Annotated in this window: 52 protein-coding genes and 1 pseudogene (2 of these 53 cut by a window edge); 25 read left to right on the forward strand and 28 right to left on the reverse strand. The window is 47.0% G+C overall.

Annotated elements, in window-relative coordinates:
- Together rlmD and HWY38_RS18825 are read right to left on the reverse strand one after the other, a co-directional pair.
- Positions 1-508, reverse strand: partial view of a 23S rRNA (uracil(1939)-C(5))-methyltransferase RlmD gene (gene rlmD / locus HWY38_RS18820; protein ID WP_044801999.1) — the start only. The gene continues 893 nt to the left of window position 1, outside the view; 508 of the gene's 1,401 nt are visible here — the first part of the coding sequence; the start codon lies at positions 506-508; its stop codon lies beyond the left edge, outside the window.
- Between the two features lie 128 nt (positions 509-636).
- On the reverse strand, positions 637-1,500 hold the full coding sequence (locus HWY38_RS18825; protein ID WP_224182391.1) for a DNA-3-methyladenine glycosylase family protein: 864 nt from the start codon (positions 1,498-1,500) through the stop codon (positions 637-639).
- 106 nt (positions 1,501-1,606) lie between these two features.
- Between HWY38_RS18825 and corA the strand changes: the two genes are divergently transcribed.
- The 3 genes from corA (at position 1,607) to HWY38_RS18840 (ending at position 4,188) form a co-directional block, all read left to right on the forward strand.
- Positions 1,607-2,566: a magnesium/cobalt transporter CorA gene (gene corA, locus HWY38_RS18830; protein WP_115941310.1), complete on the forward strand. Its 960-nt coding sequence runs from the start codon at positions 1,607-1,609 to the stop codon at positions 2,564-2,566.
- Between the two features lie 63 nt (positions 2,567-2,629).
- Positions 2,630-3,277 (forward strand): hypothetical protein, encoded by a 648-nt coding sequence (locus HWY38_RS18835; protein ID WP_224182392.1) that lies wholly within the window; start codon positions 2,630-2,632, stop codon positions 3,275-3,277.
- Between the two features lie 50 nt (positions 3,278-3,327).
- Positions 3,328-4,188 (forward strand): NAD(P)-dependent oxidoreductase, encoded by an 861-nt coding sequence (locus HWY38_RS18840; protein WP_224182393.1) that lies wholly within the window; start codon positions 3,328-3,330, stop codon positions 4,186-4,188.
- A gap of 37 nt (positions 4,189-4,225) precedes the next feature.
- Here the strand turns inward: HWY38_RS18840 and pdaA are convergent, their stop codons facing one another.
- Together pdaA and HWY38_RS18850 are read right to left on the reverse strand one after the other, a co-directional pair.
- Positions 4,226-5,017, reverse strand: a complete 792-nt coding sequence (pdaA, locus tag HWY38_RS18845) for a delta-lactam-biosynthetic de-N-acetylase (RefSeq protein ID WP_003155556.1) — start codon at positions 5,015-5,017, stop codon at positions 4,226-4,228.
- 100 nt (positions 5,018-5,117) lie between these two features.
- Positions 5,118-5,303, reverse strand: a complete 186-nt coding sequence (locus HWY38_RS18850; protein ID WP_003155558.1) for an SE1561 family protein — start codon at positions 5,301-5,303, stop codon at positions 5,118-5,120.
- A 146-nt stretch (positions 5,304-5,449) separates the two neighbouring features.
- On the opposite strand from HWY38_RS18850, the gene yfkAB reads away from it, so the two are divergent.
- Positions 5,450-6,571 carry a radical SAM/CxCxxxxC motif protein YfkAB gene (yfkAB, locus tag HWY38_RS18855; protein WP_224182394.1) on the forward strand — a complete coding sequence of 374 codons (1,122 nt, stop codon included), beginning with the start codon at positions 5,450-5,452 and terminating at the stop codon, positions 6,569-6,571.
- Positions 6,572-6,577: 6 nt separating this feature from the next.
- Complete coding sequence (locus HWY38_RS18860) at positions 6,578-7,411, forward strand: mechanosensitive ion channel family protein (protein ID WP_007408513.1); 834 nt, start codon at positions 6,578-6,580, stop codon at positions 7,409-7,411.
- A gap of 28 nt (positions 7,412-7,439) precedes the next feature.
- On the opposite strand, the gene HWY38_RS18865 is transcribed toward HWY38_RS18860, so the two are convergent.
- Together HWY38_RS18865 and cax are read right to left on the reverse strand one after the other, a co-directional pair.
- Complete coding sequence (locus HWY38_RS18865) at positions 7,440-8,234, reverse strand: YfkD famly protein (RefSeq protein WP_087920754.1); 795 nt, start codon at positions 8,232-8,234, stop codon at positions 7,440-7,442.
- A gap of 70 nt (positions 8,235-8,304) precedes the next feature.
- The gene (gene cax / locus HWY38_RS18870; protein ID WP_224182395.1) at positions 8,305-9,360 is read right to left on the reverse strand and encodes a calcium/proton exchanger; all 1,056 of its coding nucleotides are present in this window, start codon (positions 9,358-9,360) and stop codon (positions 8,305-8,307) included.
- Positions 9,361-9,518: 158 nt separating this feature from the next.
- Here cax and HWY38_RS18875 point away from each other — a divergent pair, with 158 nt between their 5' ends.
- On the forward strand, positions 9,519-10,697 hold the full coding sequence (locus HWY38_RS18875) for an MFS transporter (protein WP_029326001.1): 1,179 nt from the start codon (positions 9,519-9,521) through the stop codon (positions 10,695-10,697).
- Between the two features lie 184 nt (positions 10,698-10,881).
- Here the strand turns inward: HWY38_RS18875 and HWY38_RS18880 are convergent, their stop codons facing one another.
- From HWY38_RS18880 to HWY38_RS18890, 3 genes are read right to left on the reverse strand one after another with little or no spacing between them, the layout of a single operon-like run.
- Positions 10,882-11,721 (reverse strand): YihY family inner membrane protein, encoded by an 840-nt coding sequence (locus HWY38_RS18880; protein ID WP_007408509.1) that lies wholly within the window; start codon positions 11,719-11,721, stop codon positions 10,882-10,884.
- An 11-nt stretch (positions 11,722-11,732) separates the two neighbouring features.
- Entirely contained in the window at positions 11,733-12,059 is a 327-nt protein-coding gene (locus tag HWY38_RS18885; RefSeq protein ID WP_224182396.1) for a hypothetical protein, read from the reverse strand.
- Positions 12,060-12,072: 13 nt separating this feature from the next.
- Positions 12,073-12,546, reverse strand: a complete 474-nt coding sequence (locus tag HWY38_RS18890) for a low molecular weight protein-tyrosine-phosphatase (protein ID WP_044802008.1) — start codon at positions 12,544-12,546, stop codon at positions 12,073-12,075.
- 155 nt (positions 12,547-12,701) lie between these two features.
- On the opposite strand from HWY38_RS18890, the gene HWY38_RS18895 reads away from it, so the two are divergent.
- The 5 genes from HWY38_RS18895 (at position 12,702) to HWY38_RS18915 (ending at position 17,352) form a co-directional block, all read left to right on the forward strand.
- A complete protein-coding gene (locus tag HWY38_RS18895) occupies positions 12,702-12,917 on the forward strand; it encodes a DUF1128 domain-containing protein (protein ID WP_003155571.1) in 216 nt (71 codons plus the stop codon).
- A 334-nt stretch (positions 12,918-13,251) separates the two neighbouring features.
- Positions 13,252-14,445, forward strand: coding sequence for an MFS transporter (locus HWY38_RS18900; protein ID WP_007408506.1), 1,194 nt, complete (start codon positions 13,252-13,254; stop codon positions 14,443-14,445).
- Between the two features lie 26 nt (positions 14,446-14,471).
- Positions 14,472-15,233, forward strand: a complete 762-nt coding sequence (gene aroD, locus HWY38_RS18905; protein ID WP_224182397.1) for a type I 3-dehydroquinate dehydratase — start codon at positions 14,472-14,474, stop codon at positions 15,231-15,233.
- Between the two features lie 65 nt (positions 15,234-15,298).
- Complete coding sequence (locus tag HWY38_RS18910) at positions 15,299-16,183, forward strand: shikimate dehydrogenase (RefSeq protein ID WP_108654888.1); 885 nt, start codon at positions 15,299-15,301, stop codon at positions 16,181-16,183.
- A gap of 137 nt (positions 16,184-16,320) precedes the next feature.
- Positions 16,321-17,352 carry a LacI family DNA-binding transcriptional regulator gene (locus tag HWY38_RS18915; RefSeq protein ID WP_012117072.1) on the forward strand — a complete coding sequence of 344 codons (1,032 nt, stop codon included), beginning with the start codon at positions 16,321-16,323 and terminating at the stop codon, positions 17,350-17,352.
- A gap of 20 nt (positions 17,353-17,372) precedes the next feature.
- Here the strand turns inward: HWY38_RS18915 and HWY38_RS18920 are convergent, their stop codons facing one another.
- On the reverse strand, positions 17,373-17,888 hold the full coding sequence (locus HWY38_RS18920) for a type 1 glutamine amidotransferase domain-containing protein (RefSeq protein WP_003155578.1): 516 nt from the start codon (positions 17,886-17,888) through the stop codon (positions 17,373-17,375).
- Positions 17,889-18,108: 220 nt separating this feature from the next.
- Between HWY38_RS18920 and HWY38_RS18925 the strand changes: the two genes are divergently transcribed.
- The 3 genes from HWY38_RS18925 (at position 18,109) to HWY38_RS18935 (ending at position 24,508) form a co-directional block, all read left to right on the forward strand.
- The gene (locus tag HWY38_RS18925) at positions 18,109-22,401 is read left to right on the forward strand and encodes a multifunctional 2',3'-cyclic-nucleotide 2'-phosphodiesterase/3'-nucleotidase/5'-nucleotidase (protein WP_224182398.1); all 4,293 of its coding nucleotides are present in this window, start codon (positions 18,109-18,111) and stop codon (positions 22,399-22,401) included.
- Positions 22,402-22,610: 209 nt separating this feature from the next.
- Positions 22,611-23,750 carry a YibE/F family protein gene (locus tag HWY38_RS18930; protein ID WP_224182399.1) on the forward strand — a complete coding sequence of 380 codons (1,140 nt, stop codon included), beginning with the start codon at positions 22,611-22,613 and terminating at the stop codon, positions 23,748-23,750.
- On the forward strand, positions 23,747-24,508 hold the full coding sequence (locus HWY38_RS18935; RefSeq protein ID WP_021493875.1) for a YibE/F family protein: 762 nt from the start codon (positions 23,747-23,749) through the stop codon (positions 24,506-24,508). The genes HWY38_RS18930 and HWY38_RS18935 overlap by 4 nt, the downstream gene beginning before the upstream one ends.
- A 35-nt stretch (positions 24,509-24,543) precedes the next feature.
- Here HWY38_RS18935 and HWY38_RS18940 read toward each other — a convergent pair whose 3' ends face one another.
- The 4 genes from HWY38_RS18940 to treP form a co-directional block, all read right to left on the reverse strand.
- Positions 24,544-25,209: an NAD(P)H-dependent oxidoreductase gene (locus tag HWY38_RS18940; RefSeq protein ID WP_029974056.1), complete on the reverse strand. Its 666-nt coding sequence runs from the start codon at positions 25,207-25,209 to the stop codon at positions 24,544-24,546.
- Between the two features lie 133 nt (positions 25,210-25,342).
- Positions 25,343-26,059, reverse strand: coding sequence for a trehalose operon repressor (gene treR / locus HWY38_RS18945; RefSeq protein ID WP_012117069.1), 717 nt, complete (start codon positions 26,057-26,059; stop codon positions 25,343-25,345).
- Between the two features lie 21 nt (positions 26,060-26,080).
- The gene (gene treC / locus HWY38_RS18950; RefSeq protein ID WP_224182400.1) at positions 26,081-27,766 is read right to left on the reverse strand and encodes an alpha,alpha-phosphotrehalase; all 1,686 of its coding nucleotides are present in this window, start codon (positions 27,764-27,766) and stop codon (positions 26,081-26,083) included.
- A 75-nt stretch (positions 27,767-27,841) separates the two neighbouring features.
- Positions 27,842-29,257 carry a PTS system trehalose-specific EIIBC component gene (gene treP, locus HWY38_RS18955; protein ID WP_224182401.1) on the reverse strand — a complete coding sequence of 472 codons (1,416 nt, stop codon included), beginning with the start codon at positions 29,255-29,257 and terminating at the stop codon, positions 27,842-27,844.
- A 270-nt stretch (positions 29,258-29,527) separates the two neighbouring features.
- On the opposite strand from treP, the gene HWY38_RS18960 reads away from it, so the two are divergent.
- From HWY38_RS18960 to HWY38_RS18970, 3 genes are read left to right on the forward strand one after another with little or no spacing between them, the layout of a single operon-like run.
- Positions 29,528-29,788, forward strand: coding sequence for a spore germination protein (locus tag HWY38_RS18960; RefSeq protein WP_007408496.1), 261 nt, complete (start codon positions 29,528-29,530; stop codon positions 29,786-29,788).
- A 14-nt stretch (positions 29,789-29,802) separates the two neighbouring features.
- Positions 29,803-30,045: a spore germination protein gene (locus HWY38_RS18965; RefSeq protein ID WP_003155595.1), complete on the forward strand. Its 243-nt coding sequence runs from the start codon at positions 29,803-29,805 to the stop codon at positions 30,043-30,045.
- 15 nt (positions 30,046-30,060) lie between these two features.
- The gene (locus HWY38_RS18970; RefSeq protein WP_003155596.1) at positions 30,061-30,492 is read left to right on the forward strand and encodes an Hsp20/alpha crystallin family protein; all 432 of its coding nucleotides are present in this window, start codon (positions 30,061-30,063) and stop codon (positions 30,490-30,492) included.
- 9 nt (positions 30,493-30,501) lie between these two features.
- On the opposite strand, the gene HWY38_RS18975 is transcribed toward HWY38_RS18970, so the two are convergent.
- Positions 30,502-30,879 (reverse strand): DUF1992 domain-containing protein, encoded by a 378-nt coding sequence (locus HWY38_RS18975; RefSeq protein ID WP_174738238.1) that lies wholly within the window; start codon positions 30,877-30,879, stop codon positions 30,502-30,504.
- A gap of 246 nt (positions 30,880-31,125) precedes the next feature.
- Here HWY38_RS18975 and HWY38_RS18980 point away from each other — a divergent pair, with 246 nt between their 5' ends.
- Positions 31,126-33,063, forward strand: a complete 1,938-nt coding sequence (locus tag HWY38_RS18980) for an LTA synthase family protein (RefSeq protein WP_032872293.1) — start codon at positions 31,126-31,128, stop codon at positions 33,061-33,063.
- 40 nt (positions 33,064-33,103) lie between these two features.
- On the opposite strand, the gene HWY38_RS18985 is transcribed toward HWY38_RS18980, so the two are convergent.
- Positions 33,104-33,544 carry a YfmQ family protein gene (locus HWY38_RS18985; protein ID WP_038457277.1) on the reverse strand — a complete coding sequence of 147 codons (441 nt, stop codon included), beginning with the start codon at positions 33,542-33,544 and terminating at the stop codon, positions 33,104-33,106.
- Positions 33,545-33,672: 128 nt separating this feature from the next.
- Positions 33,673-35,055, reverse strand: coding sequence for an N-acetylglucosamine-specific PTS transporter subunit IIBC (nagE, locus tag HWY38_RS18990; RefSeq protein ID WP_015239387.1), 1,383 nt, complete (start codon positions 35,053-35,055; stop codon positions 33,673-33,675).
- Positions 35,056-35,219: 164 nt separating this feature from the next.
- Between nagE and map the strand changes: the two genes are divergently transcribed.
- From map to HWY38_RS19010, 4 genes are all read left to right on the forward strand, one after another.
- A complete protein-coding gene (map, locus tag HWY38_RS18995; protein ID WP_014417181.1) occupies positions 35,220-35,969 on the forward strand; it encodes a type I methionyl aminopeptidase in 750 nt (249 codons plus the stop codon).
- A gap of 56 nt (positions 35,970-36,025) precedes the next feature.
- The gene (locus HWY38_RS19000) at positions 36,026-36,337 is read left to right on the forward strand and encodes a DUF3243 domain-containing protein (RefSeq protein ID WP_003155607.1); all 312 of its coding nucleotides are present in this window, start codon (positions 36,026-36,028) and stop codon (positions 36,335-36,337) included.
- Between the two features lie 82 nt (positions 36,338-36,419).
- Positions 36,420-36,575, forward strand: a complete 156-nt coding sequence (locus HWY38_RS19005) for a hypothetical protein (protein ID WP_007610027.1) — start codon at positions 36,420-36,422, stop codon at positions 36,573-36,575.
- Between the two features lie 178 nt (positions 36,576-36,753).
- Positions 36,754-36,888: a YflJ family protein gene (locus HWY38_RS19010; RefSeq protein WP_003155609.1), complete on the forward strand. Its 135-nt coding sequence runs from the start codon at positions 36,754-36,756 to the stop codon at positions 36,886-36,888.
- A 39-nt stretch (positions 36,889-36,927) separates the two neighbouring features.
- Here HWY38_RS19010 and HWY38_RS19015 read toward each other — a convergent pair whose 3' ends face one another.
- Positions 36,928-37,587: an MOSC domain-containing protein gene (locus tag HWY38_RS19015; RefSeq protein ID WP_224182402.1), complete on the reverse strand. Its 660-nt coding sequence runs from the start codon at positions 37,585-37,587 to the stop codon at positions 36,928-36,930.
- A 67-nt stretch (positions 37,588-37,654) separates the two neighbouring features.
- Here HWY38_RS19015 and HWY38_RS19020 point away from each other — a divergent pair, with 67 nt between their 5' ends.
- A complete protein-coding gene (locus tag HWY38_RS19020) occupies positions 37,655-37,927 on the forward strand; it encodes an acylphosphatase (RefSeq protein ID WP_224182403.1) in 273 nt (90 codons plus the stop codon).
- On the opposite strand, the gene nosA is transcribed toward HWY38_RS19020, so the two are convergent.
- The 9 genes from nosA to HWY38_RS19065 all read right to left on the reverse strand — a co-directional run bounded on the left by nosA (position 37,921) and on the right by HWY38_RS19065 (position 52,901).
- Positions 37,921-39,012, reverse strand: coding sequence for a nitric oxide synthase (gene nosA, locus HWY38_RS19025; RefSeq protein ID WP_224182404.1), 1,092 nt, complete (start codon positions 39,010-39,012; stop codon positions 37,921-37,923). The two genes, HWY38_RS19020 and nosA, sit on opposite strands and share 7 nt — an antisense overlap.
- A gap of 123 nt (positions 39,013-39,135) precedes the next feature.
- Positions 39,136-39,930, reverse strand: coding sequence for an MBL fold metallo-hydrolase (locus HWY38_RS19030; protein ID WP_014417176.1), 795 nt, complete (start codon positions 39,928-39,930; stop codon positions 39,136-39,138).
- A gap of 51 nt (positions 39,931-39,981) precedes the next feature.
- Positions 39,982-41,280, reverse strand: coding sequence for a citrate:proton symporter (locus HWY38_RS19035; protein ID WP_224182405.1), 1,299 nt, complete (start codon positions 41,278-41,280; stop codon positions 39,982-39,984).
- A 192-nt stretch (positions 41,281-41,472) separates the two neighbouring features.
- Positions 41,473-42,435, reverse strand: coding sequence for a tripartite tricarboxylate transporter substrate binding protein (locus HWY38_RS19040; RefSeq protein WP_012117061.1), 963 nt, complete (start codon positions 42,433-42,435; stop codon positions 41,473-41,475).
- Between the two features lie 12 nt (positions 42,436-42,447).
- On the reverse strand, positions 42,448-43,128 hold the full coding sequence (locus tag HWY38_RS19045; protein WP_007610021.1) for a response regulator: 681 nt from the start codon (positions 43,126-43,128) through the stop codon (positions 42,448-42,450).
- The gene (locus HWY38_RS19050; RefSeq protein WP_224182406.1) at positions 43,125-44,729 is read right to left on the reverse strand and encodes an ATP-binding protein; all 1,605 of its coding nucleotides are present in this window, start codon (positions 44,727-44,729) and stop codon (positions 43,125-43,127) included. Before HWY38_RS19050 ends, HWY38_RS19045 begins: the two co-directional genes overlap by 4 nt.
- 245 nt (positions 44,730-44,974) lie before the next feature.
- Complete coding sequence (locus HWY38_RS19055) at positions 44,975-45,628, reverse strand: class A sortase (protein ID WP_224182407.1); 654 nt, start codon at positions 45,626-45,628, stop codon at positions 44,975-44,977.
- 107 nt (positions 45,629-45,735) lie between these two features.
- Positions 45,736-51,645, reverse strand: a complete 5,910-nt coding sequence (locus HWY38_RS19060; protein WP_224182408.1) for a SpaA isopeptide-forming pilin-related protein — start codon at positions 51,643-51,645, stop codon at positions 45,736-45,738.
- Between the two features lie 179 nt (positions 51,646-51,824).
- Positions 51,825-52,901, reverse strand: coding sequence for a response regulator (locus HWY38_RS19065; protein WP_224182409.1), 1,077 nt, complete (start codon positions 52,899-52,901; stop codon positions 51,825-51,827).
- Positions 52,902-53,705: 804 nt separating this feature from the next.
- On the opposite strand from HWY38_RS19065, the pseudogene HWY38_RS19070 reads away from it, so the two are divergent.
- Positions 53,706-55,019 (forward strand): annotated as a pseudogene (locus HWY38_RS19070) (ATP-binding protein); the annotation flags it as partial.
- A 72-nt stretch (positions 55,020-55,091) separates the two neighbouring features.
- The gene (locus HWY38_RS19075; protein WP_224182411.1) at positions 55,092-56,171 is read left to right on the forward strand and encodes a response regulator; all 1,080 of its coding nucleotides are present in this window, start codon (positions 55,092-55,094) and stop codon (positions 56,169-56,171) included.
- 151 nt (positions 56,172-56,322) lie between these two features.
- Here the strand turns inward: HWY38_RS19075 and HWY38_RS19215 are convergent, their stop codons facing one another.
- On the reverse strand, positions 56,323-57,671 hold the 3' portion of the coding sequence (locus HWY38_RS19215) for an exosporium glycoprotein BclB-related protein (RefSeq protein ID WP_317986225.1). Its footprint extends 1,063 nt past the window's final position; 1,349 of the gene's 2,412 nt are visible here — the last part of the coding sequence; its start codon lies beyond the right edge, outside the window — the gene reads right to left on this strand; it ends in the stop codon at positions 56,323-56,325.

A 57,671-nucleotide genomic window follows, 5' to 3' on the forward strand; every position in this document is an offset into this window, starting at 1 on the left:
TAATCGGGACGATTTTATGGGAATCAAGTCCGTATAAGCCGGCAATGATGCTGCCGCTTTGCGAGCGTCCGACTTGGAACTGGCTTTTGTTCCGGTAATTCCAAGGGTTGTCCATTCCGATCGTATCTTTAATGTTCATTTCTTCGACATTGAATCTCGTATGACGTTCCAGAGACTGAATGACGATGTCGCGTTTTTCGCGAAGCTGCTGGGTGTATGCCAGATGCTGAAGCTGACAGCCGCCGCACTGGTCGTAGACCGGGCATGGCGGCGTGACGCGGTGTTCAGACGGCTTGCGGATTTTTTTGACGCGTGCTTCTGAAAATTTCGGCTGCACATTTGTCGCTTCGGCAACGACTTCTTCCCCGGGCAGAGCGCCGGGTACGAAGACAACTTTTTTCTTAAAATAGCCGACGCCCTCTCCGTTAATGCCGAGACGTTTGATGGTCAGCGGAAATGTCTGTCCGATTTTCAATTCGGCAGGCGCCTTTTTTTGATGTTGATTCACGTTTTTTTCTCTCCGTTTCTATATAAAGCCTTTCTCATGGGAAAACGGCTGATTTGAAATATCACATCTTTTCAGTATAACATGCAGCCGGCGGTTCCTTCATGTTTTTCACTGGAAGTTTCCTTTTTTCATTCAATGCTTCTCCACAAGTACAAGGACGCATAGCTTAAATACGGCGCCCATTCCCTGCTTACCTGGAGCATCATGTCTTTTGACGGTTTATCCTCTAGAGCGAAGCGGCGTTTGACGGCGTTTTGCAGGCCGATGTCCGCCAAAGGAAACAGATTCGGCCGGCCGAGGCCGAACATGAGGACGTTTTGGACGGTCCACGGGCCGATGCCTCTGATGGTGATCAGCTTTTTCATAATGTCTTCATCCGATAAATGAGAAAGTTCCGCCAGATTGAGCGCTCCGTCTGCAATCATCCGTGAAATGTCAATCGCATATTCCGCTTTTCTCATGCTGAACTGGAGCTCCCGCAAGTCCTGATAATCAAGCGCCGCGATCGTTTTCGGCTCGGGATAGCACCAGACGCCGTCTATTTGTTCACCGAAGGCATGGACGAACCGTTCCGTTAAAGTAAAAGCGAAGGAAAGGTTGAGCTGCTGGTGGATGATGCATTTCATGAGACAGTTGTAGACGTCATATTCCAAGACGAGCGGGGTTCCCGCATGCTCCTCAAAAAGCGCCGACAGATTTGTTTTTGAGAAATGATCAAGTACAGGCTGAAGCGGCTGCTCCCACTGAAAAATGTGTTTGATCCGTTCAATCATCTCTTCGCGGTCCGTTTCTCCGCTGACGAGGAAGACCGGGTCTGCGGCGGTGCCTTCCGCTTGAACCGTGATGACGGACAGTTTGCCATCCCGTGTTCTGAGCGGCACTTTGATTGATCTTGCTTTAAGATCGACCGCATTCAGCGGATCGAGCGACAGTCTTTCAAGGACTTTATCAAAATGATACGGCGGTGTGACTGAAACCATTTCCTTCCACATATGCTCCACCCCTTTTTGTCCAAGTATATCATGAAGCGGCCGAGCGGCAATTCGTATACTTTTCTTCATAACGCCGCATGATATAATGGCAGGCGGAGGGTTGTTTATGATACATATAACCGCAATCACAACACATAATGAGATATTAGATAATATCCCCCTATCACGTACAGAACAACCGGACATCGCATGGTACTGGATTGATTTTTTCGGCGCTGAGATGCATGAAACCGAGCTGCTGCGGGATTATTTTCATTTTCATCCGCTTGCGATCGAGGATTGCTTTCAGCACATGCAGCGGCCGAAAATCGACCACTATGACGGCTACCGTTTTTATGTGCTCCACGCCTTGAACCCGGACACACTGGAAATGGAAGAGGTGGACATTTTTCAGTCCGACCGTTTCATCGTCAGCTTCCATTTGCACGAATCGCCCGGCGTCTCAAAGGTGAGAGAACGTTTTTTCGCTTCTCCGGGATTAGCCAAAAAAGGGCCCGGGCACATCACTTATATGATTATGGATCAGCTTGTCGATGAATATTTCCCCGTGCTGTACAAAATTGAAGACCGGCTGAATGAAATTGAAGACAGCAGAACCCATAAATCTTACGGCACTTTAATGAATGAAGTGTTTGAATTGCGGACTGATCTTTTGAACCTGAGGCGGACGATCATTCCGATGCGCGATTTAATGTACCGGATTTTGAGCCTTGACCATGTAAGAGAAAGCCGTGAAACGAAAGCGTATTTCAGCGATATTTATGACCACCTGTTAAAACTGGCTGAGCTGATCGAGTCAAACCGTGATATGACGTCAGATTTGCGGGACAGCTATGTGACGCTGAATTCAAACCGGATGAACGCCATTATGATGACATTAACCATCGTCTCGACCATTTTTATCCCGCTGACGTTCATCGCGGGGGTTTACGGCATGAATTTCGATAACATGCCTGAGCTTCATTGGAAATACGGCTATTTTATCGTTTTGGGCGTAATGGCCGTCCTTGTGGGCGCCATGCTGTTTTGGTTCGCCCGCAAAGGCTGGTTTAATATTTTCAAGTAAGAACGGCTGCCGGCTGTTCTTTTTTTTGAGAAAACATGATAGTCTGGAAAAAAACGTAAAGAGGTGTGCGCCGTTACCATCCTTTCTCACAAAATCATTTCTTCTGTCCTCCTGGCTTTCAGTGTCATATTCATTGCCCCGCTGTATAACGGCCGTACGGTGTCTGATTACATCTTTGAGTTACTCGGCTTTTCCTCTTGGTCGGAAGATGGAGCCCATATCTCCGTCATTCCCGGGGTCGTGCTTTACTTTGCGGCGTTAATCTGGTGTGCCGCCGCGTTCAGGCGGACGCTTCCCGCGGCGGGGCTGTTTCTGATCTTTCTCAGTATGGGGGCCGCTTCCGGTATCAGTCCTGCCACCGAATATGCCGCTTTTTCCTTAAAACAGTTCGCGCCCGAAAAAGAGGCTGTCGAATATTTGAAGCACCGCAGCGAATGCAGTCATCTGGTTGAGCAAAAAAGAGCGGGCATGAGCTGCACGCTTTATATCAATCATTACGGAAAAGGGGAACAAACCATTTCTGTCACCCCGGATTTATCAGAAAACATAAAGGACGTCACATTCAAATCAAAAACATTCACTGTAAAACCCCGTTCAAAAACAATCATTAAAACGCGGTTTAGCGGATTTTATAAGGGGAAAGCCGCCTCAGACTCCGGATGGTCTTCAGAACCTGAACTGAAAGTGGCAATCCTGTACACAGCAGAATAACCATTTTGCATGTATAATGGTGGAAAACTTTTCATTGGAGGGACTGTGAAATGAAGATCGCCATCGTCGGACTCGGCAATATGGGCCGCCCCATCGCCGAAAATATAATAAAAGCCGGATACAGCCTGACTGTATATAACCGGACGAAAGAAAAAGCGGCTGACCTGCTGGAAAAAGGGGCTGAATATGCCGAAACGCCCAGCCAGGCAGCTGAACATGCAGATATCGTGCTATCCATGCTGTCAGACGATGAAGCCGTAACAGGCGTGACGTTCGGAGCTTGCGGCATTATTGCCGGGTTATCTGAAAACGGCATTCATATTTCAATGAGCACGATCAGTACGGCGCTGTCAGAACAGCTTTCCGCCGCACATTCGGGCAGAGGGCAGTCCTTTATTGCCGCTCCCGTCCTCGGCCGCCCCGATGCCGCCGAGAAGGCCGAGCTTCGCATCATCACAGCCGGACCGGCGGAAGCGAAGAAAAAGGCCGAACCGCTGCTTAACATCCTGAGTCAGCAAGTATTTGACACGGGTGAAGAAACAAAAACGGCCAATGCCGCGAAAATCAGCGTCAATTTCTTGCTCGTTTCTATGCTGGAGGCGTTATCTGAATCATTCTTAATGATGGAGAAGTTCGGGTTAGAACAAAAACAATTTTTAGAAATCGCCGGCGCGCTCTTTGGCTCTCCCGTCTATCAAAATTACGGAACCATGATGGCTGAGGAGAAATTTGAGCCGGCCGGTTTCAAATTGTCTTTAGGGCTGAAGGATACCAATCTGGCGCTCGCCGCCGCAGAACAGGTTTCTGCAAAACTCCCTCTTGCAGAACTGGCCAAGAGCCATTTTGAAAGCGGGATCGCACAAGGCTTCGGGGATCTGGATTGGGCTGCACTGATTAAAAGCTTAAAATAACAAAATAACACCTCTCCATTACCAGGAGAGGTGTTTTCTACAGGCGCGGCAGCTTCATTTCTTTCTCAAACATCAGGTCATCAATGCTTTTAAACGTGTAGCCTTCTTTTTTCAAATCGGTAATGGCATCGTCCAGAGCTTCTGAATTGTCCTTTGAAACGGTGTGAAGTAGGTAGATCGCGCCGGGATGCGCCTGCTTTATCATGTGATCATAGGCATATTGTTTCCCTTTTTGCTCGTTAACCTTCCAGTCGACAAATGCGACGGACCAGAAAACGGTTTGGTAGCCGAGGCGCTTCGTTTCTTTGAGGACATATTCGCTGAATACGCCGCGCGGCGGACGGAGATAGAGGTTGTCCCGCTTTCCGGTAATGTTGTACACAGCTTCCGTGACGGAATCGAGTTCGTCTTGAATCTGATCGCCCGTTTTTGTCGTCAGATCAGGATGATGAAAAGAATGATTGCCGATGATATGGCCTTCCTTTGACATCCGTTTAATCAAATCAGGCTGCTCTTTCACAAAATGACCCGTGACAAAAAAAGTGCCCGTGACGTGATGTTTTTTTAACACATCAAGCACTTTCGGGGTGTACCCATTTTCATATCCGTTATCAAACGTTAAATAGATGGTCTTTTCTTTCGTATTGCCCAAATAAAAGGCATCATATTTTTTGACCAGATTGTCCAGCTGTCTGCCGGCATCCGGCGGCTGATGATTGACGCTGCGTTTAAAGCCCCAGTTTATCCGTTCATTCGGCACGGCTTCTGCGCTGTTGATGCCTCCCGCAAGTAAAACGGCCATGCAGCAAATTGAACAAAACCATTTCATGACCAGCACTCCTTCTGCATTTTTCCTTATTTTGCAGTAGGCCCTGCCCTTTTATACAGCCGCATTATGGAAAAAGAAAAACCCCGGCATCCGCCGGGGTTTATTCCCAATCCTTTTTAAAGCGTTCGTATTTTGCTTCCAGATCATCAAGCATGCCGATGAGCCGGTCTATATCTTCAACATCCGTTGATTCAGGGTCTAATGAATCAATGACATTCATAAACATATCGAGTCTGTTCTTCAGGTAATCGAGCTGCTGATCTTTGCTGTTTACTGCATTCCCCATACTTCCACTCCATTCATTTTTTATAATGGTAGCGTATTTTTTGCCGTTTTTCAATGGTTCCGCTACTTGCGATCTTGGCAGATCAGGTCTAAAATTAACAGTTGGCAGACGTTAGTATGCCCCATTTATAAAGGAGTTAGATAGTCATGACACAAAACACAACACTGCGTCCGATCACACCGGAGTACGATCCTTGGGAAGCGTACATGGATGTCGACCAGTATGGAGATATGAAACTGACGAACGTTGAATTCACAACGACGACTTTGTGCAATATGAGATGCGAGCACTGCGCCGTCGGGTACACGCTCCAGCCAAAAGACCCGGATGCGCTGCCGATCGACCTTTTATTAAAGCGGCTTGATGAAATTCCTCTGTTACGCTCTATCAGCATTACGGGCGGCGAACCGATGCTTTCGCTGAAATCGGTAAAGGAATACGTCGTCCCGCTTTTAAAATATGCGCATGAACGCGGCGTCCGTACACAGATCAATTCAAACCTGACGCTTGATATCGGGCGCTACGAACGGATTATTCCTTATTTGGACGTTCTTCACATTTCCCACAACTGGGGAACGGTCGAGGACTTTGCCGACATCGGATTTGCGATGATGGAGAAGAAACCGACATTTGAACAGCGGGCGCGCTATTTTGACAAAATGATTGAAAACAGCCGCACGCTTGTCGAAGCAGGCGTAATGGTTTCAGCGGAAACGATGCTGAACAAACGGACGCTGCCGCATATTGAACATATTCACCGGCAGATTACGGAAGAAATGAAATGCCAGCGGCACGAAGTCCATCCGATGTATCCGAGTGATTTCGCCAGCGCGCTTGAATCACTCAGCCTGACGGACATGAGACAGGCCATTCATCATCTGCTCGACATTCGCGATGAAGAGACATGGATGCTGTTCGGCACGCTCCCGTTTTACGCATGCAGCCCTGATGAAGAAGACCAGAAGCTCCTCCGCCGCCTGCGGGAAGCGAAAAACGTTACGGTGCGAAACGACCCTGACGGCCGCTCCCGCCTGAATGTCAACATTTTTGACGGAAATATCATTGTCACGGATTTCGGCGATACACCGCCGCTCGGTAATATTAAAACAGACAGCCTTCCTGAAGCATATGACAAGTGGAGACAGACGAAGCTGAGCAAAGAGCTGAACTGCCGCTGCACAAACGTCCGGTGCCTCGGCCCGAACGTCCTTGTCAAAAACAGTTATTATCAGGACACGGATTTTTCATTACGAAAAGCCAGAGGTTAACAGAAGATGGAAACGACAATTACGGACATTTTGAAAAGCAAAGTGGTTGAGATCATCATCGTCGCTCTCGTGCTTTACGCCGGTGTTTTTCTGATCAACCGCTTTGTCCAGGTGTTATTTAAACGCACGGATTTCTTAGAGGAACGGAAAGGGAAAACGATTGAAAGCCTCGTCCGGTCCATCACCCAGTATACGGCGACGATCGGGTTTATCTTTTACGTCATTTCTTTATTCGTTCATGATTTCGGCCGAATTTTAGCGGGGGCGGGTGTTGCCGGTATCGTCATCGGTTTCGGCGCCCAGTCATTAATCAAGGACATATTGGCCGGTGTCTTTTTGATATACGAACGCCAGCTTCATAAAGGCGATTACGTGACGATTAACAATCTGTTCAACGGCACAGTCGAAGAAATCGGACTCCGTTCCCTCCAGATCCGTGAGTGGACCGGCAAGCTGCTTACCATTTCAAACGGTGAGGTCAGACAGCTTCAAAACTATAACATTGATTTTATGCGGATTACCGAATCCGTCGTGATCAGTTACAAGGAAGATCCCGAGCGGGTATATGCCGTCTTAGAAAAAGCCTGCGACATGCTCAATGATGAGCTTCGCGATTCACTGAAGCGGGATGAATTTCTCAATGCGACGGAGCCGTTTCAAGTGCATGGAATCATGAGCCTGAACAAATTGACAAGAGGCATAGAATTTACCGTCAAAGGCATGGTTCAAGACACAGAATACTTCTCGGCGAGCCTTGCGGTGAGACGCGTTCTTGCCCGGGAGCTGTACAACAACAATGTGCAATTGCTTGAGGAAATGTATCACACACAAAAAAGCTGATTCCCGAACCGGAATCAGCTTTTTTTATTTATCTCGGCTGCGCTGTCATTTGAAAACCGAATGTGACGTGATCCTGCACCGGAATCCAAGCCCCGATTCCTTGCGAAGTCACATTTTTGACGACAAGTTTCCGCTTGCTGCCTTTCAGCACCAAATACACTTCACCGTATGTTACTTTTCCTTTTTCATTAACGGCCGGAGCGTAGGCGTGCAGGTAGCCGAGCCGCTGCGGAGAAATTTTGTAGGTTTGATCGCGTTTTGTGCCTGCGCCGATAACCGTTTCAAACGCGAGGGGCAGTTTTGTTTTCTTCATCGCTTTTTGCATCATCATGCTTTTTACGTCTTCTGCGTTCGGCACCTTCGCAGTGAGCCCGCCTTTGATTTTGTATTGCTGTTCTTGGGCGTATGAGATAACCGCGGTTTGCTGCCCGCCCCGGTTATCCGCTCTGTTCGTATTGATTTTTTTATATTCCCAGTTGGCGACCGTTTCGTTCGATTGATAGCCGAGCGCCCATTTCCCGAGAAATATTGTCGCCCGGTAGCCGATGGCAAGCGGTGAACCGGAAACCGAGGATTCATTCAGCATCTTTATCAGATGCGGATTTTCGATGTTGATCTCGGATGTATCTAACAATTCCTTCGCCAGTTTGCTCGGCTGAAGCATCGGCTGATCCTGTGAAGCATTCGGATACGTATTTTCCTTTGAAATGCTTACGACAGAGTTGGGAACTTTAAACGGTTTTTTTGCATCGGCAGACGGCGTTGCGAAAAAACTAAAGGATAACAGCAGAATCAGTGTGGCATGAAACAGCTTTCTCATCATATCACTCTTTCTATAGCATTTTCCTTTAGTCTTTTCCTCCGCAATCGTTGTTATCCGCATTTTTTACAGGTTAAAGCAGGAAAAAACCGATCGCCATGATGACATAAGCGGCAAGGAGCGTAGCCCCCTCAAACCAGTTCGAATCACCGTCATTTGAAATCATCGTCATCAAAAGGACGGATGATATCATCGCGACAAGCTCGGGCAATGTGAATACAAGCGGCATATTGACCGGAAAAAAGATGGAACAGATCACAAGAACCGGAGCCACAAACATGGCGATCTGCAAAGTCGAGCCTACCGCGATTTCAACGGCGACATCCATCTTGTCTTTGTACGCCATAATAATCGCCGACGCATGCTCTGCGGCATTTCCGACGATTGCGACGATAATCACTCCGATAAACAGCTCGCTCCAGCCGAACTGTTCAGCCACCGCATGAAACGTATGGACAAGGTTTTCAGATATGTAGGCGACGATAATGGTTGAAATAAATAAGACGGCTGTCGCTCTTTTCCCCGACCACTCAGGCTGCTCCTTTTCTACCTTTGCCTCCGGCTGATTCGGCTGATAAACACCGCGATGGGTGACGAGCTTGAAATAAAGAGCCGCCACGTACAAAAGGATCATGATGATGCTGATGCCGACACTCAAATCAAGCTTGTTTTTTTCCCCCATATCCATGGAAAACACTTCGGGAATGACAAAAGCTACGATAATGGCAAAAATCAGCAGGCCGGAATTATGCCGGGCATCATGAATATTGAATTCCTGCCGCTTGTATTTCAAACCGCCGATAAAAAACGACAATCCCGCGACGAGCAGAAGATTGCCGAGCACCGAACCGGTCAGTGAAGCAAGCACGATGCCCGTCAGCCCTTCTTTTAAGGCAAAAAGCGATATAATAAGCTCTACCGCATTGCCGAACGTGGCATTCAGCAGACCGCCGATCCGCGGTCCCGCGATAATGGCAAGAGATTCAGTCGCTCTCCCCATATAACTTGCAAGCGCAATAATCGTCAAGCAATAAATAATAAACAAAACCGCTGACGGCCAGTGCATCAGGCCGCCGATGACTGAAAGCGGCACTCCCGCCGCAGCCGTAAAGAAAAAAATCCGATTCATATCTGCCTGGCTCCTTTTTTCGAATGAGTCTTTTTATATCCTTCTCAAAAACTCCCTCAATTACACTTCCGCGGCAGCCCGAATTGGCATTTTCAGGTTGCCGGACGCGACAAATCCGTGTACGATCAAGAAAGAGACTGAAGAAGGAGAAATACGCGATGTCACGACTGTACTTCTTTATTTTGGTTCTGCTTGTTTCCATCTCCGGATTTTCCCAAGGCATGCTTCTGCCGGTGATCTCCGTCATTTTTGAAACGAACGGAGAATCAGCCGCCATAAACGGACTTCACGCAACCGGCCTTTATATCGGCGTGCTTCTGGCGTCGCCGTTTATGGAGGCCCCGCTGCGCAAGCTCGGATTCAAACCTCTGATGGTCATGGGCGGATTTCTTGTTATCATCAGCTTATTCAGTTTTATTTGGCTTCAATCCATATGGTTATGGTTTTTTCTTCGGCTCTTTATCGGAATCGGGGATCATATGCTGCATTTTTCAACCCAAACGTGGGTGACGTCAAAATCAACGCCCCGAAACAGAGGAAGAAACATTTCGCTGTACGGACTGTCCTTCGGGCTTGGATTCGCTGTCGGCCCGTTCATGGTCCCTCTTGTGAAAACAAGTCCGTCCCTTCCGTTTATCGTATCCGGCTGTATCAGTCTTGCCGCCTGGCTGTTTGTGTTTGTCTTACGTAATGAGTACCCGGCGCAAGGTCCGGATGAAACATCCGGGGATAACAGCGCAAAACGGTTTTACCGCGCCCTTCTTTTCGGCTGGGTCGCTTTTCTCCCGGCTTTCGGGTACGGTTTTTTAGAAACGGCGCTGAACGGAAGCTTTCCCGTGTACGCCCTGCGCTTAGGCATATCCGTCGATGCCGTCGCGCTGATATTGCCCGCTTTTGCCATCGGAAGTATTGTATTCCAGTTCCCTCTCGGTTTATTAAGCGATCGATTCGGGAGAAAACGTGTCCTGCTCGTCATCTTATTAACGGGTGCCCTTTGCTTTTTGACGGCCGGACTGTTTCCGTCGCCTTCTGTCATCGGCTGCTGCTTTTTCACGGCGGGAATGGCGGTCGGCAGTATGTTTTCCCTCGGCATCAGCTATATGAGCGACCTGCTGCCGTCCCATCTGCTGCCGGCGGGCAATCTGCTCTGCGGCATTTCCTTCAGCCTTGGCAGCATGATCGGCCCGGTGGCGGGCGGCTGGTATATGCAGCGGTTTGAAAGCGCCAATTTGTTTTACTTTATTACGGTGATTCTGGTCTGTATTTGGCTTGCGCTCGTCTTCGGGAAAACAAAGCACAGTCCCGCATCCGAATCCCATTCTTTTCCGGCCTCATAAAAAGCCGCCTGATCTAAGTCAGGCGGCTTCTTTCTAGTGGTATCCGTTCTGCCCGTTAGCGCTTCCGCTTGTTTTATTCTTCGGGCCGTTTTTTGAGTTTTGTTTATTATGGCTTCCGCCTTTTTTCGTATGCTTGGTCATAGCCGATTCCCTCCGTTTTTCAGCTTGAACGTCATCCGTTCCTCTATAGCTTGCTCCCGCGGTACGGATTTTCATCAGGAAGCTTTTTACGTTTATGTAAAAGCGCGTTGATTTCTCCTCCTAAAATCAGCAGTGTTCCCGTAAGATAAAACCAGATCATAAGGACGATAATTCCCCCGATGCTCCCGTATGTGGCGCTGTAGTTGGCAAAGGTGCCGACGTAAAATGAGAACAGCATACTGACGATAATCCAGCCGGCTGCCGCAAATACGGCTCCCGGCAGGACAAAACGGAGGGAAAGCCTTTTATTCGGCGCGAAAATGTAAAGCGCGGTAAACACGATTAACAGGATAAGCGGACTGATACCCCAGCGGACAACCGACCACACCTGCAAAAACAGGCCGGAGGCGCCGATGAAATCTGCGGCCAGCATTCCGATTTCTCTGCCGAACACCGGCAGAAGCAGTGCGATTAAAATCGTAACCACCATCGCGATGGTTAAAAAAATTGAGGTCAGGCGAATGATGATAAATGAGCGGTTTTCCTCGACTTCGTAGGCATGGTTAAATGCTCTGACAATCGCGTTCATACCATTCGAAGCCGACCAGATGACGGCGATAATCCCGAATGACAAAAGCCCGCCGCTGCGCTTGTTCAGCGTTTGCTCCGTTATGGATTTCACCATAGACATGGCGCTGTCGGGCGCGTATTGATCGACCGCCCCGAGCACGTCTTCTGCCGATATGGGAAGATAGGCGGTGAGCGTCAGCATGAAAATCATCAACGGAAACAATGACAGCAGGAAAAAATACGCCAGCTCCGCCGATTTACTTTGTCCTTCATGCAGTGAAAACCTTGCAAACAGCTCCTTTATAAAACTCATGACATCCCACCTCAATGATCGTTTTTCGAAAAATGCTCCTTCGTTTCTTTTAACAAGTCAATGACCTGCGGCGTCGTCTGCTTCAGCTTGGTGATCTGCCTGTTTAAAAAACTCAGATCTTCCGATACGGTATTGGCGATGATTTTCACTTGATCCAGTTTTGCGGAAGCCTGCTGTTTCAGGGCTTCAGGATGTTTTCGGTAAAATGCCGCACGGCGCCTGCACGCGTCCATGTTCCGGAAACATCCCTCTCTCGTCGGCTTATGTAATAAGGACAGTGCTCCGCCGGCGGCAGCGCCGATCAGAATCGCTTTTGTCATGATGCGTGTCTGCTTCATCGGTCAATCCCCCTTATAAGTGATGGTCTTTCTTTATTGTCTCCAGCAAATGACGGCACCCGGACTCGACCAAAGCGTACACCTCGCTGAAATTCCCGGTATAATACGGATCGGGCACGTCCGCAAGGTCCGACTCCGGTACATAATCAAGCAGCCTTGCAATACGCGGCGCCGCTTTTTTATAACCGGCCATGCTGCGCAGATGTCCGATATTTTCTGCATCCATCGCGATGACGTAATCAAAATCGGTCAGATCAGACTCACGGACCTGCCTCGCCGTGATGCCGCTTGAGCTGATCCCTTTCTTCTTTAGGATCTCCTTTGTCCCTTCATGCGGCGGATTTCCCGCATGCCAGGCGCCGATTCCCGCTGAATCAATGTTAATCTGCCCGTTCAGCCCGTTTTTCTTCACCATATCAGAAAATACCGCCTCTGCCATAGGCGACCGGCAAATATTTCCCAGACAGACAAACAGCACATGTATCATATCAATAACCTCCCTATTCTTTCCCCGCATTTTGAGGATCAAAAACCTTATCATCATATTAGCAACTTTTCTGCGGCTGTGGAAATAAGCTTTTATTCTAAATGAATTCTGTTAGAATAAAGGGTACGAAAACGGTCATGAAAGGATGCATGAATTTGCCGAGCCAACAAACAGAAACGTTAAACAAAATGATTGAAGACATTTCGCAAAAGCTCAACATGCTCAATGTCGGTGTCATCAGAGCGGAAGATTTCAGTGATGAAAAAATAGAAGATCTTACATACCTTCATCAAATGGTCATGAAAAAAGCATCATTCAGCCCGAGTGAAATGCAGGCCATTGCCGAGGAGCTCGCCTCTCTCAGAAAATAAACCCATGTCAGACCTGCCAAAAAACGGCGGGTCTTTTTTTGATTTAAAAAAGCAAAAAATAAAAGTTCATCGGTTTGACACATATAAAAAGAAGGAGTATAGTAACTGTGAACTTGGTAGAACGATATACTAAATGAGCGGGCCGCTTATCTTTTTTTATTTAGTAGAACGATATACTTGATGTGATATCAGCGTTATTCAAGTTTGTCTCTGCAGCCGTTTTATCAAACCAGTTTTCAAAGAAAGGCAGTGGTTCAATAAAGGGGAATGGATCTGCGCTTATCAATTAAAAAAATAATTTAATTCTTTATTAACCGCATTAGGGGATGTCATCATGAAAAACATATACACCAAAATGGCAGCGGGTCTTTATATTAACTATTTCCTGCTGGGCATGATCAATATTATTATCGCATCCAATATGGAGGCATTATCAAAACAGCTTCATACATCCGCAGCCGGGGTCAGCTATTTGGTCTCCGCCATCGGGATCGGGAAGCTGATTTCGCTTCTGTTTGCCGGGAAGCTTTCGGATACATTCGGGAGACGGCCGTTTATCGTGTCGGGCGCCTTTCTGTATCTGATTTTCCTAATCGGAATTCCGCTTTCGACAAACTACACGGCCGCGTTTATCTTCGCCATTTTCGCCGGGATCGCCAATTCCTTTTTGGATTCCGGGACATATCCGGCGCTTATTGAAGGATTTCCGAAAAACGCAAGCTCTGCAACCGTGTTAATCAAAGCGTTTGTATCCATCGGCGCGACGGTGCTTCCGTTTTTTATCGCGTTTATTGCGGACAGGCATTTGTTTTACGGCTGGACGTTTTTCGTACCGGGCATTATTTTCTTCCTGAACGGCTTTTTCCTGTTAAAAGTTCCGTTTCCGAATCATAAGCAAAAAGAAGACGGCGGCCGGACGGAAGCCTCCCCGTCTGATGACGCGTTCACATCACAGCCGTCGATATGGCGCGAAGGCCTTGCGATCATTCTGTTAGGCTTTTCATCTACGGCGCTGTTTATGCTCGTTCAAGTATGGCTTCCTAAGTTCGGGCAAACCGTTTTGGGCATGCCTGAGGTGCAGGCCGTCAAATTGTTGAGCTATTACAGCATCGGGGCGCTTGTGTCCGTATTATTGCTGGCCGTGCTGTTAAACAGAGTGATTCAGCCGATTACGGTAATGGTGCTGTACCCTGTGATCGCGGCAATCGCGCTGCTTGCTCTGATTTTCATTCATCAGCCGGCCGTATCAGTCATCAGCTCCTTTGTCATCGGACTTTCAACTGCGGGCATTCTGCAATTGGCGATGACGGTTATGGCTGTTTTATTCCCTAAAAATAAAGGTACGATCACATCTTTTGTTAATATAGCATCAAGCTTATCTTTTATTGTCATTCCGCTTGTAACGGGAGCGATATCCAAAGCGGCCGGCCTGACGCCTGTTTTTCTGCTTGATATCGGAATTGCGGCCGTCAGCGCCCTTCTCGCATTGTTTATCGGAATCCGCTTTAAGCAAGTGATGAAAGCCTGACTATTTTTTAAGGGAGAGGATTTATCATGCAATCTATCACGATCAGAAACACGGTCATCGGCGAAGGGCTTCCGAAGATCATTGTGCCGCTGATGGCGGCCGGAGAGAAAGAACTGCTTGAAGAAATTGAAGCCGTCAATAGGCTTCGCCCGGATATCATTGAGTGGCGGGCAGATGTATACGAGCATGTTGACAGCCTGGACGCCGTAAAAAGCATGCTTGAAAAGCTGCGGAAAGCCGCAGGCGCAACACCGCTGCTTTTCACATTCAGAACTCATAAAGAAGGCGGAAATAAAGTTATTGATGACCGCTTTTACATTGAATTGCTTAAAACCGCCATCGAAACAAAACACATTGACCTTGCAGACGTTGAGTTGTTTACGGGAGAAGCGGAAGTCAAATCAATTGTGAAAACCGCTGAAGACAACGGCGTATATGTCGTCATGTCCAATCATGATTTTCATCAAACACCGAAAAAAGAAGAAATCATTTCCCGGCTGCGGAACATGCAGGCGTACGGCGCGCACATTCCGAAAATCGCGGTGATGCCGCAAAGCACTGAAGATGTTTTGGTCTTATTGGATGCCACTCACACGATGAAAACACAATACGCAGACCGGCCGATCATCACAATGTCAATGGCGGGGACAGGCCTGATCAGCCGCCTGGCCGGCGAAGTCTTCGGCTCAGCGTGCACGTTCGGAGCGGGCAAAGAAGCATCAGCGCCCGGACAGATTCCCGTTGAGGAATTGCGCAGCGTACTCAGCATTTTAAATAAACATATGTAATCAGCGTTTTTCTGCCCTCAAAGCGGGATGAAAAACAAATGAATGGACTAACGGAGGAATACATCATGAAGAAAGAATTAGGACGGATTAACGGAAAAACTCAGCTTATCGGATTATTCGCGACACCGATCGGACACTCTTTATCTCCGGCGATGCACAACCTGGCGTTTAAAAAATTAGGATTGAACTACGCTTACCTCGCGTTTGAAGTCGGCAATGAACAGCTGGAAGATGTGGTAACGGGAATGCGCGCCTTAAACGTCAGAGGATTCAATGTCTCGATGCCGAACAAGATGAACATTCTCCCTTACCTCGATGAACTCGCGGATTCAGCGAAATTCACCGGCGCGGTGAATACAGTCGTTAATGAAAATGGCAGACTGATCGGACACTCCACTGACGGTATGGGATACGTCCGCAACTTAAAAGAACACGGCATCAATATCACAGGCAAAAAAATGACGCTGGTCGGTTCCGGCGGGGCCGCCACTCCGATAGCGATTCAATCCGCATTGGAAGGCCTCGGAGAAATCTCTATTTTCGCCCGCAATGACGCGTTTTTCGAAAAAGCGGAAGAAAACGTCCGCATCATCAATGAAGAAATGAAGGGATCTTCTTGCAAAGCGAAAGTCTTCCCGCTCGAAGATCAAGATGCGCTGCGTGCTGAAATCGCTTCAAGCGATATTTTCACAAACGGAACGGGTGTCGGTATGAAACCGCTTGAAGGCTTGAGCGTCATTGAAGATACATCCATGCTCCGTCCTGATTTGATTGTGACAGACGTCGTTTACAACCCCGTGACGTCGAAATTGCTTGAACAAGCTCAAGCGGCCGGCTGCAACACCATTAACGGCCTCGGCATGATGCTTTGGCAGGGCGCCATGGCGTTTGAATATTGGACAGGCCGTGAAATGCCGGTTCAGTATATTAAAGAGCAAATGTTTGAATAACCTATTGTGACAGAAGCGCCGAAGGACAATCCGTCTTCCGGCGCTTTATCTTTTTCTCCCTCCTCTCTCTTTCTTCTCAGCCGCCAAAACGCTTATAATGGATGTAACGAATAAAAACCAAGTGAGGAATGCGACGTATGAAACAGCAAAAAAAACGCCGGGTGACATTGCAGCAGGTCGCTGAGCATGCCGGCGTCTCAACATCCACCGCTTCATTAATCGTTCGCAATAATCCGCGAATTTCCGAAGCGACCCGTGAGAAAGTGCTGCAATCCATGCGGGAGCTGGGATACGTATATGATCGGGTTGCCGCGAATTTACGATCACAGACGTCTACAACTGTAGGTTTGATTATTACTGACATTTCCAATACGTTTTTCTCAGAGTTTCTGATCGGCGTTCAGAATACGCTTGAGGAAGTCGGATTAACGGTGCTGTTAGGCACGACATTTGATTCCGTCGCCAAGCAGGAGCAGCTGATCTCGACCATGCTCGAGCACAGGGTCGGCGGATTGATTTTGTGTCCGGTTTCAGGTACAGCTGAGGAAACCCTTTCCCGCCTTGAGCAGCTTGACATTCCGGTCGTGCTCGCCGTCAGGGAGATTGCCGATGCAGATTGTGATTTTGTCGGAGCCGATTATGAGGAAGGCACCTATAAGGCAGTGCGTCATTTCATTGAGAAAGGCCATCAGGAGATTGCGTTTTTGGGCGGCGTGAAGCACTCATCAACATGGACGAAACGTATGAAAGGGTTTAAAAAAGCGCTCCGTGAAGCGGATCTGGAAGTAAAAAATGACTATGTCATTGACAGCGCCCCGACCCGCGAAGCAGGCTGTGAAGCCGTGACGGAGCTCCTCCGCCGGTCTGAGCGCCCGACCGCGATTTTCTGCTTCAGTGATTTGGTCGCGTTCGGCGTCATGCAAGGGATCAGAAAAGCCGGGCTCATTCCGGGCGAAGATATTGACATTGTCGGCTTTGATAACGTGCCGGAAGCTGAAATTTCTTATCCCCCGCTTACAACCGTTTCTTCCTTTCCGCGGCAGTCGGGAAAAGAAGCGGCTCAATTGCTGCATCATAAAATCACCAATTCCCAGCACAAAAAACAACGCATTATTCTGGCGCCTGAGCTGGTCATCCGGGAATCTTCACAAAAAAAGCGGAACGCCTGATACGGCGCTCCGCTTTTATATTACGCAAGCAGTTTTAATGATTCGCGGTTGAATGCCGGAATGTCATCCGGTGTGCGGCTTGTGACCAGCTGATTCTGACAGACGACAACTTCTTCATCCACAACATTCGCGCCCGCGTTTTCCATGTCGATTCGGATTGAAGTAAACCCTGTCGCTTTGCGCCCGTCCAATGCTTTCGCGTTGATGAGAAGCTGAGGTCCGTGGCAGATGGCGAACACCGGTTTTTTATCATCCATAAACGCTTTGGCAAATTGGACGAAACGGTCATCCGCACGCAGCATGTCAGGAGAGAATCCGCCCGGGATCAGCAATGCGTCAAAGTCTTTCGGATTCACATCATCGATGGACGCGTCCACTTTCACTTCCGCTTCCCCTTGTTTGCCTTTGACTGTTTTTCCTTTTTCCTGTTCAATTACGGTTAATTCATGACCCGCATCTTTAAAAGCTTTCGCAGGTTCAGTATACTCGACATCCTCAAAATAATCCGTTAATACAACTGCAATTTTTTTACCCATAGTTACTACCTCCTGCTTGATGAAGTCTACATAAATCTATGTACCCCAGCCACACTAACATCAAACATAGGTAACGCGTTTGCCGCTCATCCGTTTTACATAGGTCATTATCCTCATTTTTCATCTTTTTACAAGAATCATCATGAAATCTATATGAACTTTCACAAAATATTCTTACAATGGTACTGCATGACAAAATTTGTTGAAAGGTGGAGAACAGGTGAGAATACAGAAAAGACGATGCAGCGTCAATATGACACTCCGTATTCTGCTGCCCCTAGTTATGATACTTAGTCTAATCCTCCCAACATCACCCATTAAAGCAGAAGAAAACAAATCCTCCAGTGTGAATCTCAGCATTTTAGCCACAACTGACGTTCACGCTAACATGATGGACTACGATTACTACAGTGACAAACCGACAACGGAATTTGGGCTGGCCAGAACGGCTCAGCTTATTGAGAAGCACAGGCGCGAAAACCCGAATACGCTGCTTGTCGATAACGGAGACCTGATTCAGGGGAATCCCCTCGGAGAATACGCCGTAAAATATGAGAAAAATGATATCATTTCAGGCGCAAAGACCCATCCGATCATTGAAGTGATGAACAGTCTGCATTATGACGCAGGAACACTCGGCAATCATGAATTTAATTACGGGCTTGAATTTCTGGACGGAACAATCAAAGGCGCTGATTATCCGATCGTCAACGCCAATGTGAAAACATTAAGCGGCGAAAACCGTTATACGCCTTATGTCATAAAAGACAAAACCGTCACGGATGAAAACGGCGGCAAGCATCAGATAAAAGTCGGCTACATCGGTTTTGTTCCTCCCCAAATCATGACGTGGGATAAGAAAAATCTCGAAGGCCGCGTTCAGGTCGAAGACATTGTAGAATCCGCAAAGAAAACCGTTCCGAAAATGAAAGCTGAAGGAGCCGATATCGTCATCGCCCTCGCCCACAGCGGCATCGAAAAAAAAGCGCAGTCTTCCGGAGCGGAAAACGCCGTTTTTGACCTGGCAACGAAAGTCGGCGGAATTGACGCGATCGTATCCGGCCATCAGCACGGGCTTTTCCCTGATGCCGAATACAAAGGCGCTGATCAATTCGACGTCGATAAAGGCACGATTAACGGCATCCCCGTTGTTATGTCAAGCAGCTGGGGCAAATATGCGGGCGTCATCGACCTCCGGCTTGAAAAAACAGACAGCGCGTGGCATGTGGAAGATGCAAAAGGAAGCATCGAGCCGATTGCCGGCAATGTGACGTCGGAAAACGAAACCGTCGTCAATACCGTCAAAAAAGCGCACGAAGGCACTTTAAAATACATCAGAGAACCCGTCGGCCAGACAAAAGCCGATATCAACAGTTTCTTCGCCCAAGTCAAAGATGATCCGTCCATTCAAATCGTAACGGATGCGCAAAAGTGGTACGCCGAAAATAAGATGAAGGATACGGCATACAAAGATCTGCCTATCCTCTCGGCGGGCGCCCCGTTTAAGGCCGGCGGGCGGAACGGCTCAAACTACTATACAAACATTTCCGCTGGCGGCCTCGCCATCAAAAATATCGGCGATTTGTACCTGTATGACAACACGGTTCAGATCGTCAAGCTGAACGGAAGCGAAGTGAAAGACTGGCTCGAAATGTCCGCGGGGCAATTTAATCAGATCGATCAGGCTAAAGGCGGCAGCCAAGCGCTTTTAAATGACGCCTACCGCTCATACAATTTTGATGTCATTGACGGTGTCACCTATCAGGTCGATGTCACAAAACCGGCGAAATACAACGAAAACGGAACAGTCATTCATCCCGATGCAAGCCGGATCGTCAACCTTTCTTATCAAGGAAAGCCCGTCAGCGCCAAGCAGGAATTTCTGATCGTCACAAATAATTACCGCGCTTCAGGCGGCGGAGGATTCCCTCACTTAAGCAATGATAAAATCGTATACTCTTCAGCCGATGAGAACAGGCAGGTCTTAATGGATTACATCATCCAGCAGAAAACGATTAATCCGCAGGCTGATCATAACTGGTCCATCCTTCCGGTCAAAGGGACAAACCTGACATTTGAATCTTCCTTGGCCGCAAAGCCGTTTGCCGACCGCGCAGATGACGTCGCCTATATCGGTGAATCACAAAACGCGGGCTACGGACAGTACAAGCTCCAATTCAAAGATGATGAACCGGGCACAGATCCGCCGAAAGATGATGCATGGAAACTCACCGTTATGCATACAAACGACACGCACGCCCACCTTGATAACGCGGCGAGGCGGATGACGAAAATCAAGGAAATCAGAAGCGAAACCGACCGCAGCATTTTACTGGATGCGGGAGACGTCTTCTCAGGCGATCTCTATTTCACAAAGTGGCAGGGGCTGGCTGATTTAAAATTGATGAACAGCATGGGCTACGACGCCATGACCTTCGGAAATCATGAATTTGATAAAGGACCGGGTGCTCTCGCCAGCTTCCTGAGCGGTAACGGAAGCGCGGCTGACCCGTCCGGAAAATACAATTTCCAAGCGCCTGACTTTCCGCTCGTCAGCTCAAATGTCGATGTGTCCAAAGAGTCAAAACTCAGACCATTCATGAAAAAAGCAGACACATTTACGGCAGGGAAAAAGAAAAAAGCAGGCATCTATCCATACATTCTGCTTGATGTAAACGGAGAAAAAGTCGCCGTATTCGGCTTAACGACAGAAGATACGTCCGTCACATCAAGCCCGGGAAAAAGCATTGTCTTTCATGATGCCTTCCAATCCGCACAAGATACGGTAAAAGAAATACAGAACAAGGAACATGTCAATAAAATTATCGCCCTGACCCATATCGGGCATCAGCGTGATCTCGATCTTGCCAAAAAAGTAAAAGGCATCGACTTAATCGTCGGCGGACATACGCATACGCTTGTAGATAAAATGGAAATTGTTAAAAACGAAGAGCCGACCATCGTCGCCCAGGCAAAAGAATACGGCGAATATTTAGGCCGTGTCGATGTCGCATTTGACAAAAACGGCGTCGTTCTGCCGGAACAATCCTCTCTTCAAGCGCTGCCAGTGAACGAGCAGACGAAAGAAGACCCGGCTCTGAAAAAAGAGCTTGATCCGTTTAAAAAAGAGCTCGTCTCAGTCAAAAATGAAAAAGTCGGCTCAACGAAGGTCGCACTTGATGGCCAGCGTGAGCATGTCCGCTCCAAAGAAACCAATCTCGGAAACTTCATCGCGGACGGCATGCTGCAAAAAGCGAAGGAAGCGGCCGGCGCCCAAATCGCGATCACAAACGGGGGCGGCATCCGCGCGGGTATTGATAAAGGAGACATCACACTCGGCGATGTGCTGAATGTAATGCCGTTCGGCAACACGCTTTACGTCGCGGATTTAACCGGCAAACAGATCAAACAAGCCTTGGAACAAGGGTTAAGCGGAATTGAGGCTCAAGGCGGCGCCTTCCCTCAAGTTGCCGGTTTAACATACACGTTTACACTGAATAAAAAGCCGGGACACCGCGTTCTTCAAGCTGCGGCCGTACAGGATGACGGCAGCGTAAAGCCGATTTCTGATAAGAAGACATACAGAGTCGCCACCAGTAACTTTGTCGGTGAAGGCGGAGACGGATATTCCGTCTTTAACGAAGCGTCCCATAAAGAAGACCTTGGCTTTGTCGACTATGAGGTCTTCACCGAGCAGCTTGAAAAAGCGGGAAAAGCGGTTGAACCGAAAGTTGACGGCCGCGCGCAGGAAGTGTACCTGCCAACGAAACAAAAAAACGGTTCCTGGACGCTTGAAGATGACAGCGCATTTGCCGTCTATGCCAAAAACGCCAACACGCCGATCGTGTATTACGATAAGAATGACGGCGCCAAAAAGCCGATTGATCTCAGCGTGACCAAAAAACAAATCGGCCTGTTAAAGGACAGAACATCGGATTCTTCCCTTACGATCCTGCATGACAAGTTCAGCATGAAAATGCCGATGGCAAACGCTGCTTCAGCTGATATACGATTCGGCGTGACGCCGAAAGGAAAAGTAAGCGGGGCGCTTTCAAATGTATACGACTTTACAATGAAGCAGAAAAACAAAGACATCAAAACATTCAAAGCGCCGGTAAAACTCACCCTGCGCATTGAGAATACGAAAAAGGCGAAACAGCCCGGCATTTATCATGTAGACCGGAAAAAGAACGTCTATACAAAAACAGACAACGGTTCGGTTTCACACGATCTCGTCACGGGCTATACAAATCATTTCAGTGAATACACCATATTAAACGCAAACACGAAGAGCGCGCCGCCGACAAGCGGCGATCACGGCTCCGGAAAGCAGCCAAGCGGACAAAAACCGTCATCCGGCCCTGCGCAGGACGGGGTATCCCCGGGCGGCCTGCTACCTGATACGGCCACGACGATGTATTCCATCCTTCTTGCCGGGTTACTCATCAGCGCGCTCGGAACGGCACTGTATCTGCATCAAAGAAGAAAAGCAAAAAAAGTGAACGAAGCATAAAAAGACCGCTTTTATCGGGCGGTTCATCCCAAGAGCTCTCCTGATCTGAAATCAGGGGAGCTTTTTCTCTCGGTCCCCTTCTGAGTCGACAGCCGTACGGCCGAGTGATAAAATATGACCGTTATTCGCGAAAGATTACATCCGCATCGTTTAACACTTCACGGCAGGGCCTCTCTTTCACACGGCGCCGCCTGTTTGGAGGACTTTTTTTGAAGATAACAGGAAACAAACGAAACCGCATGTCTTACAAGAAAAAGCTGTTTTACGTGATAACAGCGCTCTGTTTTATCAGCTCGCTCATTTTCGTCACTCACAACGCTTCTTTTTATGAGCGGCCGATTGTCAAAGTGACGAAAACAACATTGGAACACCAGTCTGACGTACAGGACATGCATAAAAACAAAGATAAGATTTTCAGTCAGACGATCACAGCCAGACTTGAAAACGGCAGTCAGAAAGGACAGCTCATTCATTTGTCCAATCAGTATTCATCATCCGGAGCGAATGATCAGAAATATTCGATTGGCGATGAAGTATTCGTTTCTATTGATAAAGGGAAACCATCAAACAAGGATATATCGGGAAGCATTATAGATAAAAAACGGGATAAACAGCTTTTGCTGATCGCTTGGGTTTTCATCTTCACCTTGCTTATCGTCGGCAAAAAACAAGGCTTCTTTTCGATCGTCAGCCTGATGTTCAACGCCGTTTTACTGTCGTTTGCATTAGATTTGTACAGGAAGCATCCTAATATAGGGTTAATTTTCATCTGCGGTATCTGTATTCTCATCTTTACTGTTATCTCATTGCTGCTTGTCAGCGGTTTTCACGCGAAAACATATGCCGCCATTGCCGCGACGCTCGCAGGCACTTTCGTTTCCCTGCTGATTACGTATCTGGTGATGCTGGCAACCGGAGAGAAAGGTCTCAGATATGAGGAAATGCAGTATTTAACCCGCCCTTATCACACGGTGTTCATGGCCGGGGTATTTATCGGATCACTGGGAGCGGTCATGGATGTAGCCATTACCATGACGTCATCTGTCTTCGGATTATATGAAGAAAACAAGGGTATCTCATTACAAGCTCTCAGGCGTTCCGGGATGGAGATCGGAAAAGACATCATGGGGGCGATGACCAATATTCTGTTTTTTGCTTATATAAGCGGCTCTATTCCGATGATGCTTTTGTATTTGAAAAATGATTCCCCGATAGGATTCACTCTTTCTATGAACATTTCCTTGGAAATAGCCAGAGCATTGGCCGGAGGGATCGGAATCGTATTAGCCATACCCGCCAGTCTGTATGCTTCTATCTTTTTTATTAAACGAAAGAAGGCAAGCTCATGAATGTCATCGTAATTCTCGCGGCGATTTTATTTCTATTAATGGTCATCATCGGCGGAAAAAAAGGAGCGAGGTCTTTTATTGCGTTATTCTTAAATTTCGGAGTTCTCTTTCTCACCATCATTTTCATGACAGACCCGCATATCAATCCGATTGTTTTAACATTGCTCTCTTCCGCCGTGATTTGCAGCATTACTCTTTTTTATATTAATGGAGGAAACGTCAAAACCGTAACCGCCTTTATTTCTGCAATGCTGACGATTGCATTGCTGCTGTTTTTTATTATGTCTGTAACAAAACATACTTCGATTCAGGGATTCGGTGAAGAAGAATTGGGTGATATCGGCATATTCACACTGTTTGTCGGGGTGGATTTTGTGAAGGTTACCGCAGCCATGATCATCATGGGTACGATAGGGGCGATTACCGATGTCGCGATTTCCATTACTTCACCCATGCGGGAAATTTACAGTCATAATCCGTCCATGAGCAGAAAAGATCTGTACACATTCGGATTAAGCATCGGGAGAGATATTTTAGGAACGAATACGAATACGTTATTCTTTGCTTTTTTCGGCAGCTATTTGGCTTTAATTATCTGGTTTAAAGACTTATCATACTCAGCTGAAAAAATAGTGAACTCAAAAGTATTCAGTGCGGAAGCCGTCACCATTCTTTGTGCCGGAATCGGGATCGGCATCATCATTCCCGTTACGTCCTGGATCACCGCCTGTTTTTTAGCAAAACCAAATAAACGTTAAAAGCTGCCGGGACACGCCCGGCAGCTTTTTTTATCTTATACCCACTTTACAACGTCTTTTGAGGCAGATCTTGTTTTCGGGCGCGGGTCTCTGACACGGTAGCCGAATGCGGCCATAACAGAGATGTCGAAACTTCCGTTTTCCAGAAGCCCTTCTTCTTCAAGAATCCGGTGAATTTCTTTGTAGTTGAAGCCTTCTACAGGGCAGGAGTCGATTCCGATCTGCGCAGCGGCTGTCATCATATTGCCGAGGGCGATGTAAGTCTGTTTGGATGCCCAGTCAAACAGCGCGCGATCTGATTCAAGCAGATTGAAATCATTTTTCTGGAAGTCTTCCGTTTTGCTGATATAGCCTTCATACATATCTTCCGGCATTTTTTTGACTTCCCGCAGGTGGTTTTTGACATAGTCGGCGTCAAAACGGATATCCTTTGCCGTCCGGGCAAGCAGAAGTACGAAATGGCTTGCGGTCGGCAGCTGCTTTTGCGCGCCCCATGTGAACTCGCGGAGTTTTTCACGAAGCTCCGGATTTTGAACGACGACAAATTTCCAAGGCTCCAAACCGAGCGAGCTTGGCGATAATCTTCCCGTTTCTAAAATGAATTCAAAATCGCTTTCTGAAATTTTTTTCTCAGGATCAAATTCCTTTGTGGCGTGTCTGAATTGATACGCTTCGATGATCTGCTGTTTTTTATCTGACATTCATGATCTCTCCTTTTCAATCGTTATGTACTATTGTAGCCATTATTTTTGAAAGTACCAGTACGCACATTTTTGTTGGATAGTATTCATTTTGATACTGACAAAAAAAACGGGCTGCCGCGGCAGTCCGTTTTTATTTTTCTCTTCTCGCAAAGTCGACGAAACGGAATTTATCGAGCCTGTGCCGGCTTTCCGTGTACTGAAAGAGGCTGGTATCCTCCAAAAAGACACGGTTTTTCACGACCGCCATATGGCTGAATCCGCCGAGATCCAAATACTTTCGGTCCTCTTCCCCCGCCGGCTCCACGACAATTTCCTTTTGCGCGTAGCTGATGGACAAGCCGAGCTCTCCTTCGAGATACTCATAGATCGAATCTTCACAAATCGCCTTCGTCAATAGAGGCACGTGTTTTTTCACAAAGTAATCCTTGTCCAAAATAATATGTTCTCCGTCAATCCGTCTTGATCTGACGACTTCCCACACCTTTTCATCTGCTTCTGTACCAAGCTCTTTTGCAGCTTCTGAGGGAGGCAGGATCAGCCCGAGACGGTGAACCGTCGTTCTCGTCTCTTTTCCGAGCGTTTCCGAAAGCTCTTTGAAGCTGATCAGGCCTGAGACGGGAAAACGCATTTTTTCTCTGTCTAATATGACGGAGCCTTTGCCTTTGATTTTCTGGATGTAGCCGTTTTGCGCCAGCATATTGAGCGCTTTGCGGACGGTTTCTCGTGATGTGCCGTATTGATCGCACAAATCATTTTCAGACGGAAGAACGTCTTCAGCCTTCCGCTGGCCGCTTTCAATCTGCCGCACCATATCTTTATAGATTGTGATGTATTTATTCACTTTCATTTGACCACCCAGATTAGTGTATCACGCTTTTGTCAGATGATAAACGATCGATTCATACGGACGGAGCGTCAATCGTTCCGGCCGCCCTTCCCTCGGTTCATCATTCGTCAGCAGCACCGTAAACCGCCAGCCGTCCGTGTCTTTAAGCGGAACCGTAAAGTCCGCTTCTTTCCCGTAGAAATTGTTGATGCACAGCAGTTTTTCATCCTTGCCGTGTCTGACGTACGCCAGAACCGCCGGATCGTCTTCAGCAAGCAGCTCAAACGTTCCTTCAGTCACGATGTCATATTCCTTTCTGAGCTTGATGAGCTTCTGATAATGGTAGAAAATTGAATCCGGGTCCCGCAAAGCCGCTTCCGCGTTAATGTCCCGATAATCATCCGCCGCCGGAATCCAAGGCGTGCCCGTCGTGAAACCGCCGTGCGGCCCGCTGTTCCACTGAACGGGGGTTCTTGCATTGTCTCTTGATTTCTCTTTTAAAATGGCGATAATGTCTTTTTCGGGCACGCCCTCTTTCTTCATCTTTTTGTACATGTTCAATGATTCGACATCGCGGTATGAGCCGATGTCATCGAACTTCGGATTGCCCATGCCGATCTCCTCACCTTGATAAATGTAAGGCGTGCCCTGCATCATATGAACGGCCGCCGCCAGCATTTTGGCTGATTTCGTCCGGTACACGCCGTCGTCTCCGTATCTGGATACGGCCCGCGGCTGGTCATGGTTGCACCAGAATAATGCGTTCCAGCCTCCGCCTTTTTGCATCTCCGTCTGCCAAAACGCTAAAATCCGTTTCAGCTTCAGAAAATCAAACGGAGCGAGCGCCCATTTTTCACCATTCGGATAATCCACTTTTAAATGATGAAAGTTAAAGGTCATATCGAGTTCTTTATTCTCAGGGTTTGTGTACCGGATGCAGTGGTCAGCCGTTGTCGAGGACATTTCCCCGACCGTCATACTGTCATATTTCGAAAACACTTCCCGGTTCATCTCATGAAGAAATTCGTGCACGCGCGGCCCGTCCGTATAATAAGGGCGCCCGTCACGCCCATCCTCGGCATCAGGAAACGATTGGTCTTTAGAAATGAGGTTGATCACATCCAGCCGGAAGCCGTCGATCCCTTTCCGGAACCAAAAATGCATCATGTCGTAGACCTTTTTTCTCATCTTTTCATTTTCCCAGTTCAAATCGGCCTGCGACACATCAAATAAATGCAGATAGTGCTGCCCTGACGCCGGGTCGAGCTCCCAAGCGGAACCGCCGAATTTTGATTCCCAGTTGTTCGGCGCCCGGCCGTCTTCCTTTCCGTCTTTCCAAATGTAAAAATCCCGATACGGACTGTCGGGTGACGAGACCGCTTCTTTGAACCACCGATGCTCGACTGATGTATGGTTTACGACAAGATCCATAACGACCTTGATTCCTCTTTTATGCGCTTCATCAAGAAGCCGTTCAAAATCCTCCATCGTTCCGTATTCTTCATAAATGGTGCAGTAATCGCGAATGTCATAACCGTTATCATTCTGCGGCGAATCGTAAATCGGCGTAAGCCAAATGACATCAATCAAAAGCTTCTGCAAATAATCAAGCTTCTCGATAATACCGTTCAGATCACCGATCCCGTTTCCCGTCGTATCATTAAAGCTCTTCGGATAAATTTGATATACCGCTGCCTTTTTCCACCATGGTGTGCTGTCTGTTTTCATTTTTCTTCACCGCCTGTAATGTTTTGAATTGAAAGGGAAAAGGGACAGCCTGATAGAAGGCGCCCCGCAGGTTTTCTATTTTTGCCGTTTCAGCCGCGCATACCCGTATGTTCCCGCAAACGGGAGAATCAGCACGATCAGCATTCCGATCGCAAACGGACCCCAGTACTGACTCATAATGGAGAAGATCCCCGGCACGCCGCCGACTCCGACCGAGCTTGCGAGAACGCCTTTGACGGAGATGAACATCCCCGCGATTCCCGAACTAATCATGGCGATCACAAACGGAAATTTGCAACGCAGATTCACGCCGAAAATCGCCGGTTCGGTAATGCCCAAATATGCGGAAATGCCGGCCGTCAGTGAAAGCCCCCGCTGTTTTTTATCTTTTGTGATCAGCATCATGGCCAAAGCCGCCGATCCTTGAGCGATATTTGACAATGCGAGCATTGGCCATAAAAATGTGCCGCCGAGCTTTGATCCGATTAATTGAAGATCGACCGCGAGAAACGTATGGTGCATCCCTGTGATCACAAGCGCCGAATACAGCCCTCCGTACAGCAGGCCTCCGATGGCGGAGAATTGGCCGAAAACGGCAATCAATCCCGCCGTCAGCGCGTTACCGATCGCAAAGGTAATCGGACCGATGATGACAAAGGATAGAAAACCGATGACCAAAAGCGTCACCGGCGCGACGACCAACAGCTGAATACCCTCCGGCGTCCGTTTCGTCAAAAAGAGCTCAAGCCTGGCAAGTAAATAAGACGCCAGCAGAATCGGGAGCACCTGACCTTGATACCCGACTTTCTGCACCTCAAGGCCGAACAGGTTCCACACCGGAATATCGCCGCTCTGCTCGGCAGCCCCGTAGCCCCATGCGTTTAACAGATCAGGATGCACCAGCATCAGCCCGAGCACGATGCCCAAAAGCGGGCTTCCTCCGAACCGCTTCACTGCCGACCAGCCGATTAAAGCCGGCAGAAAAGCGAAAGCCGTCCCCGCGATCAGATTAATCATATTGGCGAGATCCGCCCATTGCGGATACACTTGGACAATCGATTTGGCGCTGTAGAAAATGCCTTCCGCCGTTAAGATATTGTTCAGACCCATTAAAAGTCCGGCCGTGACGATCGCCGGCAAGATCGGAATAAAGATGTCCGCAAGCGTTTTCACAGCACGCTGTAAAGGATTCATGTTTTGCGCTGCCGCCTTCTTCACGTCATCCTTGGACGCTTCACCCATCCCCGTTTCCTTCACTAATTCCGCATATACTTTGTTGACCGTCCCCTGCCCGATCACGACTTGAAACTGCCCGTTTACCGCAAAAGATCCTTTGACAATGTCTATTGCATCAAGCATTTTTTGGTTTACTTTGGTTTCATCTATTAATGCAAACCGCAAACGCGTCACACAATGAGTCGCCGCCTCAATATTTTCGATTCCGCCGACAGCTTCAGCGATCTGCCGCGCAGCCCGGTTAAACTCACCCATGCCAACCCCTCCGTAACCGTTTTCATTTTGTCTCACAAACTTGTATATACATGTTTATGACTCTATTGTAATGATGTATATACATGTCGTCAATCTATTTTTATAGCGCTTTCATCACAAATATACTGCGAAAGACCCTGAAACAAAAAAAGCCCCGCCGGAACCGGGCCTTGACTTCTTGTTTTATCGGGAACATGTCCGGGCGGAATTCACAACAGGAGCACAAAAAGCATACAGTACTGTACAACTAAGTTAAAGAGGTGTGAAGAGATGCCATCCACTGTTATCAACCTGTACTATTTGAAGATTAACAGTATTTCTGGCAACGGATCTATTACGATTGGGGAAGCGGCATACAACAGTCCCACCACAAATAACAAATCACAAGGACTGAACTCTTCATTCGGCGATACGTCACCTATAGAATCGATGATGGAGAACTTGTTAAATGATCCTGATGTCAACGACCAGACAGCCATCGGAACCGCAGATACCGCAAATATTACGCCGGTGCCGCCCATTATAGATTAAAGGGGTTTTTATGAATGCCTTATCAAATTAACGTCGTCAATATAAAAGTAAACGGAGCAACGCAAAACGGAAACGTCGATATCGGTCAGACCGTACAAAACAGCCACACCGCCAACAGCAAATTTGTCGGCGCGAACTTTTCTTTAGGGGATTTTTCGCCGGCCGCCGGATGTTTGAATTCGGGCCATCTTGACCCTGACGTGAGCGATCAGGATCAGATCGCCAACCCGTCAATGCCGATCGCAAATCAAATATAGGGAGGTTCTGCCGAAGTGGATATCGAAAAAATGAGAAAGTGGCTTGAGATTACGAACGAGCACAAGCCCAGCGACTTTTGGACCAATGTCCTGAAACGGAAATCTCCCGAAGATTTTTTCTCCTTACAAAAAAACACCCTGACTTATGATATTTATCAGGATGAACAGCACACATTTGTCATTGTGGAAATGCCCGGCGTTTACGAAGAAGAATTGACATTGAGGCTGCTGTCAAGAACACGGCTGCATATAAGAGGAAACATCACACCCCTTTTTCCAAAGAACATGGGCGTCTGCCAAAACCGGTATTACGGGGAAATCGATGAGACGATTGAGCTTCCTGAACCGGCTGAGCCCCACCTGTTACAGGCGCAGTGCGTAAACGGCCTGCTCCACATTTCCTACCCGCGCCTTATGGAGCACATTCCTTTTCAGAAAAAAATCTAAAGAGCCGGCTTACGGGCGGCCCAGCCGGCTGTACACTTTCTCCTTATAATGAGAAGATGCGGGTTTTGAGAACATGGCTTTCTCCTCCGTCAGTTTGTCGAGTCTGACTTGTTTTTCCGTCCGTTTGTTCCGCAGGTGATCCCGCTCCTGTTCATTGCGGCACTTGGCGATCAAATAATCGAGCGTCATCAGCTCTTTCTTCAGCGCGCCTTCATCCTCGGCGATCCCGGCGTTTTTTAATATGCGGTAGCCCATTCTGAGCGATTCCGGAAGATGTGCGGCATCGTCTTTCGGCAGGGGCTTTCCCATTCCTTTGATGCCGGCGAACTCTCCATCCTTAATGGCGCGCTTGATTTTATCTTCAGCCACGATATGGGCAATATCCATCACTGTTCACCTCTTTTTTCAATAGAAACCGGGTGTGATCATACGGAAACATAGGCCCCAGTTTGTTCCATTTATATGTTTTAAAGCTGTCATTCAACAGATCAACCGCCGTTGCGACAGCGTTTTTCGCCCTTTTTCCGATGAGCCTTTTCCACCTTTTCTATTTGCTGGTTTCATGGTATATTGATTACGTTCGTTTTTTCTATCGTTCCGTGTAAACCGTGATCGGAAAAAAGGAGTGTAACAATGAAAACATTTATAAAAGAAAGAGGACTTGCCTTCTTCTTGATAGCGGTCGTGTTATTGTGGGTGAAAACATATGTCGCTTATATTTTAAACTTTAACCTCGGCATAGACAACACGATCCAGAAAATATTGCTTTTTGTGAATCCGCTGAGCTCCAGCTTGTTCTTTCTTGGACTTGGGCTTCTTTTCAAGAAAAAATTACAGCAGACAGCCATTATTGTGATTCATTTTTTATTGTCTTTTTTGCTTTTTGCAAACATCGTCTATTATAGATTCTTTAATGATTTCATTACCATCCCGGTCATGATGCAGGCAAAGACAAACGGCGGCCAGCTCGGAGACAGCGCGTTCTCGTTAATGAGATGGACAGACGCCTTCTACTTCCTGGATACCGTCATTTTGATTATTTTGGCCCTTAAGATGAAAAAACCGGCTGAAAAACCGGCGAAGAAATCATTCAGAATCGTTTTGGCTTCCGCCGTGCTTATGTTCCTGATCAACCTCGCCGTCGCGGAATCCGACCGTCCTGAGCTTTTGACACGCTCATTTGACCGAAACTATCTGGTGAAATACTTGGGCACGTACAACTTTACAATTTACGATGCCGTGCAGAATGTGAAATCAAACAGCCAGCGCGCGCTTGCCGATTCAAGCGATGTAACGGATGTGGAAAACTATATGAAGGCCAACTATGACGTGCCGAACAACGTCTATTTCGGAAAAGCCGAAGGAAAAAACGTCATCTACGTCTCATTAGAGTCTCTGCAATCCTTTATCATTGACTATAAAATTAACGGCAAGGAAGTGACGCCGTTTTTAAACAAACTGGCGCACGATAATCAAACATTCTACTTTGATAACTTTTTCCACCAAACGGGACAAGGTAAAACATCTGATGCGGAATTTATGATGGAGAACTCTCTGTACCCGCTTTCGCAAGGTTCGGTTTTCGTCAATAAAGCGCAAAACACGCTGCAGTCCGTTCCTGCGATCCTAAAAGGCAAAAAGTACACGTCTGCCGCTTTCCACGGAAATACGCAGACTTTCTGGAACCGTAACGAAATGTACAAAGCGGAAGGCATCGATAAGTTTTTCGATTCCGCTTATTATGACATGAGCGAAGAAAACACGAAAAACTACGGCATGAAAGACAAACCGTATTTCAAAGAATCCATGCCGCTCTTAAAGAGCCTGCCGCAGCCGTTCTATACGAAGTTCATTACGCTGTCCAACCACTTCCCGTTCGGAATGGATAAAGAAGACACGGACTTCCCGGCGGGAGACTTTGGCGATTCAGTCGTTAATAATTACTTCCAGTCCGCGAACTATCTGGATGAATCAATTGAACAGTTCTTTCATGACCTGAAAAAAGACGGCCTGTACGATAAGTCGATTATCGTGATGTACGGAGACCACTACGGCATCTCCGAAAACCATAATAAAGCGATGGCGAAAGTGCTCGGCAAAGATGAGATCAATGAATACGACAATGCCCAGCTTCAGCGGGTGCCGCTCTTTATCCACGCTCCCGGCGTGAAAGGCGGCCGCAATCATAAATTTGCCGGTGAAGTCGATGTCGCGCCGACCGTTCTTCATCTGCTCGGCGTCGATACGAAAGATTATCTCATGTCAGGTTCAGATATCTTATCGAAAGAGCACAGAGAAGTCATTCCGTTCCGTAACGGAGACTTCATCTCGCCGAACTATACGAAAGTGTCCGGCAAGTATTACGATACGAAAACCGGAAGACTTTTAGATGATTCAGAAGTCGACAAAAAAGAAGACTCTCTCGTCAAGACTGAGCTTGAAATGTCTGATAAGATCATCAACGGCGATCTGCTTCGTTTCTATCAGCCGAAAGGCTTTAAGAAAGTGGACCCTTCACAATTCGATTATACGAAGCGTGAAGATTCCTCAGCAGATGATCAAAAAGAATAAACAAAAGCCAGATCATATCAATGATCTGGCTTTTTTATGTTCAGCTCCCGGCGGCCATAGTGCGCTTTTGCAGGCTGTCGGAAAGAACTGAATAAGCGACGACTTTCTTTTTCTGCTGTTTGACGACATCTACATGGTCTTCGTAGCTGTATACAAACACCGTCACATCTTTTTTTCCTTTTCTCGTCTTAATGACAAGCGGATCGGCTCCGTTTTGCGGATGAAGATAACGCTCTTCATCCCCTGGGTATATATAATGCCGTTCGATAAACACGGCTTCGTTAAAATCATCAATCACCCGGCGTTTGTCTTCGCCTTCCAGACGTTTTCCGCCGAGGGAAACGGCAGCGGACGCGTCACTGAGCTTCGAATGGGTTTCAAACTTGCGGAGAATCCATTCCACCGCTCCGGTAGGAAGGCATGTCAGCACAATCTTAATCAGGCTTATGACAACAATTGAAACAACTGCAATCCATGTCACCTTACATCATCTCCATACTTGTTCTACATGAATCTTAACATAGAAGAAAACGTTGTGTTTTGTACATTATGTGAATCTTGATATATGTTTTTTAAAAAAATCCGGATCACCTAGGTGATCCGGATTTTTCAAGTCTGCTTCTGGTCGTCACGGCGGACGGCTTCTCTCAGCTCTTCCGCGACAAATTCGACGTTCGGCCCGATAATGACCTGCGCCGTTTTATTCCCCGTTTTGATAACCCCTTTTGCTCCCGCTTTTTTAAGCGCCGCCTCATTAATGAGAGACGTATCCTGCACGGTCAGTCTGAGGCGGGTCGCACAGTGATCAATCGTTTCGAGGTTTTGCCTGCCGCCGAGCCCCTTGAGCATGGCATGTTCTTCGACGGAACCGGCCGTATCTTCACTAAGCACTTCTTCCTCTTCCTCATCATCTTCCCGTCCCGGCGTTTTCAAGTTTAACGTTTTGATGAGCATATAGAAGACGACAAAATAGATCACCGCATAACAAAGCCCGACAACGAGCAGCAAAAGCGGTTTTTCGGCAATCCCGTAGCTGAGGAGATAATCGATCGCCCCCGCCGAGAATGAAAAACCTGACCTGATTCCGAGAACATTCACGATAAATAAAGAGAACCCGGTTAATATAGCATGAACCCCGTACAAAAGCGGTGATAAAAACATAAATGCAAATTCAATCGGCTCTGTAATTCCGGTGATAAATGCCGTCAGCGCGAGACCGATCATCATTCCGGCCGTCGCTTTGCGCTTACTTGGCTTAGCCGCGGCAATCATTGCCAGACATGCGGCCGGAAGCCCGAACATCATAATCGGAAAGAATCCCGTCATATAAGTTCCCGCCGTCGGATCCTTCGCAAAGAAGCGGGCCAGATCTCCCGTTTTTCCGTGAAAATCGCCAAATTGGAACCAAAAAATATTATTCAGCACATGATGAAGACCGAACGGAATCAAAAGCCGGTTAAAAATCCCGTAAATCCCGGCGCCGATTCCGCCAAGCCCGATCATCCATTCCCCGAAAGACGTAATCACCGACTGAATCGGCGGCCACACAAATCCGAAGATCCCCGCCAAAATAATGGTAATCAGCGCCGTTACAATCGGAACGAGCCTGCGCCCGCTGAAAAACCCGAGATATTCGGGCAGCTTCGTATCCTTAAAGCGATTATACGTGTATCCCGCAATTAACCCCGCGATAATCCCTCCGAAAACGGCCATATTATTTGTCGAATTGATTGATTTTACAGCCGCGTCCAGCATGATATAAGAAATTGCTCCCGACAGAGCGGCGGCCCCGTTGCTGTCTTTGGAAATCCCGATCGCGATTCCGATCGCGAAAATCAGCGGCAGATGATCAAATACCGCGGTCCCCGCCGCGTAAATGAACGGAATATTTAATAAGTCCTCTCTGCCGATGGCCAAAATAATACCAACGGCGGGCAGAACGGCAATCGGAAGCATAAATGATTTTCCGAGTTTTTGCAAAAATTGAAGCATTTTACCCATCCCCCTTCTTTTTTCTTAAATATACCACATAAGTTATCTAGTGATCTATACCAATTTTCCTTCATTTATTCACATAAGGCTTGTTGGTTTTCTATTTATAAACCAGTTGTGGTAAGCTTGAATCAGATGATTAAAAATAGAAAGCGGGAATGACAATGATTGTAACGAACGATCAAGAATTAGAAGGCCTTAAAAAAATCGGCAGAATTGTCGCGCTGGCGCGTGAAGAAATGAAGAAAAAAGCCGAGCCCGGCATGAGCACGAAAGATCTTGACCTGATCGGAAAGGCGGTGCTTGACGAGCACGGAGCCGCTTCCGCTCCGGAGAAGGAATACGATTTCCCGGGCGTGACATGTATCAGCGTAAATGACGAAGTCGCTCACGGCATTCCGAGCGCCTCTAAAATCTTAAAAGCCGGAGATCTTGTAAATATCGATATTTCGGCGGAGTTCGGCGGTTTTTATTCCGATACGGGAATTTCATTTGTACTCGGAGAAGGCGATGAACGTCTGCAAAAGCTTTGTAACTGCGCAGCATCCGCATTTCAGAAAGGATTGGATCAGGCAAAAGCCGGCAAACGCCAAAACCAGATCGGCAGAGCCGTCTACCATGAAGCCCGCTCCAACGGATTTACCGTCATTAAAACGCTGACGGGCCACGGAATCGGCAGAAACCTCCATGAAGCGCCGAACCACATCATGAATTACTATGATCCGTTTGATAACGCGCTTCTTAAAAACGGAACCGTGATCGCGCTTGAGCCGTTTATTTCCACGAAAGCGGAAACGATTGTTGAAACGGGAGACGGCTGGACGTATAAAACGCCGGATAAAAGCCTTGTCGCCCAAGTGGAACACACCATCGTGATCACAAAAGACAAACCGATTATTTTAACTGCATTGTAATGTTTCATCTCCCTTCCAAACAGGTATACAACAATTAACCCGAAGGAGGGAGACGCATGAAAAAAGATAAAGAAAAAATCAAAATCGAAAACGAAATACACGCCATGCACGGCGTAACGAAACAGCAGATTTTAGAGGATTTCGAGGAATTTAAGGCGTACCTTCATCAGAAAATTTCCGCCGGAAAAAAACTGGGTCTGGATGACAGCAAAATCATTAAAAGCGCCGCCATCCTCGGGGACTATCTCGCCAAACACGAGGAGCCCCGCAATGCGGAAGAAAAACTCTTACAAGAACTGTGGGACATTGCGGATGACAATGAAAAACAGCATTTGGCCCAGCTTCTCGTCAAACTTGCCGGACACTGATACAGTGCCCGGCTTTTTTATGCTCCGTTATAAGAGTTGTGCTACACTGGACATATGTCTGTGAAAGGAGCCATTTTTCAACATGTGGTTTATTATCTTCGGGTTTATTTTCTTTATTGAAAGCATCATTCTCACCGTTTACGGAGTCAAGAAAAAGAAGGGGATGCTGGTTTATTTCGGCGTCGTTTTCGGAATCATGACACTCGGAACGGTGCTGTTAAAATTAACCGGCCATTAAGCATGAAAAGACCGCCCTTTACATATATATGTAAGAAAGCTTTACATCTCTGAATCGAAAGTCTCAGTTTTTGCGTTATCCCTTTTCAGCGTCTTTTTATAGATGTTACAATGCCAAAAGTTTGGCAAAAACTGAAGAAACCTCCCCAGCGGGAGAACGGAGAAAGGAGTTTTCTGACATGCATTATGGCAGTAAAGGCTGGTATGTAGAAGAGTTAAAGAAAAAAGGAATTACCCACTATGAAGGAAGAAAGCTTCAAAGCTTCAAAAAGTACTTCCTTGCCAATCTGCTGGAAACAAAAAAACAAGCATAACGTAAATCAGCCGTGCTGTCAGTGCAGCACGGCTTTTTTCTATACATTAGTGAGCCTGTCCCTTTTTTTAAGGAAGGACTCCCTCCAGCTTTCTGACAGCGCTTCTTCCCGCAGTATTTCTTCAATCGCTGACAGATTGCCTGAATCACGGTATTTCACTTCGTTCGCATACCAGACGGAAATGCTTTCTTTTCCTCTCGACAGACGCTTGATGACGGGACGCGGATCGACATATCCTTCTTCAAGCACCCTGAAATAAAAGCCGGTAAATCCCGTCTGCTGTACACGGAGCACCATATCTTTGATGCCATATTTGAGCGCGAGTTTGACGCAGGGCTGGCGCGGCTGGCTTACTTGAACGACGGCTTCCCCCAGCTGAAAGACGTCTCCGATCCACACGTCTTGTTCGGCCAGTCCTTTGACCGTTACATTCTCCCCGAACGCGGCGGCGGGAAGTTTTCTCGCGAGCGTAGTTTCCCAATATGAATAATGCTCGGCGGGATACACGCACACCGCTTTATCGGGACCTCCGTGATGCTTCAAGTCGGCTTGCCCGTCCCCGTCAAAATGGGTTTTATACAGCATGACGGGAGAATCTGCGGGCCGCTTTATGATGCCGGAATTGATTTGTCTGCCGGCAAATTCATGAATTGCGGGCTTTCCGAGATTGATAGATAAGACAGAATAGTCTTCCGTCACCTCGTTCACATCCTTTGCGAAATCTCATATCTTTCCTTTATCATAGTAAGAAAAAGGTGGTTTTTCCATGCTTCAATATCATATGATTGCAGACGGCCGGGTTCAGGGCGTAGGTTTTCGCTACTTCGTCCAGATGGAAGCCGACAGACAAAAGATAGCCGGCTGGGTAAAAAACCGTGATGACGGCCGGGTGGAAATCCTTGCCGAAGGTCCTGAAGAGTCGTTAAAACAATTTGCCGAAGCAGTCAGAAAAGGCAGCCCCTTCTCAAATGTCACAGGCGTAACCATCGAAGAATCACACCGTCTGAAAGGGTACCGCACCTTTTCCATCAGTTACTGATAAGGCTTGTCCTGATAATAATAATTCGGCTTCACAATCGTATTGTCATATGATTTATGGAAAATGTGGGTGGAAGCCGGCGAGATCGGCGGAATCAGCCAGGTCCAGTCGCCCGTCAGTTTTCTGCCCGCGTCTTGTTCCTGTTCTTCGAAGCGTTTAAATTGATTCGCCGCCGTATGGTGATCGACAATGCTGACACCGTGTTTTTTGTATGAATAGAGCACTGCCTTATTCAGTTCCACCAGCACCTGATCTTTCCACAGGTCGGTATTCAGGCTGGCGGAAATCCCCATGACTGCAGCGGCTTTTTTGAGCATATCATACCGTTTTTCGTCAGCAAGGTTCCTTGCGCCGATTTCGGTTCCCATATACCATCCGTTAAAAGGCGCCGCGTTGTACGACAGCCCGCCGATTTCAAGCCTCATATCGGCGATAATCGGAACCCCGTACCATCTGAGATTTAAATCGGCAAACTCTTCAATATCCGGATGGGTGATCGGCACTTCTTTCACGAGCGTCTGAGGCAGGTCATACCAGACCGGCTGCCCGTCCCCTTTCATCCGGAAAAGCAGCGGCAGAATATCAAAATCGGTCCGCTTCCCGCGCCAGCCGAGTTTTTCGCAGACAGCCGTCAGCTCATATGATGCCGGATCACCGACTCTTCCTTTTTCAGTCTCATATCCCGCATAGCGGATGAGCTGGTGATTCCAGATTTCCACTTGTTTCTCCCCATTCTTCTCAGGAGGGAAAATCGTAATCGTCGGTTTAATTTTTCCGCCGTTCGTGGCGATTTCAATATGTTCAAATAATGCGTCGCGCACCTCTTCTTTCGTGTTCACACCGCGCCGGTCAATGACGTTCAGCGATTGCCAGAACAGACGCCCGATACAGCGGTTGCTGTTGCGCCACGCCATTTTCGCCCCGTGTTCAAGCTCTTCCGCCGTATGGACGTAACTTCCCGTCCGATCTATCTCATCTTCTATCGCGTGAAGACGCGCGTTGATTTGCGATTCCATTCCGAGTTCCTGATAGCAGACATCAATAAAATCCTTCGCCTCATCCCAAAGTATTTCCGTATGTTTCAAAAAACTCTCTCCTTCAATTTACATCTGTTTCCCATTGTATCGTTTTTAGGAGTGAACACAATGGTTTTTTTGTATCATACTGGAAACTGCATAGAAAAAACACCTGTGATTTTCGCAGGTGTTTTACAAAACGGAATGCAGTTTTTCAGCCAGTGTAAGCAAATCCTCACGGTAGTTTTTTCCCGTCATCGGAATTCCGTGACCCGTCAAAAGCGCTTCCGGCTCCAGTTCGGCCAGTTTCTGAACGGATGCGGCCGCCGTCTGCGTATCCGCTGTAAAATAGGCGGGCGGCCCGTGAAGCTCTTGTTTTTGAATGACAACGTCCGCAAGCGATTCCTGTTCAACAGTGATCACGGCATCACCGGCAAGCAGAACGCGGTCTTTATCCCGGAATAATGAAATATGGCCGGGGGTGTGACCGGGCGTATGCACCCATTTCCATTCTTCAAGAAACGGAACGGTACCGTCTGAAGGCAGTGCCTGAACGGACGGAATGCGGATCGTATGGCGCGGAAACAGCGGTGACAGCTTTGCGACAAGCCCTTTTTTCGCATCGGGCCTGGCAGGCGGATAATCCGCTTTCCCCGTGACGTACGGGAGCTCCTTTTCATGAATGTAAACCGGCACATTCCAAAGCTCAAGCAGTTCTTCAATCGCACCGACATGATCAAAATGGCCGTGTGTCAAAATGACCGCCTTCAGCTGATACCCCTCTTTGAACCGGCGTTTCATTTCTTCTGTTATCATCTCCGCCGATTGAGGCATTCCCGCGTCAACCAGAATGATTTCCCGCGGAGCTGAGGGATTTTCGATAAAGTAAACATTCGCAATCTGCACGGTCAGTCCGTAAACGCCGTCCGCCGCTTTAAAACCGGCGCCGCTTCTCACTGAAAAAAGCGGCATAAACGGATCACTCATCATGGCACCTCCTCTGATGCCTTTAGTGTGCGACGAACCGGGTGTTTTATGTTAAAAAATCGTGATTGCGCCAATGATGAGCGCAAAGGCCGTCATGACGATAACGGCAAGAACCGCCCATTTCATCGCAAACTTCTGGTGTTCATCAATGGTGACCCCGGCAAGCCCGGCTAATAAATGCGTCGACGGCACGAGCGGGCTTAACATATGAATCGGCTGGCCGATGATCGAAGCGCGGGCGATTTCCACCTTATCTACACCGTACGCCACGGCGGTCTCGGATAAAATGGGCAGCACGCCGTAAAAATAGGCGTCATTGGGCATCAGAAACGTAAAGATACCGCTCGTTAAGGCAACAATCGCCGGAATAAATCCCCCCATCTGTTCCGGAATAAGCGATACGAGGGAAATGGCCATCTCATCAACCATCTTCGTCCCTGTTAAAATTCCGGTAAACACCCCTGCGGCAAAAATCATCGAACCGATCGCAAGCACATTGCTCGAATGGGCTGAAATACGCTCCCTTTGATCGTTAAGCTTCGGATAGTTGACAATCAGCGCGATACAAAACGCAATGATGAACAGCACGGTTAAATTCACTTTTCCTGACACTAAAAATCCCACTAAAGAAAGCGTTAACAGTAAATTGAACCACCACAGTTTCGGCCGCCTCCATTCATCTTCCGCAGCCGCAGCCGTTTCATTTGTATGGGACGGCTGCTTTAATTCGATCACCCCGAGCCGTTTCCTTTCCATCCTTCCGAGTACATAAGCGACCACAATCATACACACCATTCCGCTGGCAATGACAGGCAGCATCGGCCCCGTCAGCTCTGCCGGGTCAACGCCGAGCGCACTCGCCGCACGCGGGGTCGCCCCGCCCCATGGGATCGTATTCATGATACCCATGCCGACACCGGCGATTCCCGCTAAAATAATCGGACGGATTCCGAGCATGATATACAAAGGCAGCATTGCGCTTGTCGTAATCATATACGTCGTCGAACCGTCTCCGTCCAGTGCGACAAGCATGGTCAAAACGGCTGTTCCGACTACAATTTTGAGCGGGTCGCCTTTAACCAGCTTTAAAATACGCGACACCATCGGATCAAATAAACCGGTATCAATCATAATGCCGAAATAAAGAATCGCAAACATAATCATAACTGCAATCGGCGCCACCTGTTCAATCCCGGAAATCATCATCTCGCCGACCCGGTTAAAAGAAAACCCGGCAATCAGCGCAAACACGATCGGCGTTAATACGAGCGCCGTTAACACCGAAAGCCGTTTTGTCATAATCAGCACCATAAAAACAAGCATCATAAGAAAGCCTAAGATTGCTAACACAGTATGTCCCCCTTATTATGAATACGCTTACATTTTAAAGGCCCGATCCCCTTTATCCGCCTTTTTGCTATCTTATGAGAATTGGATATTGAAGTAAATATTTTGGATTTTAAAGATTTTTAATTTTTTATAACCTTTTCGTTCATTTTGTTCATTTATAAATCAAAAGCCTCCCGCAAATATGCGGAAGGCTTATTTTTCGCTGCTCATCATCTCTTTATAAAACTCGGTCTGCTCTTCTAAAAAGCGTTTTGCGCCGCTGCTGTTTTTATAAAAGCTCTCCCAATCCCGTTTTTTCAACATTTGCTTCCACTCCGCGGATGAGGTAATCTGTTTCAAAGCCTGATCCCAATAGGCGATCTCGCCTTCGGTCATGTCTTTCGGCCCCATGATGCCTCTCCAGTGCGCAAAGACAAACGGCACCCCCTGCTCTTTCCATGTCGGCACATCGCTGAAGCCGGAGAGCCTTTTGTCCGACGTAACGGCCGCCAATGTGATTTTCCCTTTCCGATAGGCGTCTCTCGCTTCTGAAATGGTCATTGAAGCGGCGTCTATCTCGTGGCTGATAAGAGCTTCAATGACTTCATTGCTGCTCCCGTATTGAAAAAAGCGGATATCAAACGGAGAAATTCCGGCCATTTCCGCCGCTCTCGCAAAGGAGAGCTGGTCATCATTTCCGAGGCCGGGCGCAAATCCGATTTTTATGCCGCCCGGATGTGCTTTAATATCGCCGAGCAGCCGCTTTCCGCTTTTTATCTTTGAATCCTTCGGAAGAGCGACGGTCTGCCACTCTTTTGCGATAATGGCCAAAGGCGTAAAATCAGCTGCCTTCAGCCGGCTTTGTCCCAAAATTTCATTGCTTAACAGCAGGCTTGAATTCATACTGATGACATCCGTTTTTCGTTCGTTTACATATTTCCAGCCGCTGTCTCCGCCTCCGCCGGGTTTATAGACGATCTTTACGGGCCGGCCTAATATTTGCTTCCGCTCTATTACCGATTGCAAAGCTTTTGCCGTTACGTCCCAGCCCCCTTGAGGCGCCGCCGGGACGACAATTTCAACCGGCCCTTCGGCTGAACGGATGCCCGCCATCTGCCGTCCGTCAAAAGAAACCAGCGCCGCCAGCATGACAAGAAGCACTCCCAACCGCTTCATTTCTCCCATCCCTTATTCATGTGCTAAATAATATTTCCGTTCCGGCCTGCCGATAATGCCGTACTCTAATTCAGCGAGCGCTTCTTCCCGAGAAACGAGAAACTCGGCGTAGCGCCGCGCCGTTGTTCTGGAGGCGCCCATTTTTTCGCCCAGTTCTTCAGCCGTCATCCCTTTTTGGGCTGCCCTGAGCGCGTTTTTGATTTTTTGAAGTGTAATCGAATTAATCCCGGTCGGCAGATCATTGAGCTGTTTTTGTTCTTTCTGACCGCTTCCGAAAAACATGTCGATAACGGACTGGCTCAGCTCCGGCTGTGAGTGCAGCCATTCTCTTTTTTCCCGGTACTGCAAAAGCACTTCTGTAAATTTATGTGCCGACACCGGCTTTATGACATAGTGGGAAACGCCTGATCTGAGCGCTTCCTGCAGCAGTCTTGTTTCGGCAGAAGCCGTAATAATGATAATATCAACGGAAGGAAAACGGCCGCGGATGAGGGGAAGCAGATCTGTCCCCAGCTCATCCGGCATATAAATATCCAAAAGCAGCAGATCAGGCTGCCGTTTCTCAAGCAGCGATATGGTGTCTTTGGCATTGATTGCTTTGCCGATGACATTGAATCCATCAAGATGTTCGATAAATTTTTCGTGAATTTGCGCTATTCGAAAGTCGTCCTCTGCAATCGCGATGTTAATCACACCGATTCCCCCTTTGGCCTTTCTTTCGGTATAAACACCGTAAATACGGCACCGCCGCTCTTTTGCTGCGAAATCTCTATCGATCCCTGCAATTCACTGACGGCTTCTTTCAGATTGGCTAAGCCGTATCCTCTCCTCGTCCCCTTTGAAGAGTAGCCCTTTTCAAATATCGTTTCTGTTTTTTCCTGAGGCACGCCGTCTCCTGAATCCGCCACTTCGATGACGATATCCCTGCCGATATCGGTCATAAAAAAGGCGACCTCTTTTTTCTCTTTTTCGGCGACGGCTTCGAAAGCGTTATCAATAAGATTTCCGATGATCGTAATGAGCTGGGATGAACCCACATGCTCCGGCAGCGATTCTAAAAAGCTGTTTTCATCTATTGAAAGCTTTACTTTCTTCTCAGACGCCTTTCCCATTTTTCCTAATAGTATGGCCTGAACCCGCTGTGAATGAATGTTTTGAAAGAGGATTTCGTGCTGTTCATTCTGGATGGCGTACTCTTCTTTTATCAGTTCAATGGCTTCATTATATTCTCCCAGCTCTAACAGACCGAGGATCGCGTAAAGCTTATTCGAGAATTCATGCGTTTGCGCCCGAAGATCCTCCGAGTATTTTTTCATTTCAGTCAGCTTGTTAATCAGTTTCTTGAGCTCCGTTTTTTCGCGGAAGCTGATCACCGCTCCGTATACTTGCCCGGTCTGCTTCATTTCTTTCACGTTTAAGATAAATACTTTATCTCCGGCACGCACCTCCACGTTCGGCGGTAATTCTCCCCCTGCCAAAACCGGCATGAGATTTGCGCCCGGCATGATTTCTTTTATATGCCTTCCTATCATCGGTTCCGGAAGATTCAGCATATCAGCCGCAGATAAATTCATCATGGTTACCGCGCCTTCTTTGTTTACGGCGATAATCCCTTCTTTCATCGCAAGGAGCATCGCATTGCGCTCCCGGTACAGCGCTGCAATTTCATGCGGTTCAAGGCCGAGTGTATCTTTACGGATGCTTTTTGCGAGCGCCGCCGCTCCCCCGATGCCGATAAGAAACACCAAACATGCAAAATAGCCTAAATGCCGCAGATGCGCTTTCATATCTTTTTCTATCTCATCTTGTAAAAACTCGACTGTCACCGTTCCAACGACTTCGTTATGATTTTTTTCCTCCAGAATAATCGGGGCGCTTCCCCGGACCGCCGTCATTCCGTCGGAAACCGGAGACCCGCCGAACATGACGGTTTTATTTTGCAGATTTTGATTTTCTTTCGGAATGCTGCTGCGGGCCGAATGAAATGCAACATGCCCTTTTTGATCAGTAATATAGACAGCGTGCGCGCCTGCCTGTTCTTTCATTTGTTCAATAACGTCTAACTTTGTAAAAGCTTCTTGATCCGCAAGCCGGAACGCCTCTTTTACAGGAGGCATGTATGAAATGGTTTTTGCCGTTTGCACCGCCAGCTGTTCAGCCTGCTTCTGGCCTTCCTTTAATTGCTGAAAGGCAAATATAACTGTGAGCGTTCCGATGACAAGTATTAATAAAGCCGCAATTAATCCGGCGATTTTCATTTGCAGAGAGACATAAAACCGCTTTGCTTCCAACACAGCACCAGCCGTCCTTTCCTCCTAAAATCATACCACTTTTTAAATCTTTGTTTCTCATTTTTGAGAATTTTCGTGATCTTTTTCTCTTGTCATTTCTTTCAAAAAGTGCAGTCTGGTATAATTTCCCTCAAGGGAGATAAGAAGGATGAACTTTTTATAATCGCTGCGCAAAAAAAAAAAGACTGACAGAAGCCAGTCTCGGGATGTTTAACAACGGACATATATTCAGTTGACAGAATGATTCTTTATGATGGCTGAGATATATTTGAATGACCGGAAATATCAATCAATTTTCCTTTGACGGCCAGGCGTCCTTCGGTTCTTACCGCTTTGTCGCATGTGATTAATGTAATCTCTTTATCTTTTGTCTCCTGAATTGCGTTTGCTTCTATTTCTGAAATCATGGTTTTTGATGTTACAGAATAAATATAGTCTTTTCTAAAGTCGGTCATCACGATTTGCGCGCCTTTTTTTATGTGTAAAAGAGGGCCGAACAATAGGTTCTCCTGCTTCAGATGGTGGCCTGCCAACGGGTAGTTTCCCTCGCCCATTTTCTGATTCGGACGCATAGTTGCCGCGCCGATCAGCAGGTTTTCATTGGTTGTGCCTTTTAAAATCGGAAGGTCTAAATCGATGCTGCTGATGGTTATCCGTCCGATTATCGGTTTTGGTTTGCGATTAAAACTTGACTGAACTGTTTCCCTGAAACCGGGCGGATGAATGGATTCAAAATCATAGTCCGCTTTTTTCATGTTATTTTTCCGCGCTTGTTCTGCGGTCAATTCCGATTCAACTTGGCTTTTACTGAGGTACGCGATCAAACAGCCTTTCATGAGAGGAGAGGAAATGAGAAGCAGCCCGGACAAAATAAGAACGGCAATGATCATTTTTTTAACCATGAAGAAAATTCCTTTCTTGTACGTCATACGGTGAGTATTTGGTGAGAAATGATTCTCTTTTTAAAAAAGCACCTGATCGATTCTTACATGATCAGGTGCGATAACGTCTATCTATTCCTTGCTTTCTTCTTTCTTGATACAACAGCCGCGGCTCCGCCGGCTAATAGCAGCAGAATGCCGGCCGTGACCGGCATCATACCGTCCGTATCACCGGTTTTCGGCAGGTTTTTGCCTGTATCCGAGTGATTGGTTTTACCATTGGTATCAGGGTGATGCCCGCCTTGATTCGTTTTATGATTCGGTGTGTCTTTCCCAGGTGCGGGATTTTTTAATTTCTTATTAGAAACGACGACCTCAACAGCTTTTGACTGTCCTTTTTCAATTGTGAATTCAATTGGTTTTTCGTTCAGCTGATAGCCGTCAGGCGCTTTTGTTTCGATAAATTGATACTGCCCGGGCGCCAATCCTTTCACCGTAAACCGGCCCTTTTGATCCGTCTTCCATACCGCCGGCCGTTCTTTGCTGCCTCCGGTGTTTACCGGATGTCCGGCAGAATCCGTGATCTTGAATTCAGCACCCTCCAGCACCTTATTTTTATCGTCATGATCCACTTTTGTCAGTGTGACATCACCAGGCGTCAGTGTATTCTCCGCACTGATTTCGACTGGTTTTATGTCGGTATTTGTGATCTTGAATGATATTGGCGTTTGATCCAAACTGTAAAGTTCAGGCGCTTTTGTTTCGATAAATTGATATTCGCCTGCTTTCAGTCCCCGTACGATAATTTGTCCGTGCTCATCTGTCGTCAGACCCTCTTTTAGTACTTTGCCGTTTGCATCTGTCAGATTAAACTTCGCACCTTGCAGGACTTTCCGTTTGTCACCTTGATCCAATTTTGTGAGAATAACGCTGTTCTTGATGTTAACCGCAGTCAGGGCAGCCTGATTCGGTTTTCCGCTGTTCTCAGCCTTAATCGTAAACGGCGCAGGGGTTGTTGACAGCAGATAACCATCCGGCGCTTTTGTTTCAACAAATTGATAGTTTCCGGGCGCCAAACCGCCGGCGTCAATTTTGCCTCCTTCTTTTGTCATCAGATCGTCTCTTACAGTTTTTCCATCACTGTCAATGATTTTAAATACTGCACCGTCTAAAACGTTTCCGTCTTGATCCTTCTTGATCAGCTGGACAGAGCCTTGATAGTTGACAAAGGTGCCGGCGTCAGACGGCTTCGGCTTTCCTTCCGCTGTTTCTGAGATGGTAAACTCTACTTTCTCCGTATTTAACACATAGCCGTCGGGTGCTTTCGTTTCAATGAAGGCGTAATGCCCCGGTGCAAGACCGGACGTTTCTACTTTTCCGTCCTTATCTGAAACCAGATCTTCTTTAACCGTGTTTCCATCACTGCCGACGATTTTGAAGACTGCGCCTTCAAGGTTTCGGCCTTCCGCATCTTCCTTCGTCAGCCGGACAGAGCCTTTATAGTTGACGGCCGTTCCTGCGTCAGTTGACTCCGGCTTTCCTTCCGCTGTTTCTGAGATGGTAAACTCTACTTTCTCCGTATTTAACACATAGCTGTCGGGCGCTTTCGTTTCAATGAAGGCGTAATGACCGGGTGAAAGGCCGGATGTTTCTACTTTTCCGTCCTTATCTGAAACCAGATCTTCTTTAACCGTTTTTCCATCACGGTCGACGATTTTGAAGACTGCACCTTCAAGGTTTCGGCCTTCCGCATCTTCCTTCGTCAGCCGGATAGAGCCTTTATAGTTGACGGCCGTTCCTGCGTCAGTTGATTCCGGCTTTCCTTCCGCTGTTTCTGAGATGGTAAACTCTACTTTCTCCGTATTTAACACATAGCCGTCGGGCGCTTTCGTTTCAATGAAGGCGTAATGACCGGGTGCAAGGCCGGATGTTTCTATTTTTCCGTCCTTATCTGAAACCAGATCTTCCTGAACCGTTTTACCATCACTGTCGATGATTTTGAAAACTGCTCCTTCAAGATTCCCGCCGTCTGCATCTTTCTTCGTTAATGCGGCTTTTCCTTTATAATTCACCATTGATCCCAATTCAACATCAGGTACTTGATTCTTTTCGTTCTTTGCGATTGAGAAGTGAATGGCTTTTGTGTTGACGATAAACCCTGATGGGGCTTTCGTCTCCATCAGCCGATAGTATCCGGCGGGCAAACCGTTTATCTCAACTTTCCCATTTTTATCGCTTTCAATATTATTTTTTATCAGAGTATAGGTACCGTCGCTTGATTTTTTCTCAAGCTTAAATACAGCACCGGCCAAAGGCTTGTTGTTTTCGTCTTTTTTGATAAGCGTCACCTTATTTTTTTGATTTATGACTTTATAGAGTGCTCCTGCAGCGGAGGATTTGCCGTCAATCGTAACGGAGACCCCGTTTACATAAGCATCGCTGATGGTGTAGCCGTCTGGAGCTTTTATTTCTTTCAGTACATAGGTTCCGTAACGGATATTCCCAAACGTAAGTTTACCGGCATCATCTGTTGTGCCCGTACGCAGCAGCTGCTTGCCGTCTTTAGACCATAATTGAAAATCTGCTCCTGAAAGAGATGTTCCGTCTGATCCTGTTTTAGATATCGTCAGGCTTCCCTTCTCTCCTGATCCTGAGCCGCCGCCGCTTGAAATGGCGACAAACACTGAGCTGTTGTTCTCTTGGGTCTGCTCCTCAACATTCGTCCCTGATATCGACACTTTGTTGCTGACCTGACCGCTGCTGCCGGAAATATTAATGAGAGAACGATATTGTATGACATACGCACGATCGATTTGTTTATAGCCGCCTGTAAAGGTAAGGACAAATGATTGTTCACCGGTGGCATTGTCAGTTTTCATATCTACTTTATAGTCCTTATCTTTCTCAAGCTGCACATCACCCGGAATAAGATTTCCGCTGCTGTCTTTCATAACGCCGTTCTCATTATATTTTGCTTGATATACTTTAAAAGAATCTTCATCTATTATTTGATTCTCATCCGGTGTGTCTTTGACTTTTACGTCATCCAGTGTCGATTGGCTGGCATTGACATTGATGTTCCAATCGATATTGTTTCCGTTTTGTTTGCCGCCTTTAGAAATCAGGTTTCCTCCGTTTGCGATGGAAACTGAACCCGTCAGCGTTCGGTCTGCGCGGTCATTATTAAAGTACTCTGCTTTGTTTGTGTATTGATTCTGTTTGATGACCTGGCCTTTTAATGACGTTTTAAATTCAATCAGGTATGGTACAGCGTCATCTGTTTTGAGATGTACGGTTAACGTATTTTTGTTGCCGTCTGACGGCTCTTCTATTTCATATTTTGAAGAATCCAGCGCCTCTCCTTCAGTGATGGAGCCGTTTTTGCTGATAGTATACGTTTTGACAGCAACCGATCCATGCAAAAATTGCTGACCATCTGTGATCGTATCTTTTATATAAGGATTTTTTGAAGGTTCGCCATTATAATTGATGCCGACTTTCCATGTGATTTCTTTTGAAACAGCGTTGTATGAGCCGTTTTTGAATCCGTTATGGGACGTCTGATTGTTCGGTGTGAAGCCGCTCGATTCCTTATTTGTGCGTTTGCCGCCGTTTTTATCGGTCCATGTGGACTCCGCCGTATTCTTAATCGTTTCGTTTGAAAAGTCAGCGTTGAATTTTGTCGTATACGTGATCTTAAACTGACTGTTTGTTTCTGCATAATCCCCGATCAATGCTATTGTAAAGCCTTGATTTCCGGTTTTTTTTGTTAATGTATAGTCTGTTCCTTCTTTCAGCGTTTTGTTTTCAGTCGTGTCTTGCATGTGAAATGAATCGTCAATGAGCGCCAGGCCTCCGCTGGTGAATTGATCATCCAGCGTCCAGTCTTTCATTGTGTAACCGTTTTTATTAACTGTGATTGTCCAATCAACCGTCTTCTTCTCATAGTCTGCGTTTGAATAATGTTTAATCAGATTCTGCTGAATGGCGGTTCCCGGAGTTTCCTTTGATTCCCCTGTATCTGTCACTGCTGTGTTGGTGTATTTGACAGGACTGTCAATAATGACCCCATCGTTGACTTGAGATTGATAAATGATCTTATATGCTCCTGTGACAGTTTGCTTGAATTTTATGTCAAAGCCGGTCCCGTTATCAGTCAGCGTATAATCCTCACCCTCTTTTAATGGGGCGCCCTCTTGTTCGCTGCCGTTTTGGCTGAATGTAATCGGAAGGACTTTCAATGAACCGGGAACAAGATGCAGATCGTCTGATCCAAACGTATCCTTGATGCCGGCTTTGGATTGATCAATCTTTTTCTCACCGTAGTTGTACATAACAGCCCAGCTGAACGTTTGGGTTTCTCCTTTATAACCTGTCGAAGATTTTTCTATCATTTTTCCGTAACCCGCTGTTACGGAAGCTTCTGCAGAAATCGGCTCCGCATTTTCTCCGCTGAATCCCGCCTTGTTTGTCAGCGTGATGTTTCCGCCTTTACCCGGCTTTGCCTCATCTTTAATTTCCGTGTCATATATGAGCCGGTAGGCTGAATCAATCGTCCCGGCGAAGGTGACATTACCGTTTTCGTCAACGGTATAACCTGAAGTTATCTCATTTCCCTGACTCACCGAGCCGTCAATATTCACATCAAGTTCATACACTTTCACAGAGCGGAAAGTCAATTCGTCCGGAAGGCTTTCAGTCAATTTCGCATGTTTGACTTCTTCTTCCTTTTTATTAAGATCAACCGTCCACGTTACCTTTCCGGGATTAATGCCTTTATCCAATGATCCTGATTTCTCAATGGTTTTATTGACATTCGGTTTAAAATAAACCGTTACGTCCGGCGTATCAGAGTTAACCGGAAACTTAATCTTTTGTGTGGTGGATCCTTTTATTTCTTTCTGATTGAATTGGGTGTTTACATACAATGACCCCTTGACGTTAGAATCTTCTTTTACCTCGCCGTTAAACGTCATGATGACATGGCCGCTCGTATTAATGGAAAAAGTTCCGTACGTACTATCGCCGTCGGTCAATGGCTGGTTCGTAATGTCATTATGCATGATAAATTCTTTAGGCAGATCAAATTCATATCGATCACCGTCGTTTATTATTTTTCCCAGCTCATTCGGAATCGCCCATTGAATCGTGATATTTGCCGGAGAGTTCGTATTCGCAGGGTTGTTTTTGTCATATGGTTTTCCTTTTTCATCCGTCAATTTCACATCAGTTAAAATATTTTGCGTAATCTGGCTTCCGCCTGATTGAAGGCTTTTAGCGGCAGATTTGCTTGAAACCACCATTTTTGATTGACTGCGTTTAGCAGAAGGTGTTGATTTCGTTGTCTTTTCTGCTTTCTCCCCGCCGTCTGCAGATGCTGATTTTTTCTCTGTCTTTTCCTGAGGTTCAGCAGGTGTTGAAGAGGTGTTTTTTTCTGTTTCGGAATCCGTTGTTCCGTCTTTCTTCACAGGTATTAACACCTGCTGGGTCTTGCCGGCATCCAGTTGAAAAAGAGCTTTTGCCATTTTCGTCTCATCTGTTATGTCGGGAGTAAACTTCGCCGACAGTGTAATGGAGCCATTGGCATCCCCGGCATCCGCTTCAGCATCATTCACTTTCACTTCCAGCGTGCTGCTTTTCGCTTCAGCTTTATATATACCGATCACCCGATCAGCTGATTTCAGCTCACCTTCGGCATCGTTATCTAATGTAAAACTTTCCGGAACCTTTATGGTGATATTCCGGTCACTTGCATCTTCCTTGTTTTTTAGTGACCATTCGTATGTCAGTGTCACTTTATCTCCCGGTGCTAAAGCCGGTTCACTGGCTTTTGACCCGTCAACAGTCTGCTGTCTGCCGTCTTTGACTGCAACTGAATCAAAGAACCCGCTCTCGCTTTGTTGTGATCCGGAAGCGGCTGCGATCGGAGTAAAGCTGACAACCTGGCTGAAGATGAAAAACAGCGTGAAGCATGAAATCAATGCCGGCCTCAGCCTTTTGCTTTTTTTCGGGCTGAACGAAAAGTTCCTCACTCCCAAGTCTTATTCCTCCCCTTTTATATAGACTTACGTTCGAACAAGCCGGTAAGCATGGGATTCTCCTTATCCGAACCAAACTACATTGTATGAAATCGGCCTATACAAATTCTGTACATGGGATCATTTCAGAAATAGCGCACAAAAAAAGACCGGCATCAGCCGGTCCGGTCATTCAATCGTCAATTGATTTTATCTTTTAATTGTTTATAGCGTTCGTATTCCTTTATCGCCTCTTCTACCTTTCCCAGTTTATTAAATAACTGCAGTTTGTATTGTATAATTTTATCGTCACCGGGCTCTATTTTCTCAACCTGCAGGCAAATGTCCATCGCTTGATGATCGTTCTTCTCTTGGATGAGAAAACCAATCAGTTCGTACGCTTTGCTGAGCCACAGATGGGCAAGACGCGCTTTTTCCGGCTCCGCCCACAGATAGCCATTCTCCATGAGATAATGGTTCTCATATGACATGACAATGTTCATGTGCCGGGTTAGTGCAGCTGCGCTGAGCGGAGGAGCCTCTTTTAATGTTTTTTCCCATTCAACTGTATCAATCTTTACCCCGGAAAGCCGGAGAATGTATCCTATATCGGTATTTTCTATTGATTGGCTGAAGGGCAGCTGACCGATTAATTTCCGTATCTGATATATTGTCGAATAGAGCTGGGTGCTTGCTTTTGATATATCATAAGCAGGCCAAAACATTTCCATCAGCATATCTTTACTGACTGTGCGCCCTTGATTAAGAAGTAAAAATGCATACAGTTCACGGGCTTTGGATGTTCTCCACTTGACTGTTATGTATGTTTTGACACCATTTACCGATTGATAAAAGTCCAGGTTCCCAAAACATTGTATAACATAATCCGTCCCGGTATTCTCTTCTGCCGTCCTGAGTTTTTTATTCATTCGGATTCGCTCAACAGTTGTCAGCAGCCGGGCATTGTCAACCGGTTTTAAAAGATAATCGACAGCATTTAATTCAAACGCTTTGATCGCGAATTCATTATAAGCGGTGATAAAAATAACTTGGATATTTTCATTGAGCTCCTGAATCGATTCAGCAAGCTCAATACCGTTTATCCCGGGCATTTCAATGTCAAGAAACACCGCATCAGCTGCTGAAAGCTCCGAATGCTCCAGAACTTCCGCCGGATCTTGAAACGTTATAATAGATTGAAAGGCGTTTGTCCGCTCAAGCATACGATTAAAATGAAGCAATGCCAGTTCCTCATCATCCACAATTAACGCTTTCAAACCGCATCCCACCCGTCAATATAGATATATCTGAAAATAATTTCAATTATACCATGCCTAATGCCCTATATAGTTGGATTCTTTTTCTTTCTCTTGTTGTATTATAACGTTTGTGATTACAATATTTATACATTACATAGGATAATAGAATGCCCCTGAATGGGATAAAGGAGTAATGATGTGAAAGAAAAATTTATTTCGATTTCGATTATTTGCGGCTATGCCGCTTTCTTTATGATTTTTATGGTCCTGAATTATTTTTCAGGATCATCCCTCCCTCAAGCGGAACAGGGCGTGATCAATCTGGAAAAGTGGGATTTTCAAAAGGATGGAAATGTCCAGCTGAACGGGAAATGGATTCTATATCCAAATCAGATGCTGTCACCGCAGGCTCTTCATTCAGCAAAAGGAAAAAATCCCGTACTCGTTGATGTCCCCGTCAATGTGAAGCTGTTCGGAAAAACGGCCGACGTGGATTACGGAACGTACAAACTGACAATCCGCTCAAATGAAGACAATCAGGTTCTGGGGATCAGCACATCTTTTATCTACAGTTCAAACCGCCTTTATCTTAATGGAAAAGTAATCGGACAGAGCGGCAATCCTTCAGAAAAAGCTGATTTTAAGGCGCAGAACAAACCGTACAGCAGCTTTTTCAGGCTTCGCAAGGGTGACAATGAACTTGTCCTGCATTTTTCGAATTTCGGAAAAGTTCCCGGCTGGGGGATCGCAAAACCGATAACGTTTGGGACTCAGGAACAAATTATACGCGAGAATCAAATTTCCTTTTTCAATGATTCCATTATGATTACGGCTTTTTTCATTACCGGTTTATATTTTCTCGGCTTTTTTCTGCAACGGACAAAGGATAAACATTTATTGTTCTTTTCCGTGATGTGTCTGCTTTTTTCTGCCATTATTCTTATGATCGGGAAAGAAAGAATTATCTTTCTCCTCTTTCCGTCTATTTCATTTTCATTGCTGAATTCCTTGCGTATCATCTCAACCGTGCTTGTCAGCATGGCGGTTTTTCTTTATCTCTTTTATGCATACAGAGAAATTGTCTCAAAAACGACGATCACCATTTTAACCGCTTTATCCGGGATCATCTTGATCACTGATTTTATGTCCGGAAGTTTCATTGACCATCTCTCATACATTTTACATTCTGTTCTTGCCGTTACGACTCTGTTTTATATTACATATATTTTTACGATTGCCGCCATAAGAAAAATAAAAGGAAGCACGTACCTTACACTCGCATCCGTCTCGATGAGCGCTTTTGTGATTCTTACGACCATTTCAGCTTACAGCGGCAAAACGGCTTTTTCTTTTAATTCGCTCTATTCATTGCCGACAGTCATCGCTTTATTGGCGGTGGTTCTTCTGATGGCGCAGCAATTCGCCGGAGCTTTCCGGGACAATGAAGTCCTCTCACGGAAATTAGTCAAAATCGACCAACTGAAAGATGAATTTATCGCCAAAACTTCACACGAATTCAAGACGCCGCTGAACAGCATTATTAATATATGCCAAACCCTTGTAGCCGGCAGAAAAAAGAAGACGATAGAGGAAGAGAAAGAAAATATGCAGCTGATCATCCGTATGGGCTACAGACTTTCTGATCTCGTAAATGATATTCTTGATTTGGAAAAAATGAAGCAGGGTATGCTGCAGATTCGTCCGGTTCCCGTCGATGTGCATGCCGTCATATGCAGTGAGATGAACTTCTACCGGCTTTTATCCAAACATAAAAATCTTGCCATTCTTAATCATGTGCCGGACGGCCTCCCTTTGGTGCTTGCAGATGAAAACCGATTCCGGCAAATCTTAACCAATCTTGTTGAAAACGCAATCAAGTACACATCCGAGGGGAACATTATTCTTTCTGCTGAAAGCCTGAATGACAAAATGATTCAAATCACGGTGGCCGATACCGGCAGCGGCATTCCTGCGGCTGATCTTGAAACCATTTTTGATTCTTTTCAGCAAGCGGGAGGGACGGAAGAAGATGGAACGGGTTTAGGTTTAAGTATTGTGAAACAGCTCGTCAAGCTCCAAAACGGGGACATCTGGGCGGAGTCAGCGGCGGCGCAAGGATCAGCCTTTCATTTTACGTTACCCGCCGCTCAAATTGATTCTTTACCGGGAGCAAAGACCGAACTTCCTAAATCACAGCCCGGACAGAGAATGTCGGATATTTCGCTGATCACGCCTTATCACTCAGAAAAAATCGAGGCTCCGACGATTCTGATCGTCGACGATAACATCGAGAGTTTGAAAATTTTAACGGATATGCTGGAAGGTGTTCCTTATAACGTAATCGCAGTAAAAAGCGGAAAAGAGGCGCTTCAAGCTGTCTCTTCCTCGAAGCTCGACTTGGTCATATTAGACTTGATGATGCCCGACATGACGGGTTTTGAAGTCTGCACAAACATCCGCGAAAGATTCAGCATGGTCGATCTGCCGGTTCTTATCGTGACGGCAGCCATTATCAGCCATGACAAATACAAGGCGTTTCATGCCGGAGCAAACGACATCTTACAAAAGCCTTATCATTACTCTGAATTCACCGCGCGTATTAAAAATTTAATTTTGATGAAGCATACGGCTCACCAAGCCACAAATTTAGAAATGGCATTTCTTCAGTCGCAGATTAAGCCTCATTTTCTATACAATGTATTAAATACAATCATCGCGCTCAGCCATTTGGATATTGAAAAAGCACGGGAAACGACTGCTGCATTTACAAACTATTTAAGGATGAGTTTTGATTTTCAAAACACTTCGGACATCAGCTCATTCAGAAACGAACTTTCTATCATTACGTCATATCTTTCTATAGAAAAAACTCGCTTCGGCAAACGGATTGATATCCTTTTTGATATTGAACAGGACATTGACTTCCCCCTTCCGCCTTTAATGATACAGCCATTGGTGGAAAACGCCGTTCATCACGGGATCAGTAAGAAAAGAGGCGGCGGACGGATAAAGCTGACAGCGAAAAAACAAGGCGAAAACACGTATTTTATCAAAGTGGAGGATAATGGAACCGGCATCATGCCGGACATACAGAAAGATATTTTGTCATCTGATGTTAATCGCAGTGTCGGCCTGAAAAATATCAATCGGCGGCTGAAGCATTTTTGCGGAAGTGAATTGACGATCGCCAGCACCCCCGATGAAGGCACCGCTGTTTCGATGATAATTCACACTCCCGGCACAACGGATGACTCGAACTCACTAAAAACGTCTTCATTAAGATACTGATTAACTTCAGAAGGCATGTAAATACTTCTGCCGGCTGTCGGGAAATTCCCGTCAGCCTTTATTTACCCAAAAAGTAAAAACAAAAAAGCTTGAAGAGAAAGTGATATCTTCTCCAAGCTTAGATGATCCGCACCAGTCTGGCCGTTTTCACTTAAGAAATCGTAACTCCCGCGCTTGCATATCCCGCCACTGTATTAATAAGCGAAAGGCCTGTCGCAGTGGCAGAGAATACCATTAACAGCCGGGTTTGAGGAGTTACCGCAATGTTCAGCCCTGTCGTGATTCCGTTGCTGATGCTGCCGATTGACAATATGCCGGTGAGGGGAGGAGCTAAAGTGACGGATGCTCCGGGGATTGGCGTAAACGTATTGTTCGGCACTGTGGAACTGTATAATTGTGCGGTTATCGTAACAGTCGAGCCGACAAGCGACAATGCCGCGGTTGTACTGAAATAGGCGGCAATTGATGTAATGGTTCCGCTTCTCGGAGCAGAAAAAGCAAAGTTCAGCAGAGTTCCTCCAGCCCCGGTAAGATCAATTGCACCTCCCCCTCCGACATTGACACCCGTCACAGAATTGCCGAACCCGACAAGGCTCACCGTTCCGATTAATCCGCCGGCAATGGTCGTCACGGCAGTGGGAAGACCTGAAGCATAAGGAATGATCGCGCCTGCTCCGGTTACACCGGTTATTCCTGTTGCTCCGGTGGCTCCCGTTATTCCGGTCGCTCCGGTTACTCCAGTATCCCCGGTTACACCGGTCGCTCCCGTTACCCCGGTTGCTCCTGTTACTCCTGTTGCACCAGTACTTCCCGTTGCGCCTGTTACTCCGGTTGTTCCCGTTACTCCGGTGGCTCCCGTTACTCCAATTGCTCCTGTTACCCCGGTGGCTCCCGTTATTCCTGTCGCGCCGGTATCCCCGGTTGCTCCCGGTATCCCTGTTGCTCCCGTTATCCCTGTTGCACCGGTTACTCCGGTCGAGCCTGTTACTCCGGTGGCTCCCGTTATTCCGGTGGCGCCTGTTATTCCTGTCGCTCCGGTTGCTCCTGTTGCTCCGGTTGCTCCTGTTGCCCCGGTTACTCCCGTTACCCCGGTGGCTCCGGTTACTCCTGTTGCTCCCGTTATTCCCGTTACGCCGGTTGAGCCTGTTACTCCAGTGGCACCGGTGAGCCCGGTGGCTCCCGTTACTCCAGTATCTCCGGTTACACCGGTCGCTCCAGTTACCCCGGTTGCTCCTGTTGCTCCCGTTATCCCTGTTGCGCCGGTTACTCCGGTTGAGCCGGTGAGCCCGGTGGCTCCCGTTACTCCGGTCGCTCCAGTTATCCCTGTCGCTCCGATTACACCGGTCGCTCCGGTGAGCCCGGTTGCTCCCGTTACTCCTGTTACACCAGTCGCTCCGGTTGCCCCGGTTACTCCCGTTACCCCGGTGGCGCCTGTTACTCCAGTGGCTCCCGTTATTCCCGTTACGCCGGTTGAGCCTGTTACTCCAGTGGCACCGGTGA

It is taken from the genome of Bacillus sp. KS1 (genome assembly GCF_020075515.1).
GTDB classification, from domain to species: domain Bacteria; phylum Bacillota; class Bacilli; order Bacillales; family Bacillaceae; genus Bacillus; species Bacillus velezensis.

Bases quoted from the DNA above. Each gene is read 5' to 3' on its own strand.
- treP (WP_224182401.1), bottom strand. From the start codon at position 29,257: ATGGGTGAGTTTAACCGGGCTGCGCGGCAGATCGCTGAAGCTGTCGGC.
- HWY38_RS18975 (WP_174738238.1), bottom strand. From the start codon at position 30,879: ATGGATATTGCCCATATCGTGGCTGAAGATAAAATCAAGCGCGCCATT.
- HWY38_RS18920 (WP_003155578.1), bottom strand. From the start codon at position 17,888: ATGGGTAAAAAAATTGCAGTTGTATTAACGGATTATTTTGAGGATGTC.
- HWY38_RS19020 (WP_224182403.1), top strand. From the start codon at position 37,655: ATGCTTCAATATCATATGATTGCAGACGGCCGGGTTCAGGGCGTAGGT.
- HWY38_RS18850 (WP_003155558.1), bottom strand. From the start codon at position 5,303: ATGGGGAATGCAGTAAACAGCAAAGATCAGCAGCTCGATTACCTGAAG.
- HWY38_RS18875 (WP_029326001.1), top strand. From the start codon at position 9,519: ATGTCACGACTGTACTTCTTTATTTTGGTTCTGCTTGTTTCCATCTCC.
- cax (WP_224182395.1), bottom strand. From the start codon at position 9,360: ATGAATCGGATTTTTTTCTTTACGGCTGCGGCGGGAGTGCCGCTTTCA.
- HWY38_RS19030 (WP_014417176.1), bottom strand. From the start codon at position 39,930: ATGAGTGATCCGTTTATGCCGCTTTTTTCAGTGAGAAGCGGCGCCGGT.
- HWY38_RS18960 (WP_007408496.1), top strand. From the start codon at position 29,528: ATGCCATCCACTGTTATCAACCTGTACTATTTGAAGATTAACAGTATT.
- treC (WP_224182400.1), bottom strand. From the start codon at position 27,766: ATGAAAACAGACAGCACACCATGGTGGAAAAAGGCAGCGGTATATCAA.
- corA (WP_115941310.1), top strand. From the start codon at position 1,607: ATGATACATATAACCGCAATCACAACACATAATGAGATATTAGATAAT.
- HWY38_RS19075 (WP_224182411.1), top strand. From the start codon at position 55,092: ATGTCGGATATTTCGCTGATCACGCCTTATCACTCAGAAAAAATCGAG.
- HWY38_RS18900 (WP_007408506.1), top strand. From the start codon at position 13,252: ATGAAAAACATATACACCAAAATGGCAGCGGGTCTTTATATTAACTAT.
- HWY38_RS18915 (WP_012117072.1), top strand. From the start codon at position 16,321: ATGAAACAGCAAAAAAAACGCCGGGTGACATTGCAGCAGGTCGCTGAG.
- HWY38_RS18880 (WP_007408509.1), bottom strand. From the start codon at position 11,721: ATGAGTTTTATAAAGGAGCTGTTTGCAAGGTTTTCACTGCATGAAGGA.
- HWY38_RS18885 (WP_224182396.1), bottom strand. From the start codon at position 12,059: ATGAAGCAGACACGCATCATGACAAAAGCGATTCTGATCGGCGCTGCC.
- HWY38_RS19000 (WP_003155607.1), top strand. From the start codon at position 36,026: ATGAAAAAAGATAAAGAAAAAATCAAAATCGAAAACGAAATACACGCC.
- map (WP_014417181.1), top strand. From the start codon at position 35,220: ATGATTGTAACGAACGATCAAGAATTAGAAGGCCTTAAAAAAATCGGC.
- HWY38_RS19055 (WP_224182407.1), bottom strand. From the start codon at position 45,628: ATGGTTAAAAAAATGATCATTGCCGTTCTTATTTTGTCCGGGCTGCTT.
- treR (WP_012117069.1), bottom strand. From the start codon at position 26,059: ATGAAAGTGAATAAATACATCACAATCTATAAAGATATGGTGCGGCAG.
- HWY38_RS18825 (WP_224182391.1), bottom strand. From the start codon at position 1,500: ATGTGGAAGGAAATGGTTTCAGTCACACCGCCGTATCATTTTGATAAA.
- HWY38_RS19005 (WP_007610027.1), top strand. From the start codon at position 36,420: ATGTGGTTTATTATCTTCGGGTTTATTTTCTTTATTGAAAGCATCATT.
- yfkAB (WP_224182394.1), top strand. From the start codon at position 5,450: ATGACACAAAACACAACACTGCGTCCGATCACACCGGAGTACGATCCT.
- HWY38_RS18860 (WP_007408513.1), top strand. From the start codon at position 6,578: ATGGAAACGACAATTACGGACATTTTGAAAAGCAAAGTGGTTGAGATC.
- HWY38_RS18910 (WP_108654888.1), top strand. From the start codon at position 15,299: ATGAAGAAAGAATTAGGACGGATTAACGGAAAAACTCAGCTTATCGGA.
- HWY38_RS18935 (WP_021493875.1), top strand. From the start codon at position 23,747: ATGAATGTCATCGTAATTCTCGCGGCGATTTTATTTCTATTAATGGTC.
- HWY38_RS19040 (WP_012117061.1), bottom strand. From the start codon at position 42,435: ATGAAGCGGTTGGGAGTGCTTCTTGTCATGCTGGCGGCGCTGGTTTCT.
- HWY38_RS18940 (WP_029974056.1), bottom strand. From the start codon at position 25,209: ATGTCAGATAAAAAACAGCAGATCATCGAAGCGTATCAATTCAGACAC.
- HWY38_RS18865 (WP_087920754.1), bottom strand. From the start codon at position 8,234: ATGATGAGAAAGCTGTTTCATGCCACACTGATTCTGCTGTTATCCTTT.
- HWY38_RS18980 (WP_032872293.1), top strand. From the start codon at position 31,126: ATGAAAACATTTATAAAAGAAAGAGGACTTGCCTTCTTCTTGATAGCG.
- aroD (WP_224182397.1), top strand. From the start codon at position 14,472: ATGCAATCTATCACGATCAGAAACACGGTCATCGGCGAAGGGCTTCCG.
- HWY38_RS18890 (WP_044802008.1), bottom strand. From the start codon at position 12,546: ATGATACATGTGCTGTTTGTCTGTCTGGGAAATATTTGCCGGTCGCCT.
- HWY38_RS19010 (WP_003155609.1), top strand. From the start codon at position 36,754: ATGCATTATGGCAGTAAAGGCTGGTATGTAGAAGAGTTAAAGAAAAAA.
- HWY38_RS18965 (WP_003155595.1), top strand. From the start codon at position 29,803: ATGCCTTATCAAATTAACGTCGTCAATATAAAAGTAAACGGAGCAACG.
- pdaA (WP_003155556.1), bottom strand. From the start codon at position 5,017: ATGAAATGGTTTTGTTCAATTTGCTGCATGGCCGTTTTACTTGCGGGA.
- HWY38_RS18840 (WP_224182393.1), top strand. From the start codon at position 3,328: ATGAAGATCGCCATCGTCGGACTCGGCAATATGGGCCGCCCCATCGCC.
- nagE (WP_015239387.1), bottom strand. From the start codon at position 35,055: ATGCTTCAATTTTTGCAAAAACTCGGAAAATCATTTATGCTTCCGATT.